The sequence below is a fragment of the Domibacillus indicus genome (assembly GCF_000970685.1).
GTDB lineage: Bacteria > Bacillota > Bacilli > Bacillales > Domibacillaceae > Domibacillus > Domibacillus indicus.
Genome location: NZ_LAJB01000003.1, coordinates 346030 through 403700, shown reverse-complemented (window position 1 = coordinate 403700; position 57671 = coordinate 346030). Strand labels below are relative to the sequence as shown.

At 44.7% G+C, this 57671-nt stretch carries 46 protein-coding genes and 2 riboswitches (2 of these 48 only partly in view); of the genes, 27 read left to right on the top strand and 19 right to left on the bottom strand.

Annotated elements, in window-relative coordinates; all coding sequences use genetic code 11:
* Both VP98_RS06305 and VP98_RS18515 read left to right on the top strand, forming a co-directional pair.
* Nucleotides 1–1109, top strand: partial view of a glycosyltransferase gene (locus tag VP98_RS06305; protein ID WP_046174487.1) — the 3' portion only. It extends 136 nt beyond the left edge of the window; the window shows 1109 of its 1245 coding nt (coding positions 137–1245); its start codon lies off the left edge, out of view; its stop codon occupies nucleotides 1107–1109.
* A gap of 93 nt (nucleotides 1110–1202) precedes the next feature.
* Nucleotides 1203–1290: riboswitch (cyclic di-GMP riboswitch) on the top strand.
* A gap of 21 nt (nucleotides 1291–1311) precedes the next feature.
* Complete coding sequence (locus VP98_RS18515; protein WP_082087859.1) at nucleotides 1312–1449, top strand: anti-repressor SinI family protein; 138 nt, start codon at nucleotides 1312–1314, stop codon at nucleotides 1447–1449.
* Between the two features lie 91 nt (nucleotides 1450–1540).
* Here VP98_RS18515 and VP98_RS06300 read toward each other — a convergent pair whose 3' ends face one another.
* Together VP98_RS06300 and VP98_RS06295 are read right to left on the bottom strand one after the other, a co-directional pair.
* Nucleotides 1541–1867 (bottom strand): helix-turn-helix domain-containing protein, encoded by a 327-nt coding sequence (locus VP98_RS06300; RefSeq protein ID WP_046174486.1) that lies wholly within the window; start codon nucleotides 1865–1867, stop codon nucleotides 1541–1543.
* 198 nt (nucleotides 1868–2065) lie between these two features.
* Nucleotides 2066–2692, bottom strand: a complete 627-nt coding sequence (locus VP98_RS06295) for a DUF975 family protein (protein WP_046174485.1) — start codon at nucleotides 2690–2692, stop codon at nucleotides 2066–2068.
* A gap of 128 nt (nucleotides 2693–2820) precedes the next feature.
* Here VP98_RS06295 and VP98_RS06290 point away from each other — a divergent pair, with 128 nt between their 5' ends.
* On the top strand, nucleotides 2821–4131 hold the full coding sequence (locus VP98_RS06290; RefSeq protein ID WP_231584130.1) for a M48 family metallopeptidase: 1311 nt from the start codon (nucleotides 2821–2823) through the stop codon (nucleotides 4129–4131).
* Nucleotides 4112–4558 (top strand): YaiI/YqxD family protein, encoded by a 447-nt coding sequence (locus VP98_RS06285; RefSeq protein WP_046174484.1) that lies wholly within the window; start codon nucleotides 4112–4114, stop codon nucleotides 4556–4558. Before VP98_RS06290 ends, VP98_RS06285 begins: the two co-directional genes overlap by 20 nt.
* Nucleotides 4559–4594: 36 nt before the next feature.
* Here the strand turns inward: VP98_RS06285 and VP98_RS06280 are convergent, their stop codons facing one another.
* From VP98_RS06280 to VP98_RS06265, 4 genes are all read right to left on the bottom strand, one after another.
* The gene (locus VP98_RS06280) at nucleotides 4595–4924 is read right to left on the bottom strand and encodes a helix-turn-helix domain-containing protein (RefSeq protein ID WP_046174483.1); all 330 of its coding nucleotides are present in this window, start codon (nucleotides 4922–4924) and stop codon (nucleotides 4595–4597) included.
* Nucleotides 4925–5052: 128 nt separating this feature from the next.
* The gene (gene tatC / locus VP98_RS06275) at nucleotides 5053–5757 is read right to left on the bottom strand and encodes a twin-arginine translocase subunit TatC (protein ID WP_046174681.1); all 705 of its coding nucleotides are present in this window, start codon (nucleotides 5755–5757) and stop codon (nucleotides 5053–5055) included.
* Between the two features lie 79 nt (nucleotides 5758–5836).
* A complete protein-coding gene (gene tatA, locus VP98_RS06270; protein ID WP_046174482.1) occupies nucleotides 5837–6034 on the bottom strand; it encodes a twin-arginine translocase TatA/TatE family subunit in 198 nt (65 codons plus the stop codon).
* Nucleotides 6035–6046: 12 nt separating this feature from the next.
* Complete coding sequence (locus tag VP98_RS06265) at nucleotides 6047–7690, bottom strand: PhoX family protein (RefSeq protein WP_046174481.1); 1644 nt, start codon at nucleotides 7688–7690, stop codon at nucleotides 6047–6049.
* A gap of 177 nt (nucleotides 7691–7867) precedes the next feature.
* On the opposite strand from VP98_RS06265, the gene VP98_RS19070 reads away from it, so the two are divergent.
* The 7 genes from VP98_RS19070 to VP98_RS06230 all read left to right on the top strand — a co-directional run bounded on the left by VP98_RS19070 (nucleotide 7868) and on the right by VP98_RS06230 (nucleotide 14966).
* On the top strand, nucleotides 7868–8044 hold the full coding sequence (locus tag VP98_RS19070) for a hypothetical protein (protein ID WP_197076560.1): 177 nt from the start codon (nucleotides 7868–7870) through the stop codon (nucleotides 8042–8044).
* Complete coding sequence (locus VP98_RS06260; RefSeq protein WP_046174480.1) at nucleotides 8001–8861, top strand: prohibitin family protein; 861 nt, start codon at nucleotides 8001–8003, stop codon at nucleotides 8859–8861. The genes VP98_RS19070 and VP98_RS06260 overlap by 44 nt, the downstream gene beginning before the upstream one ends.
* Nucleotides 8862–8985: 124 nt before the next feature.
* Nucleotides 8986–10428: an LPXTG cell wall anchor domain-containing protein gene (locus tag VP98_RS06255; protein ID WP_046174479.1), complete on the top strand. Its 1443-nt coding sequence runs from the start codon at nucleotides 8986–8988 to the stop codon at nucleotides 10426–10428.
* On the top strand, nucleotides 10425–11066 hold the full coding sequence (locus VP98_RS06250) for a class A sortase (RefSeq protein WP_046174478.1): 642 nt from the start codon (nucleotides 10425–10427) through the stop codon (nucleotides 11064–11066). The genes VP98_RS06255 and VP98_RS06250 overlap by 4 nt, the downstream gene beginning before the upstream one ends.
* A 652-nt stretch (nucleotides 11067–11718) precedes the next feature.
* A complete protein-coding gene (locus tag VP98_RS06240) occupies nucleotides 11719–12108 on the top strand; it encodes a GntR family transcriptional regulator (protein WP_046174476.1) in 390 nt (129 codons plus the stop codon).
* Nucleotides 12101–13000, top strand: coding sequence for an ABC transporter ATP-binding protein (locus VP98_RS06235; protein WP_046174475.1), 900 nt, complete (start codon nucleotides 12101–12103; stop codon nucleotides 12998–13000). Before VP98_RS06240 ends, VP98_RS06235 begins: the two co-directional genes overlap by 8 nt.
* Nucleotides 12975–14966, top strand: a complete 1992-nt coding sequence (locus VP98_RS06230; RefSeq protein WP_046174474.1) for an ABC transporter permease — start codon at nucleotides 12975–12977, stop codon at nucleotides 14964–14966. Before VP98_RS06235 ends, VP98_RS06230 begins: the two co-directional genes overlap by 26 nt.
* Nucleotides 14967–15003: 37 nt before the next feature.
* Here VP98_RS06230 and VP98_RS06225 read toward each other — a convergent pair whose 3' ends face one another.
* Nucleotides 15004–15726, bottom strand: coding sequence for a hypothetical protein (locus VP98_RS06225; RefSeq protein WP_046174473.1), 723 nt, complete (start codon nucleotides 15724–15726; stop codon nucleotides 15004–15006).
* Between the two features lie 191 nt (nucleotides 15727–15917).
* Between VP98_RS06225 and VP98_RS06220 the strand changes: the two genes are divergently transcribed.
* The 5 genes from VP98_RS06220 (at nucleotide 15918) to VP98_RS06200 (ending at nucleotide 24883) form a co-directional block, all read left to right on the top strand.
* The gene (locus VP98_RS06220; RefSeq protein WP_156151326.1) at nucleotides 15918–18053 is read left to right on the top strand and encodes a 5'-nucleotidase C-terminal domain-containing protein; all 2136 of its coding nucleotides are present in this window, start codon (nucleotides 15918–15920) and stop codon (nucleotides 18051–18053) included.
* Nucleotides 18054–18216: 163 nt separating this feature from the next.
* A complete protein-coding gene (locus VP98_RS06215; protein WP_046174471.1) occupies nucleotides 18217–19584 on the top strand; it encodes an aspartate kinase in 1368 nt (455 codons plus the stop codon).
* A 535-nt stretch (nucleotides 19585–20119) separates the two neighbouring features.
* A riboswitch (cobalamin riboswitch) is annotated at nucleotides 20120–20292 on the top strand.
* Nucleotides 20293–20433: 141 nt separating this feature from the next.
* Entirely contained in the window at nucleotides 20434–22659 is a 2226-nt protein-coding gene (locus tag VP98_RS06210) for a ribonucleoside-diphosphate reductase subunit alpha (protein ID WP_046174470.1), read from the top strand.
* 11 nt (nucleotides 22660–22670) lie between these two features.
* Nucleotides 22671–23711, top strand: coding sequence for a ribonucleotide-diphosphate reductase subunit beta (locus VP98_RS06205; protein ID WP_046174469.1), 1041 nt, complete (start codon nucleotides 22671–22673; stop codon nucleotides 23709–23711).
* Nucleotides 23712–24016: 305 nt separating this feature from the next.
* The gene (locus tag VP98_RS06200) at nucleotides 24017–24883 is read left to right on the top strand and encodes a CvfB family protein (protein WP_046174680.1); all 867 of its coding nucleotides are present in this window, start codon (nucleotides 24017–24019) and stop codon (nucleotides 24881–24883) included.
* Between the two features lie 170 nt (nucleotides 24884–25053).
* On the opposite strand, the gene uraA is transcribed toward VP98_RS06200, so the two are convergent.
* From uraA to VP98_RS06185, 3 genes are all read right to left on the bottom strand, one after another.
* Nucleotides 25054–26316 (bottom strand): uracil permease, encoded by a 1263-nt coding sequence (gene uraA, locus VP98_RS06195; protein WP_046174468.1) that lies wholly within the window; start codon nucleotides 26314–26316, stop codon nucleotides 25054–25056.
* Between the two features lie 106 nt (nucleotides 26317–26422).
* On the bottom strand, nucleotides 26423–27745 hold the full coding sequence (locus tag VP98_RS06190; RefSeq protein ID WP_052712153.1) for a trypsin-like peptidase domain-containing protein: 1323 nt from the start codon (nucleotides 27743–27745) through the stop codon (nucleotides 26423–26425).
* A 130-nt stretch (nucleotides 27746–27875) separates the two neighbouring features.
* Nucleotides 27876–29276 (bottom strand): alanine/glycine:cation symporter family protein, encoded by a 1401-nt coding sequence (locus VP98_RS06185; protein ID WP_046174467.1) that lies wholly within the window; start codon nucleotides 29274–29276, stop codon nucleotides 27876–27878.
* A 402-nt stretch (nucleotides 29277–29678) separates the two neighbouring features.
* Here VP98_RS06185 and serC point away from each other — a divergent pair, with 402 nt between their 5' ends.
* The 3 genes from serC to VP98_RS06170 all read left to right on the top strand — a co-directional run bounded on the left by serC (nucleotide 29679) and on the right by VP98_RS06170 (nucleotide 35498).
* Nucleotides 29679–30773, top strand: coding sequence for a 3-phosphoserine/phosphohydroxythreonine transaminase (gene serC, locus VP98_RS18795; protein WP_046174466.1), 1095 nt, complete (start codon nucleotides 29679–29681; stop codon nucleotides 30771–30773).
* Nucleotides 30774–30797: 24 nt separating this feature from the next.
* Nucleotides 30798–31958 (top strand): phosphoglycerate dehydrogenase, encoded by a 1161-nt coding sequence (locus VP98_RS18790; protein WP_046174678.1) that lies wholly within the window; start codon nucleotides 30798–30800, stop codon nucleotides 31956–31958.
* Between the two features lie 141 nt (nucleotides 31959–32099).
* Complete coding sequence (locus tag VP98_RS06170; protein ID WP_046174465.1) at nucleotides 32100–35498, top strand: S8 family serine peptidase; 3399 nt, start codon at nucleotides 32100–32102, stop codon at nucleotides 35496–35498.
* Between the two features lie 36 nt (nucleotides 35499–35534).
* Here VP98_RS06170 and VP98_RS18245 read toward each other — a convergent pair whose 3' ends face one another.
* The 3 genes from VP98_RS18245 to VP98_RS06155 all read right to left on the bottom strand — a co-directional run bounded on the left by VP98_RS18245 (nucleotide 35535) and on the right by VP98_RS06155 (nucleotide 39276).
* Nucleotides 35535–37214, bottom strand: coding sequence for a M14 family metallopeptidase (locus VP98_RS18245; protein WP_052712151.1), 1680 nt, complete (start codon nucleotides 37212–37214; stop codon nucleotides 35535–35537).
* 106 nt (nucleotides 37215–37320) lie between these two features.
* The gene (locus VP98_RS06160; protein WP_046174464.1) at nucleotides 37321–38595 is read right to left on the bottom strand and encodes an efflux RND transporter periplasmic adaptor subunit; all 1275 of its coding nucleotides are present in this window, start codon (nucleotides 38593–38595) and stop codon (nucleotides 37321–37323) included.
* 18 nt (nucleotides 38596–38613) lie between these two features.
* Entirely contained in the window at nucleotides 38614–39276 is a 663-nt protein-coding gene (locus VP98_RS06155) for a hypothetical protein (protein WP_046174463.1), read from the bottom strand.
* Nucleotides 39277–39502: 226 nt separating this feature from the next.
* On the opposite strand from VP98_RS06155, the gene VP98_RS06150 reads away from it, so the two are divergent.
* The 3 genes from VP98_RS06150 (at nucleotide 39503) to VP98_RS06140 (ending at nucleotide 42016) form a co-directional block, all read left to right on the top strand.
* Entirely contained in the window at nucleotides 39503–40054 is a 552-nt protein-coding gene (locus tag VP98_RS06150) for a 3D domain-containing protein (RefSeq protein WP_046174462.1), read from the top strand.
* A 356-nt stretch (nucleotides 40055–40410) separates the two neighbouring features.
* Nucleotides 40411–41175, top strand: a complete 765-nt coding sequence (locus VP98_RS06145; RefSeq protein ID WP_046174461.1) for a LysM peptidoglycan-binding and 3D domain-containing protein — start codon at nucleotides 40411–40413, stop codon at nucleotides 41173–41175.
* 202 nt (nucleotides 41176–41377) lie between these two features.
* Nucleotides 41378–42016, top strand: a complete 639-nt coding sequence (locus tag VP98_RS06140; RefSeq protein WP_046174460.1) for a serine/threonine protein kinase — start codon at nucleotides 41378–41380, stop codon at nucleotides 42014–42016.
* Between the two features lie 23 nt (nucleotides 42017–42039).
* Here the strand turns inward: VP98_RS06140 and VP98_RS06135 are convergent, their stop codons facing one another.
* Together VP98_RS06135 and VP98_RS06130 are read right to left on the bottom strand one after the other, a co-directional pair.
* Nucleotides 42040–43164: a M20 peptidase aminoacylase family protein gene (locus tag VP98_RS06135; RefSeq protein ID WP_046174459.1), complete on the bottom strand. Its 1125-nt coding sequence runs from the start codon at nucleotides 43162–43164 to the stop codon at nucleotides 42040–42042.
* A gap of 78 nt (nucleotides 43165–43242) precedes the next feature.
* Entirely contained in the window at nucleotides 43243–44385 is a 1143-nt protein-coding gene (locus tag VP98_RS06130; protein ID WP_046174458.1) for an MFS transporter, read from the bottom strand.
* Nucleotides 44386–44614: 229 nt separating this feature from the next.
* On the opposite strand from VP98_RS06130, the gene VP98_RS06125 reads away from it, so the two are divergent.
* The 3 genes from VP98_RS06125 to VP98_RS06115 all read left to right on the top strand — a co-directional run bounded on the left by VP98_RS06125 (nucleotide 44615) and on the right by VP98_RS06115 (nucleotide 49071).
* Complete coding sequence (locus VP98_RS06125) at nucleotides 44615–45037, top strand: hypothetical protein (RefSeq protein WP_046174457.1); 423 nt, start codon at nucleotides 44615–44617, stop codon at nucleotides 45035–45037.
* Nucleotides 45038–45490: 453 nt separating this feature from the next.
* Complete coding sequence (locus tag VP98_RS06120) at nucleotides 45491–47488, top strand: penicillin-binding transpeptidase domain-containing protein (protein WP_046174456.1); 1998 nt, start codon at nucleotides 45491–45493, stop codon at nucleotides 47486–47488.
* A 143-nt stretch (nucleotides 47489–47631) separates the two neighbouring features.
* Nucleotides 47632–49071, top strand: coding sequence for a peptidoglycan endopeptidase (locus VP98_RS06115; RefSeq protein ID WP_046174455.1), 1440 nt, complete (start codon nucleotides 47632–47634; stop codon nucleotides 49069–49071).
* 769 nt (nucleotides 49072–49840) lie between these two features.
* Here VP98_RS06115 and VP98_RS06105 read toward each other — a convergent pair.
* Together VP98_RS06105 and secA2 are read right to left on the bottom strand one after the other, a co-directional pair.
* Entirely contained in the window at nucleotides 49841–50740 is a 900-nt protein-coding gene (locus VP98_RS06105) for an accessory Sec system S-layer assembly protein (RefSeq protein WP_046174453.1), read from the bottom strand.
* Between the two features lie 3 nt (nucleotides 50741–50743).
* On the bottom strand, nucleotides 50744–53095 hold the full coding sequence (gene secA2, locus VP98_RS06100) for an accessory Sec system translocase SecA2 (RefSeq protein ID WP_046174452.1): 2352 nt from the start codon (nucleotides 53093–53095) through the stop codon (nucleotides 50744–50746).
* Nucleotides 53096–53347: 252 nt separating this feature from the next.
* Between secA2 and VP98_RS06095 the strand changes: the two genes are divergently transcribed.
* Nucleotides 53348–54415, top strand: a complete 1068-nt coding sequence (locus tag VP98_RS06095) for a glycosyltransferase family 4 protein (RefSeq protein WP_046174451.1) — start codon at nucleotides 53348–53350, stop codon at nucleotides 54413–54415.
* Nucleotides 54416–54463: 48 nt separating this feature from the next.
* Here VP98_RS06095 and VP98_RS06090 read toward each other — a convergent pair whose 3' ends face one another.
* Together VP98_RS06090 and VP98_RS06085 are read right to left on the bottom strand one after the other, a co-directional pair.
* Complete coding sequence (locus VP98_RS06090; protein WP_046174450.1) at nucleotides 54464–55594, bottom strand: LCP family protein; 1131 nt, start codon at nucleotides 55592–55594, stop codon at nucleotides 54464–54466.
* 82 nt (nucleotides 55595–55676) lie between these two features.
* Nucleotides 55677–56315: a YigZ family protein gene (locus tag VP98_RS06085; RefSeq protein ID WP_046174449.1), complete on the bottom strand. Its 639-nt coding sequence runs from the start codon at nucleotides 56313–56315 to the stop codon at nucleotides 55677–55679.
* 320 nt (nucleotides 56316–56635) lie between these two features.
* On the opposite strand from VP98_RS06085, the gene VP98_RS06080 reads away from it, so the two are divergent.
* A protein-coding gene (locus tag VP98_RS06080) for a sensor histidine kinase (RefSeq protein WP_046174448.1) crosses the window boundary here: on the top strand, nucleotides 56636–57671 show its 5' portion. The gene runs 131 nt beyond the window's last position; 1036 of the gene's 1167 nt are visible here — the first part of the coding sequence; the start codon lies at nucleotides 56636–56638; its stop codon lies off the right edge, out of view.

Below are 57671 nucleotides of genomic sequence, written 5' to 3'. Positions count from 1 at the left end.
ATGATTCGATTTGCCTTGTAGAGGGAGAAGAGCTTATCCACTGCGGAGCGGAATGTATTTATACGGAAAAAACAGGCTCTCTTTATTTTGCTATGTTGAAAGCCTACTTATTTAAGCGTTATCCACTAAATGCAGCACAGCATTCGTTTCCGGAAATCCGGAGAATAATTAAGCATATCAGGCAGGAAGTCTGCTTTGACATTATTCATATTCAATCCAATATGGTACATAACTTCCCTGATATAGACAGCTGGATAGAGCCTGTTGTTGTCGATTACGTCGATCCGATTCGCTTCAGCCAGGAAAGGCGTTACAGGTGGACAAGCCAGTTAATTGAAAAAGCCGCCAGACGAGGCGAACTGGGACGAGTTCGAAAATATGAATCTTTTTTAAAAAAACGCGGATTGAATCATATTATTTCACCCGGGGCGGATCAACGCCAGGTGGCACCAGTCACCATTGAAAAGCTCGACATTGTGCCAAATTATATAGAAGAATCGCTTTTTGCAGCTGATCTCCGTATTCCGAAGGAAAGAGCTATTATTTTTTCAGGACCGATCAATGAACCGGAATACGCGGACGCAGCCATCCGCCTTGTAAAAGATATTTATCCAGGGTTAAAAAGATCTTTTCCAGAGCTCAAATGCTGGATCGTGGGGACTAATCCTTCTCCTGATATACAAAAACTTCTTACAGAAGAGGGAGTATCTTTAATAGAAGAAAAAGAACGTATACGCACATCTGTAAGCAAGGCCGCGGCTTATGTTTGTCCGCTTCGATTCGGCTGCGGACAAAAGCACTTTCTATTGGAAGCGGCTGCTATGGGCTGCCCGATTATCCTGAGCCATACCGCAAACGAAGGCATTGAGTTTATAAGCGGAAAAGAAGCAATGCTTGCTGAGACGAATGAACAGTTTATTGTTAAAACAAAAACCATTCTTTCAAACCAGGTAATCCGATTGGTAACAGCCAGGCAGGCTCAACTATTTACTTACACTTTCTTCTCTGAAAAGCCGGTAATGAATCAGCTGGTGAACGTATATGCGAAAGTGATAAAGCAGGCAGAAGGTGATAATGGCAGAGAAGAGCAGGCACAGAAACAGGGATAAATTCAATATATAAAATGAGGCAAATAGATGAACATAAAATATTTTAAAAAGTCTGACAACACGCTGTGATGTTTCTATATGAATAAAAAACAAATGTGACAAGGGAAAACTTACTGAAAAGTAAGGGCGCAAAGTTACAGATCCTAAAGTGAACGTATGCTTGGATGGCTGTGCTGCCGAAAGCGGGAGGAGAAGCCGTAAGATGGATAGGCTTGAAATTCATACCGTTGAGGAAGAATGGGTCAGTTTACTGTCTGAAGCGAAGCAATTGGGCTTGTCAGTCCAGGACATAAGAGAGTTTTTAAAAACAGCACATCAAGAGGAGCATAGAAAAGATTGACGTTTCTCATCATTTATATACGTATAAACTGAAAGCAGCTGATCCGCCAGAGACCGGCTGCTTTTCGTTATGAAAGGAAAGCGTAACGGGCTCAATGGGCTTTCTGCCACTTTTGAAATTCCAGAAATTCCTTAAACTGCTCTTTGCTTGTTCCGGATTCCATTGCTTCTCTGGCAAGCATCATCCATTCCTCGTCTAACCCTGATCCGGTTTCACGGGCAGATTCATCCAAAAGCTGATTTAAATTAATGTCAAGTACCCGCGATACTTTTGTTAAAAACTGAACAGAAGGATTTAATTGAATGTTGCGTTCGACCGAAGAAATATACGACTTGGCTGTCTCAGACCGGGCAGCCAGTTCAGTCAGTGTCATCCCTTTTTCAAGACGAAACGATCGGATTCTCTCGCCAATGGACATTGCTATCTCCTGCCTTTTTATTTGTTTTATTCCAGACATGTTTTTTAGAAAGCATTATAAAAATGAATCGATCTCTCCAAAAAATTCTACCATATGTTTGAATAAATTGTCGAATTTATCTTTCTATTCAGACATATATTACAAGGGATTTTTTACTTTCTGCTTATCGCTAAAAAACGGCTCAGTTATCTGAGCCGTTTAAAATGCGTTGTTTTCTTCATACTCTGCCCGAATCGTATTGTAGAAATGGGCATATGTCACGCTCATGTAAGGAGCGATCCAAAGAAAGCCGATGAAAAGGGTGACAATTCCGAGCAGAATCCATCCGATAAAGGAAAGGCCGAGCACAAATGCTTCTCCTTTGTGGCCTTTCATCATTCTCCGTGATTTTGTAATAGCCTGCAGCGGGGAAAGCCCGGGTTCATCACGTAAAATGTAATACGTCATCATGTAAGAAAAAGATTTAACAATGCCAGGAACAAAAAGCAGCAGGAACCAGAAAAATAAAAACAGGCCTTGAAGCAGTGATACGAGAATGCTTTTGCCAAACATGGTTTTATATGGCTCAATCAATTGGGCAAACCCGATCTTTTGGCCGCGTGATAAATCCACCCATGCCCAAACTAAGCCGATTGTCATTGGAATAAACAAAATCGAAAAAGCGAGTACTGCGATATCTTTCCAGGAAAAGTCGTATTCGTCTGGATTAATAATAACCTCGGGAGCGCCAGCGAGAAGCATAGAGACAATGAAAAGACCTACAGCGATCGGCCAGTTTCCTTTGAGCGAAGCGCGTGCTTTTGCCCGTAATTTACTGTAATACATATGCATTCCACCTTTCTTTTCTTATATACGTATGTTTTTCTTAAAAGTTCCCTTTTTTATATTGACCCCTGTAAAATTTTGTCGTATCTTGAAAAGAATGAATACGAGTATAAAAAGGAGAATATTAGGTGGAAAATCGTAATTTAGTAGATCCGAAAGAAACCATTTATTTTATTATGTGCTGCTTTATCAGCATTAGTTTGTACATTGCCTTATTTTTTTCTATTATCGTTCTTCCTATCATTTTAGGTATGTTTCTATTGTCTTTATTTTTTCATGCTATCATGATTGGTTCCATTCGCGGCAATGGCGTTAAATTAAATGAGCAGCAGTTTCCAGATGTGTATGAGCGGATTCAGGAATTGTCAATGGAAATGCGGCTGAAAAAAGTTCCGGATGTATTCATTGTACAGTCGGAAGGAGCGTTAAATGCCTTTGCGACCCGTTTTTTTGGCCGGGATATGGTTGTTCTTTACTCGGAGGTATTTGAGCTGGCGCGCCAGCAGGGAGAAAAGGAGCTGGAATTTATCATCGCCCATGAACTGGCGCATATAAAGCGCCGCCACTTATGGAAAAGCTGGCTGACTTTGCCGGCATCGTGGGTTCCTTTTTTAAGTGAGGCTTATTCCCGGGCGGCTGAATATACGTGTGACCGCCATGCGGCACACTTTATAAACGATGGCCAGGCAGCGAAACATGCATTAACAATGTTAGGTGTAGGCAAATTATTATACCAGGAAGTAAATGAAGAAGCGTATCTCCGCCAAATTCAACAAGAATCGAATCTGTTTGTCTGGCTTGCCGAGAAATGGTCGACGCATCCGGTACTGCCGAAGCGGGTTCAGCATATTAACCAGTTTATGCGGCTGCCAGAAGCAACGTATTATCATTCACCGAAAGGGAAAATAATCGCGGGCGTTGGAGCGGTTGTACTGGCCGGCAGCCTGGTAACAGCTGGCGGAGCATATGCATTTTCAAAAATAAGCGACTCCAGCTTGTTTTCCGACTTGATGGAAGATGAGTTTATGACAGAGGACATAATGGGAGAGGAAACGGATGCTATGCTGGCCGCCGCTTCAGGCGACACTGCTTCGTTAAAAGAGATGATTGAAGAAGGGGAAGACCTGGATGCCCTTAACAGTAACGGTGAAACAGCTCTGCACTATGCAGTCGAAAACGGGCAGGCGGAATCAGCGGCCCTGCTTTTAGAGGCAGGGGCAAATCCAAATATAGAAGACGAAAATGCGTACACACCGCTTTGGCTTGCATATGACTATGGGGATGAAGAGATCGCCCGGCTGTTGATGTATTATGGAGCGGATCCGGATCAAGAAGACGCATATGGGGATACTGTAAGAGAAACAGCGGAACAAGACGGAGACAGCCTGTTTTTATCTATTTTTAATGGGGAGACGTTAGATGACGGCCTTGTTAATTGATGCAGATGGCTGCCCGGTTGTAGATCTGGCATGCCGTGCAGCCAAAAGCCATGGGCTGCCTGTTGTCTTGATTTGCGACACGGCTCACGAAATAAACCGGCCTGATGCAGAAACCATTATTGTGTCAAAAGGAGCCGATGCGGTTGATTTTGTGCTCGTTAACCGGGTGCAAAAAGGTGATATTGTCATAACCCAGGATTATGGGCTGGCTGCTATGGTGCTGGCCCGCGGAGCTTATGCGATTGATCAAAACGGGCGTGAATACACGAATGATAATATTGACCAGCTTCTATTAAGCCGGCATACGGCAAAGAAAATCAGGAAGGCTGGCGGACGGCTGAAGGGTCCTGCTAAACGGCAGGAAAAGGATAATGAATCTTTCATTCTTCAATTAAACAGCCTGCTCGGCCGGGCAATGAAAAAATAAAAAAAGCAGCGGCTGTATAAACCGCTGCTTTTTTATTTATTCTCCTGATTGTTTCTTCCATTTTTGAAACTCTAAAAATTCCCGGAATTGCTCTTTACTGATACCCGATTCCATTGCTTCTTTTGCTAAAGTAACCCATTCATCATCGACCATTTCGGGTGATTTCTGTGGTTCAGCAATGAGTGACTCAACAGACACATTCAGCACCGAGGCAATTTTTGTCAAAAATTGAATAGAGGGATTCATCTGTAAGTCCCGTTCTACAGATGAAAGATACGACTTTGCCACCGACGCCCGCGACGCCAGTTCGGTCAAAGACAGCTTTTGCTCGACACGCAATTTCCGAATACGTTCTCCAATCGACATCCAATCACCCTTATCGTGTTTTCCTGTTATAAATATTATCAAAGAATGAACTTGAATTATACAGATGAACAAAAAAAAGGATTGAATTTTAAAAAATAGTAAGCAAAAAGAAGGCCGCGCCGGTGAAGTTAATTCGCGGCAGCGGCCAGTTTCCGTTTATAAACCATTTTTGATAGAGAAACACTTACTTCATATAATAAAATTAGCGGGACAATTACAAGAACGTCTGATAGAAAGTCAGGCGGAGTAATTAAAATGGAAATAACAATCAGCGCGAAGTAAGCAAACTTCCGCATTTTTTGCAGGTTGTAAGGATTTAAAATACCGAGACTTGTTAAGAACATCATAATGACCGGCATTTCAAATAGAACACCGAACGGAAGCGTCATATGAAGCAGAAATTTAAAGTATTTTTCTGTTGTGAAAAAGGTGGCGAACATATCACCGGAAAGTGACATTAAAAACGACAGTACGATTGGAAATAAAACAAAGTAACCAAATGACAGGCCCCCTAAAAACAAAAAAAACAGAGCAGGAATATAGGTGACTGTAATTTTTCGTTCCGTGGGGGATAAAGCAGGCCGCACAAACAGCCAGGTCTGGTGGGCGGCAACTGGAATGGTTGCGGCGCCAGCCACAACAACGGCGATCAGGACATACACCATGATAATATCGCTCGGCCCAAGCAGTGCGAGCTTAAAAGGCAGATCTTTTACAAGGTAATGATAAATATCCTGTACAAATGTAAACGACACAATAAAAAAAACAAGAAAAGCTGCAACAGTAATAATAAGCCTTCTGCGCATTTCTTCAAGGTGCTCAAGTGCTTTCATATTATTTTGCTTTTCCACAAGCCCGCCTCCTAAAAAAGCCGTTCCCCTTGCATAAAGGGGAACAGCCGAAATAGTCATTTTACACAAGTGTTTTTTCTTTTTTCTTTGCCGGCTTTTCTTCTTCCTCATCTGATACAAGCTCACGTGTAGATTTTTTGAATTCTTTTAAAGTTGAACCAAAGGCCCGGCCAATTTCTGGCAGCTTGGACGGACCGAAAATGATTAGCGCGATCACCAGAATTAAAATTAATCCCGGTACGCCGATATTTTGCAGCATAACGTTTCCTCCTTAATATTTAAAGCCAGTGATGGCAACGACAGATGGACGCGGCTGATTGTCACCTTTGCGGTGAGGCCACATGCTTGTTGGTTTTTTCGGATCCTCTGTTTCTTCACCCGGGTGCTGAACAGCAAGGAAAAGAGTTGTTTCATCGTCTGTAAAGCAAGGGCCTGTCAGCTCTGCTTCAATTGGCGCTGAAGCGAATTGGTACGCTTCACCCATCGCATCGCCGCTTGTCGGGATAACAAACACGCCATTGTTTTGGAAGGTTTCATAAATTCCTTTTCCGACCGAGCTTGATGAAATGTCAGTAACGGTCCAGAGGTTGCCATCGCTGTCAAACGTTAAGTTATCCGGTGCGCTGAAGCCACTTTGGCGTCCGCCGCAGGCAAAGATTTCAAAATCGAATGTCAATGATCCAAGGTCGTCATTTGCTTCAAGGAAGCGGGTGATATGGCCGTGCATATTGCCGTGTTTCGAATTGTTTGTGTGAGCGATAAAAACGGATTTGTCAAACGGGCTGATTTCGACATCTTCCGGGCGGTCTGTTGGTGTAGCGCCCAGTAGAACGGCTGCATCGTGCGCATTAACGAGTACATCTGCCTGAGTTTGGAATTTAGCCAAAAGCTCAGCATTGCCCTTTGCAGCGGCACGAACTGCGTCAAGAGTCAATGCGACCCATGTACCTTTGGCCATGTTTGCCGCATACAATGTGCCTTCTTCAAGCAAATCGGAGTTGGCCTGCTTGCGCGATTTCACATATTTATTTTTGCTGATGAACTTATATACACATGCATCCTGCTTGTCATCACCCATGTAAACAGCAAGACGGCCGTCATTTGTTAAGCCCATCGCTGAATTTTCATGGTGAAAGCGGCCAAGCGCTGTATGTTTACGCGGAGCAAAGTTTGGATCAAACGGATCTACTTCAACAATCCAGCCGTAATGTGTTTCATTTAATGAAGCGGCTTCGGATGTTGATTCATAATTTTCTTCTGCTGATAATACTGTATTCCAAAGCGTTTTTCCGCCGGAGCAGTTGGCGAATGTCCCCTGAACAATATCAACGCTTCCAACCGCTTTTGAGCCGCGGGCCGGACCTGTTAAGCGGAATGGGGTTAAACCGGTAATACGGCGTGCATACTTTGAAGATGTATCCATTTTCCAAACGCCGTTTTCGTCCTGGTGAATTTCGATGATCGAACCGCCCTGGTTATAAAGAAGCTTTTGAATTTGCGAAGCTGTATACTTGCCGTTTACAGGTGCACCTGTCACCCATAGGTCGCTTGTGTACTCATGGTTAACCCAGAGCAGGCCCCGCTGGCTGGATCCGTTGATAGGAAAAAACATGGTAAAATCATTATTATAGCCGAATGTATCGCCGGCTTTGTTAATAACATCGCCGTATGCAGCAACTACATCATATTTGTAGCCTCGCGGCAGAACGAGTTCGTCTTTTCCAGATGGCTGAATCGGTTTGAAATTTAAACCGGAAACCTTTTTCTTAATGCCGAACAAATGAGAAGCGGCCTTTGTTCCTTCAGCTTGAGTTTTAGGGGCAAATGCACCTAAACCTGCTGACGCGACTGTTAATGCTGTAACACCTGTTCCAACATACGTTAAAAATTTTCTTCTGTTTAAATCCTGAGACATGCCTGGATCCCACCTTTATATATTTTTATTAAACTCCCATTTGTTATGGTAGAAAAAGATTGTAAAGAAAAATCGGTTCAATTGTGTGAATTTTGTTAAAAAGTATTAAGTTTATAAAAACATTTGAAACTTTCTTTACAATTATTTCGTAGAACTAAGTAAAGAGGTGAGCGACTAATGAAAGTATTTATTGGCTCTGTTATTGTACTGATTTTAATTGGCGCAGGAATATGGCTGATGCTGTCACCGTCTTTTAAGAAAGTGGGAGAAGCGGCCAGCAGGGTAAAAGAAAATTTTAAGGAGGATGAGAATGGAAAAGGTAACACCGGTAAAGAAAAACAAAGGCATGAATAAAAAGGTCGTAGGCGGTTCGCTTGTTGCAGTTGCACTTATTTTAGGATTGGCTCTTTTATCAATGTTTATTGAGAAAATTCCGAACGGCTATGTAGGAGTTGTGTACAGCCCAAACGGAGGCGTGCAGGATGAAACACTCGGGCAGGGCTGGCATCTGGTCGGCTTATTTGACAAGGTGACAGTGTATCCAATCCGGATGCAGACCGTAAATTATAAAGACATCCAGGTCGCTACTTCCGACGGAAAAAGTGTCACGGTCGATTTTGCTTATAACTACAGCATCCAGCCTGATAAAGTGGTAGATGTATTTAACCAATTTGGCCCAATCGAAGTAGAGCAAATTGAAGAATCGTACTTGCGCACGCGCCTGTGGGATGCGGGGCGGAAAGGGATCGCCAAGTATTCAGTAATTGATACGTACGGAGAGAAATCTTCAGAAGCGGCCGTGGATGTACAGAATCTTTTTGCGGAGGACATTCAAGATCTTGGATTTGTTGTGGATAATATGACGCTCGGTGTTCCAAAGCCGGATGAATCGACTCAGGCGGCTATCGATAAGCGAGTGGAAGCAGCGCAGGAGCTTGAACGAAAGCAAATTGAGCTGAAGATCGCCGAAGCAGAAGCAGAAAAAAAGAAAATCGAAGCGCAGGGGATCGCAGATTATAACGAGATTATCAAGCAGTCTATTTCACCAGAAGTTATCCAAAATAAATGGATTGAAAAATGGGATGGTGTAATGCCGAAAGCCACCGGCTCTGAACAGCTGATTTCCATTCCGATCGATGAAACAGCGCCTGCAGAATCAAAGCAGCAGTAAAAAGGGACCTCACCGATAAACGGCGAGGTCTTTTTTTTTGGAAAATCAGCGTGGTTTTTAATTCAATTCATGGTAAAATTATCTAAGGAATGAAAATAAAAACAAGAGCAGGGGAGAGAGATATATGAAAAATTGGTTGCTGACGCTGCTGATGCTGTTTGCAATGGCAGGTATGCTGCAGCCTGTCCAGGCAGCAGAAACAGCATTTTACACAAAATCTGCTATTGTCCATGCGGATGGTTCCACTGCATCTGCCTATGCGGTGAATGAGCCTGTAACCATTCAAATCAACTGGAAGTATAACGGGCAGGAACCTGCTGTTTATAAAGTGCCTGATCCTTTTAAAATCAGCAAAGACGGCGAACAGCCTTTAAAAACAGCTGAAGGTGAAACGATTGGGACCCTGAATTTAAACGCAGCCCAAAACACAGCCACAGCTGTCTTGAACGAGTCCACGGCCGCCGGTGCAGCGGGTACTGCGGTGATTCCGGCTTCACTGGATAAAGCTAAATTAGCAAAAACAGGAGCACAAAGCGTTCAATTTTCAACTGGTGAAACAATTTCGTTTACCGTAACAGAAGCGTCAGCGGGTGCCATTAAATTGATCGCCATTGACTCGGACTCCAAGGCAAAGCTGTCCGGCTCCACTTTTACGGTAGAAAACGATTCTGGAAAAATCGTGGCTTCACTGACAACAAACAGTGCCGGAGAAGCTTCTGTTCCAAATCTTGAATTTGGATCTTACACAGTAACGCAAACGGCGGCGCCAGCAGACTATGCAGTGCCGGCCGATCCATGGAAAGTGGAGTTAAACACCGTGCTTGTAACGAAGGAAGTTTTGCATGAAAAAGCAATAGGCTTAACAGGTGCTTTGAATATTACAGCTGTTGAAAAAAATACAACAACGCCTATTGAGGAAGCCGTGTTTGAATTAAAAACAGAAAACGGCCTTTTTTCAAAAAAAGTAGTGACGGACGAAAAGGGAAAAGCGTCTTTAACGGGTCTTGCCTACGGGAAATATACATTAACCCAGAAAGAGACAGATAAAGATTACGTACTGCCGGCAGAGTCATGGACTATCACTATTGACAGCCAGACGCCGGTTGAACAAAAAATTGAAAATGCTCTTGTGAACGGCTATGGGACACTGAATATTACCCTGGTGGACTCTTCTTCAAGCGCGGCACTGAAGGGAGCAGAGTATTCCCTTTACAATGAAGAGAAAAATCTGGTTTCTAAAATGGTAACTGACGACAAAGGGGAAGCTTCTTTTGCGAATTTAAAGGCAGGCAGCTATACCCTTGAAGAAACAAAGGCTCCGGACGGCTATACACGCTCAACGGAGAAACCGGCTGTCACCATTAAAAGCGGTGAAACAGTTGAGTTGAATTTGAAAAATACAAAAGCAGCCGCCGCAGCGGCAAGTTCTACAACGAAAACGACCACAACAAAAGCGGCCGGGACGCTTCCGCAAACGGGTGACGAATCCGGCATGATGTACGTATTCGGAGGCGTATTATTTGCAGTGGGGGCGCTGTTGCTGATGAGAAAAGGAAAACATGCGTGAAAGCAAGACAGGTTATTGGCGTTCTTTTTATTCTCGCAGCCATTGTACTGATTGGAGCGCCCTTTTTAAAGTATGAATTGCTTGAAGCGAGTTCGGAAAAGGTAACGGCTAAAACGCTGACACCGGAAAAAATTCAGCAGAACAATGAACAGCCGGCTGAATTTGATATGGAGGCCATCGAACCGCCTTCTGTGATAGACAGCGTTATTCAAGAAACAAAAGCAGATCCGGCGGTTATCGTCGGACAGATTGAAATTCCATCGGTAGAGCTAAGCCTGCCGATTTTAAAAGGCACCACCAATGAAAACTTGATGGCCGGTGCGGCTACAATGCGGGAAAACCAGTGGATGGGTATTGGCAACTATCCGCTCGCCGGCCATCATATGAAGCGGGATGACCTTTTATTCAGCCCTGTTTTAAAAGTGAAAAAGGGCGACTTAATTTACGTAACGGATTTAACGTATGAATATACGTATGAAGCAGTGAAAACAGAAGTGGTTCATGAAAGCCGGACCGATATAATAGAAAATACGATTGATCCGATTATTACCCTAGTTACCTGTTATGGTTCGGAAGACAGGGAAAAGCGTTTTATTGTAACAGGTGAGCTGAAAGAAACGAATGAATATGAAAAATAAAGTGCGCTCTTAAGGGCACTAGAGGCTGGCGGCTTTGTCGCCAGTCTTTTTTATGTGTGTTCTTCTACCACCAAGCGGCTTATGGAAAGATGCTATGGAGTTGATTTGGGCATATTTGCTCCTTAAAAGATAAAAAAAGTTCCTATTCACTCCTTGCTTATTGATTTTCAAAGCTGCCTGGTGAAAGGCTGGATGAATGCTCCTGCACTGTCTCAAGGTGTGCGGAGTCAAGCCAGCTTCACTTAAAAGAATGTCCGTCTAGAAATCTCCTGAAATGATCATTTATATAGGCGGAAAGTGATGCTGTACACTTTTTTAAAAAAGCCCAAAAGAACAGCGTCATTCATAGCCGCTTCTTTTGAAAAGGAGCGGGCGGAAGGGCTGGCGGCGAAGACTCCCGCAGGACGAGCAGACGGGCTGGTTCAGCGTTCGCCCCGGCCGTTAGCGAAGCCGCCAGCCCGAAGCCCACTATGCTGCCTCTGAAAGAAATTGTTAGGTGCTTGGAAATGGAGCCTTTCTCCGCATTGATTTTGAACGCAGTTCTTAATGCCTGCCTATTGGAAATTTTTAAAATAAATATTGCATATTTCCAAAACATCTGTATTATTTATATTAATACAGTTAATACGGTTTGATAAAAAGGAGGACGGCGATGTTCACCATTGATACGAGAAGCCGCACACCAATCTATGAACAATTAATGGAGAAACTGAAGGAATTGATAATCCGTGAAGTAATGAAGGAGGATGAGCAATTGCCCTCAGTCCGGGTGCTGGCACAGCAATTAACGATTAATCCAAACACCATTCAAAAAGCCTACAGAGAATTGGAGCACCAGGGCTATATTTACTCAATCCCGGGAAAGGGAAGCTTCGTATCACCGGTAAAAAACGAGATCAATAAGGAGCGGATGGAGATGTTGCGGAAGGAACTTGAGCGGATCGTCGGCGAAATTTTATACCTGGGCGTGCCGAAAGATGAAGTGATTAAGCTCATTGAAACAATGGAAGAGCCGGAAAGGAGAGAAGACAAGAATGATTAAGGCAGATCAGGTCTCGAAGCGGTTTGGCCGTTTTGAAGCAGTAAAAAGCGTACAGGTTCATGTGAAAAAAGGATCTATTTACGGGCTGCTTGGCTCAAACGGTGCCGGAAAAACAACATTGCTTAAAATACTGTCAGGGATTATCGAGGCAGATCACGGGAAGCCGACAATTGAGGGAGAGCAGATTTTTGAACGGCCGGATATCAAAAAGCGCATCTTATTTATTCCAGATCAGCCTTATTTTTTTCACCAAACGTCTTTGCTGCAGATGGCTTCTTTCTATAAGGCTGTATATGAGCGCTGGAATGAAGAGCGGTTCCGCCAGCTTTATGAACATTTTGCTCTGGATCCAAAAGCAAAGCTGTCCCGGATGTCCAAAGGGATGCAGCGCCAGGCCGCCTTTATTTTAACGCTGTCGGCAATGCCGGACGCGCTTATTCTGGACGAGCCCTTTGATGGACTGGACCCGGTTATGCGCCAGCAGGTAAAAAATCTGCTTATTCAGGATGTAAGCAGCCGGAAAATGACAGTGCTTGTTTCTTCGCATAACCTGCGGGAAATGGAGGATTTCTGTGACGCGGTCGGTGTTATGCATAAAGGAAGCCTGCTATACGAGAAAGATTTGGAAGAGTTAAAAACAGATGTAAGCAAGCTCCAGGTTGCATTTAAAAAAATGCCGAATGAATCGTTTTTAAAAGGAATGAATGTCATGCACTATGAAAAGCGAGGCCGCGTGCTGACTTGTATTGTCCGCGGCAATGAAGGGGATATTGACCGTCATGTGCGTTCCTATGAACCGGCGATTTATGATGTGCTGCCGCTTACGCTTGAAGAAATTTTCACGTACGAAATGGGGAGTGTCGGCTATGAAATCCGGAATCTTATCGTTTAATAAAGGCTTATTTTTAAAGCACATAAAGTCTTTAATGTGGGTAAGTATCTTTTTTCTTCTCTCACAAATTGTTTTACTGCCGCTTGGCATTCTTGTTTCCCTGCGTGATGAATGGAGAGTAGAAACACTTCTGTACGAAAAGCCTGATAACATGCTTATGGCGGTTTCTTATTCAATGCAGTATGTAACCTATATGGTTTTTCCCGTGCTTGCCGGGATTATTTTAACCAGTTATATGACGAAGAAGGGCTCGTCTGACTTCGTACACAGCCTGCCTTTCAAGCGCAGTACACTGTTAACCCATGTGTATGCGGCTGGCGGTGTTTCGCTTTTACTGCCTATTCTTTTGAATACGGTCCTGGTTTTTCTCATGCGTCCGTTTGTTCATCCGATTACGTATTCGGCTGGTGATATTGCTGAGTGGGCAGGCGTCTCAATGTTTGTGGTGCTGTTTATGTTTGTTGTGACCGTGCTGATTGGATTATTCGTTGGGCCGGCCATTTTACAGGGGGTAATGGCTTATGGGATTTTAGTTCTGCCAGCAGCTTTAATCATTACCACGTTAATGAACGCCCGTTATTTTATTAAAGGGCTGGCTGCACAGGCTTATACTTCAAAAATTGCCGAAGAGGGTATTTTCCTGGTCCGGGCTGCGAGCTATGAAAACAGGCCTTTTACTGGAACAGAATGGGTTGTTTATTTCGTTATTCTTCTGCTTGCGATGGCTGCTTCTTACTATATGTATCAAAAAAGGCCTGCTGAAGCAGTTGATGAAACGATTGTGTTTCCGATTTTCCGCTGGATCTTTATCCTGGTTTTAACCTTTGCGGCGATGATGATTGGCGGCCTTTACTTTGGCGAGCTGCTTGGCGGCACAGTCAGCTGGGTAATTGCGGGCTGCATCATTGGAGCGCTTGCCGGATACACTATCCTGCAAATGATTGTGCAAAAGTCGCTGCGTCTTGTATGGCCGTGGAAGGGATTTGTTTTTTACGCTGTTTTGATTGCGGTTCTGCTTATCCCCGGGGCGATTTTTGCCAGATCGTATGAACAGGCGCTGCCGGAAGCCAGCGATATTGAAAAAGTGTACATTGGCGACAGTCAAATCCCATTTGAAAATCAATTTTATATGGAAGAGCAAAAAGGCTTTCTGCAGCCGGATGCCGGCTTTATGACAGGAGCGGATTCCATTGAGCAGGTACGCAGCCTGCACAGCGAGCTGATAGAAATGGAAAATGGCATCCGGTCCATGGAGAATTATGCTGTAACCATTACCTACAAAATGAAAGATGGCAGCCTGGTGCGCCGTCAATATATGGCTGATCCGCAATTGCTTGCCGATGCGGCAGAGGAAATCCGGTCAAATCCCGAATTTATTAAGGCATCCAATGCGCTGTTTGCGTTAAAGGATCCTGATACGATCGAGTACCTTGCCGTTTATAATGGGGCAAATGGGATACAGATGGCGAATGTAGCAGACCAACAGTCGCTGGCAGCCATCAGAAAAGCGCTGGAACAGGATGCAATGTCTTCAAAAGCAGCAATGTTTGCGCCGGGTACCAATTCAGATGCCGGCTCTGTTGAGTTTTATATCGGAAAAGATATGACACAGGTTAATATCTACCAGCAGGTTAGTTTGGGAGATGAGCAGACGATCAAAGCGATTCGGTCATCTGTGCCGGACGGTCAGCTGTTTGCTTCGGCCGAGCTGGTTTCTGAGGCGTATATTGTGGAAGCAGAAAACAAAGGAGATTTGCAGGCATTAAATGAATTTATCTGGAGTGAAGAGGAAACGCCGGACTTAAAGGATATGCCGCTCAGCTACCGTGAAGTAACAGACAAGGCGGAAATTAAGAAGCTGTTAAATCCAGCGGGACTTACTGAAAACAGCAGCCGGCTGCTCGTTTTAAAATGGGAAGAAAATGCCGGATATTCAAACATTACTATTTCCGGCTTGAAAGAATAAAAACAAGCAGTGCCTTGCAGGGCACTGCTTTTTGCTGTCAGCGAACGAGGGACTGCCAGGACGCGGCATGATGAACGGCGATTTGGCATTCACACTCTGTGGCAATTTTGTTTACTTCCCGATTAAAGTAAGCCGGGCTTTTTCCATAAAAAGAAATTCCTGCTGCTTCGGCTTCTTTAATGGTTTCAACCGCGATGATTACTTCTTTGCCAGCATCCCGGCCCAGCGCCAATTCCTTCCGGGCCGCTTCGATAATGCGCTCGGCACTGTCGCGATAAGCCATCACGACTGTATAATCGGCACGGTCAACAACAAATTCCGCCAGTGTTCCGCCGGCTGAAGCAGGAATTTCATCATACCAGAAGGGAATATCCACACCAAGCAGCCAGCCGCTTTCCGCTGCTTGCTTTATCACCTGTTCATACCGGTGAACTGCCCGGGCCTGATCGGTTTCCCACTCGTCGGATAAATACGGCTCAATATCCAGGTGAATGCCATCCCAGTCAAAAGAGCGGATTTGCTCCAAAAAAGCTGCCAGGTCTTCTTGAGTATAAGCAGGTGCTCCGTCCAAAGCATGAACTCTTATATGCTGTTTGTGCAGCTTGTTAATAAAAGAATGATAGACTTGCCCGGGAATGGACGGGTCAAACTGGATATAAACATCTTTAACCTGTTGTTTTTGAAAAAATAAAAGTATTTTATCGGTATTTTGTACAGAGGATAGATCCCATACCCATGTCGCTTTTTCCGGTTCCGCCAATTTGCATCCTCCTAATAAAAAGGAAATGAGAAAAAGAACAAATGCTTTTTTAAGCAATGTAACAAAACCTTTCCTTTAATATGAATTTGTTGTATGAATTTTTTTAATATTTTGTAATATCGTTGTTATTTTGTTTAAAATCCATTAAACTATCGAATAAATATCTATAGCTATCCAGGGAGGAATTTATTTTGAAATCCTATTATAAGTTTACCACAGCCTTCACAGCTGCTGCATTGGCGGTTTCGGCAGGAAGTGTTTCGGCTGCTTCGCCTTTTAAGGATGTGCCGAAAGGATATGAAGAAGCAGTTCAGTTTCTTGCAGATAACGGCATAGCAAAAGGAATAAGCAGCCAGGCGTTTGGTACGCACTCTTCAATTAAGCGGGTTGATGCAGCTGTTCAGCTTGCCCGGGCTTTAGGATTTAGTGAAAAAGATACATATGAAGAAGCTGGATTTACCGATGTGCCTGCAAGAGGGGAATGGGCGGTCAATGCACTGGCCGAAGCCGGAATTGCCTCTGGAAAGTCTTCTGAAACATTTGGCTCGAACGATCCGATTACCCGGGTGGAGGCAGCGAAGTGGCTTGCTTTAGGATATGAATTAGCCATTGATGCTTCCGTTTCCAAAACAAAATTTGGGGATGTAAATAAAAACTGGGCTCCTTATGTAGATGCGCTGCAAAAATCAGGCATCGCTTCGGGCAAAAGTGCTGTAAAATTTGGCGCGACAGACCAGTTATCCCGCGGTGAATGGGCGTTGTTTTTACACAGGGGAGCTCAGCAGCTGCCCGACGGATTTGAGTTATCTGTTATTCATACAAATGACACGCATGCCCACATTGATAATGCAGCCCGCAAAGCAACTGTTATCGAGGCTCTTCGTGAAGAACGCCCTTCTTCCTTGCTTTTGGATGCCGGCGATGTGTTTTCCGGAACTCTTTACTTTAATGAATTTAAAGGACAGGCAGACCTTGAATTTATGAATTTGCTTGGCTATGATGCGATGACATTCGGCAATCACGAATTCGACCTTGGCACAGAGCCGCTGGCGGCATTTATTAAAAATGCCAAATTCCCATTTGTATCGGCAAATGTAAATGCGGGCGCGGATGCTAATCTTTCTTCGTTAATGAATGAAACGGTAACGGATAAGCCGATGAACGGTGAAGTGTACAACGGCATTATTAAAGAAGTGGATGGTGAGAAAGTCGGTATTTTCGGCTTAACCACAGCAGAAACAAAATCCATTTCGTCTCCTGGAGATGATGTGGTTTTTGAGGACTATATCAAAGAAGCGGAAAAAGCAGTGGCGTCTTTTGAAGCGGAGGGCATAAATAAAATTGTGGCGCTGACTCACATCGGCTTCCAGGATGGCGGCGGTGATAATGATGTGACGCTGGCAAAAGAAGTGGAAGGCATTGATATCATTATAGGCGGCCATTCCCATGACAAGCTGGATGAGCCGTATATTGATGAAACAGGCGATGAGCCAACCATTATTGCGCAGGCAAATGAGTATAACAAATTTGTCGGCACGCTTGATGTTGTTTTTGATGAAGATGGTGTGGCGACGGAGTATGCGGGTGAACTGATTGAAGTAGATGCGCAAAATGACGATGACACCTATGTTTTTGAAGAAAATGCAGAGGTGAAAAAGATTTTAGCGGAAAAATATACACCGGCTGTTGATGAAATGAAAGCCACGGTTGTTGGGTCTGCTTCTGCGGCGCTTGATGGTGAACGGGCAAACGTCCGTACAAAAGAAACCAATCTTGGCAACTTAATTACAGACGCTATGCTTGCCAAAGCGAAAACAATTGATGCTGCCACTGTCATTGCCCTGCAAAACGGCGGCGGTATTCGTGCTTCTATTGATGCGGGCGATATTACAATGGAAGAAGTCCTGACTGTTATGCCGTTCGGCAACGCACTTGCGATTATGGAGTTAACCGGTGCAGAAATTAAATCGGCGCTTGAGCACAGTGTCAGCCTTGCCCCGGATCAAAATGGCGCCTTTTTGCAGGCGGCCGGCTTAAAATTCACTTATGACTCCTCGAAGGATGCAGGATCGCGTGTGACAGCCATCCAAGTCAATGAAAACGGAAGCTACAAACCGATTGAAGAAGCAAAAACATACAAGGTTGCGACCAACACATTCACTGCAAAAGGCGGCGACGGCTACACAATGTTTAAAACAGCGTATGATGAGGAGCGTGTGAGCGAGCCAGGCTACGTTGACTGGGAAACATTCACAGAGTATTTAAAAGCAAATCCAAATGTGAATGCAGCAGCAGAAGGCCGGATTACGGATACAGCAGCACAATAATATTTCTAAAAACCGTTCAGGCAATGGAGAATGCCTGAACGGCTTTTTCTTTTTATAATGAAATTCTGATAATTTCTTCTTTTTTGCCAGAAACGGTGGTATAATTTTTTGGATAAAGCGCATTTTCATCTAGGAATGCAGATCAGCAAGGAGTGGCAGAGAAATGATCGTATGTAAATTTGGCGGCACATCCGTTGCCAGCGCCGAACAAATTAAAAAAGTAGCATCTATCGTAAAAGAGGATCCAAAGCGGAAAGCGGTTGTTGTTTCCGCACCCGGTAAACGCTTTGGCGACGATATAAAAGTAACAGACTTGTTAATTGCGCTTGCTCATGCATCCCTTCAGGATCAAAATGCGGAAGCGGAATTACAAGCAGTCGTCGATCGTTATGCGGATATTGCAAAGGGCCTTGGCCTTGATAATACGATCGTAAAGGTGATTGAACAGGATTTGCGCGGACGCCTGCAGGAAAACCGCGACAATCCGCCATTGTTTATGGACCAGCTGAAAGCGAGCGGGGAAGACAACAACGCGAAATTAATCGCCGCTTATTTCACAAGCATCGGGCTGGAAGCAGAATATGTGAATCCGAAAGAAGCAGGCTTAATTGTCAGTGATGAGCCAGGACGTGCCCGCGCTCTTCCGGAAGCATATGAAAATCTGGCAAAGCTTCGTGATAATGGAAAAATCGTTGTATTCCCGGGCTTTTTCGGCTACACAGAAAAAGGCGTTATGATGACGTTTGCCCGCGGCGGTTCAGACATTACGGGTTCTATCCTGGCTGCTGCTTTAAAAGCAGAGCTATATGAAAATTTTACAGATGTTGACTCGGTATTTGCCGCAAATCCGAATGTGGTGGACAACCCTGCTGAAATTAAGCGGATGACGTATCGGGAAATGCGCGAATTGTCATATGCAGGCTTTTCCGTTTTCCACGATGAAGCCTTAATGCCCGCATTCCAGCATTCTGTTCCAGTTTGCATTAAAAATACAAACAATCCGTCTGCGCCGGGCACAATGATTGTCGCAGAACGCGAATACTCAAAAAGCCCGGTAATCGGCATTGCGGCAGATTCAGGCTTTTCAACGCTGTATGTCAGCAAATATTTGATGAACCGCGAACTCGGTTTTGGCCGCCGTCTCCTGCAGATTTTAGAAGAAGAAGAAGTGTCCTACGAACATACACCGTCTGGCATTGACGATTTATCCGTCATTGTCCGAAGCCACCAGCTTACACCTGAAAAAGAAGAGCGTATTTTAGCCCGCTTCCGTGATGAGCTTCAGGTCGATAAAGCGAACGTAGAGCACGGCTTTGCGATGGTGGTGCTTGTTGGGGAAGGTATGCATAACACACTTGGTCTTTCTGCGCGGGCAACTGCCGCAATTTCCCGTGTAGGAGCAAACATTGAAATGATTAACCAGGGCTCATCAGAAGTCAGCCTTGTATTTGGCATTAAAGCAGAAGATACGGACAATGTTCTGCGCGAGCTTTATAAAGAATTTTTCAGCAAGAGCGCCGTTCTTCAATAATAAATAAAACAGCCGCAGCACTTGTTGCTGCGGCTGTTCCATTCTATCAAGCAGATGGGACAATTTTGTAAATTAAAAGACCCTCCGTTATGACGAGGGCCTTTTCGTCATCTTATTGTAGTTTGTCGAGAATGCTTTTGCCAGACATACGCGTTCTATGAGAATCGCTGTATGATTTACGCAGGTTATGTGTCCCTATGCGTTTTTGGATTTTCGGGTAAACGATTGGAGCAATAATGGCACCGTACTTGATTAACTTTTTCAAATTCATGTTGGTCATCTCCGTTCTAAATTCTTCGTAGTAGATTTTATACCCGTGATCAAAAAAATCAAACATTACATTTAGTATACCACAATGCGATAAAAAATTTCTAACGATAAAAGGTTTTCCGGTTTATTTATGATAAAATAACAAAGTTCGAAACGTGCTTTATAATAGGAATGGACATTCGTAAAGAAAATGAGAGGCATCTTTTTGGCTGTACAAAAAATGCACAATATGTTACCATTCGGAAGTATCCAAAACACAATATCTAGTATGCGATGAAAAGAAGGTACCAGTAATGGTATAAAAGGGAATCCGGTTAAATCCCGGAGCTGTCCCCGCAACTGTAAGTGCAGACGAATGCCCCGGGCCACTGTGAAAACGGGAAGGCGGCAGGAGGATGACGCACGAGCCAGGAGACCTGCCTGCTTTTCTGTAAGCGACACTTTCTTCGGGGGTTGAGAGGTGGAAGCGGCGAATTCTGCCAGTTTCCTCATTTTACTCATTCAGAGCGATGACTCAGCCGAAGAGGCTTGAAGCATCGCTCTTTTTATTGTGTTTACATCAAAAGGAGGAAATGCTTTATGACAATCAGCCTGATTTCAAACATTGATGAATTAGTACATAACATAACAAATGAATTTGGTGAAGAAAAACTCGGGCCGCTTTTGCGTGTAAGCGAGCGCTGGACGGCAAAGCGCCCGGATGCGGATCTGGATGCCTGGTCAAAAGCAATGACGCTTGAAGCGCTTAGTTTTATGGATGAAGAAGAACCTTATTGGACATTTGTGGCGGCGCGAATTTACCTGCAGCAAATATACCGGGCGATCGCAGGAAAACGCGGATTGACGCCGGAGCATGTTTATGGCGATTTTGCCTCCCACATTTACCGTGAAACAGAAAAAGGTCTTTATGATAAGCGGCTGATTGATGCATATACAAAACAAGAGCTTGAAGAAATCGGGAGGCTGATCGAGCCGGCACGTGATCAGCTTTTTACATACATTGGACTGAAAATGTTAATAGACCGCTATGTTGTCCGGGATTTTGATAAAACGCCGGTGGAGCTTCCGCAGGAGCGCTGGCTCACGATTGCAATGACGCTGATGCAAAATGAAAAAGAAAACCGCCTGGCGAAAATTGCCGAATCATACTGGGCAATGAGCAATTTATACATGACGGTTGCGACGCCGACTCTGTCAAATGCCGGCAAACCATACGGACAGCTGTCGAGCTGCTTTATCGACACGGTTGATGACAGCCTTCAGGGCATTTACGACAGCAATACCGATATTGCGACATTGTCGAAATACGGCGGTGGTATCGGCGTATACATGGGCAAAGTGCGCAGCCGCGGCTCTTCCATTCGCGGGTTTAAAGGGGCATCAAGCGGTGTTCTGCCATGGATCAAGCAGCTGAACAACACGGCAGTAAGTGTTGACCAGCTTGGCCAGCGCCAGGGCGCAGTAGCGGTTTACCTGGATGTATGGCATAAAGACGTATTTGCTTTCCTTGACTTGAAATTAAACAACGGGGATGAGCGCCTCCGTGCACATGATATTTTCACAGGTGTATGTCTTCCAGATTTGTTTATGGAAAAAGTAGACGCACGCGAAGAGTGGCACCTGTTTGATCCGCATGAAGTGCGCACAGTGATGGGCTTCTCGCTTGAAGATTATTATGATGAAGCACGCGGCAAAGGCTCATTCCGTGAAAAATATGAACAGTGTGTGCAAAACGAGCAGCTTTCCCGCGAAACAGTGCAGGCAATCGACATTATGAAGCGCATTATGCGCTCGCAGCTTGAAACCGGCGTTCCGTTTATGTTCTACCGCGATGAAGTGAACCGCCGCAATCCGAACAAGCATGAAGGCATTATTTACTCAAGCAATCTCTGCACGGAGATCGCCCAGAATACGAGCGCGACAGAATTTGAGTCTATTTCGCTTGAGGATGATATGGTGGTAACCCGCAAAAAGCCGGGCGATTTTGTAGTATGCAATCTGTCATCTATTAATCTCGGTAAGGCAGTGCCGGCGGATGTATTGGACCGCTTGATTCGCGTCCAGGTGCGCATGCTTGATAATGTTATTGATTTAAACATGATTCCTGTACCGCAGGCAGAGCGGACAAACAGCCGGTACCGCGGCATTGGCCTGGGCACCTTTGGCTGGCACCACCTGCTGGCGCTGAAAAACATCCGCTGGGAAGCGGACGAAGCCGTTCAATATGCGGATGAGCTCTATGAAACCATCGCCCGCTTAACGATCCAGGCATCTATGGAGCTGGCAAAAGAAAAAGGGGCATACCCGTTATTTGAAGGCTCAGAATGGCAGACAGGTGCTTATTTTGAAGCGCGCGGCTATGAAGGGGACGAGTGGGAGTCCCTGCGCAAAGAGGTGCGTGAAAACGGTATGCGGAACGGCTACTTAATGGCAGTTGCTCCAAACTCGTCTACTTCCATTATCGCTGGAAGCACGGCAAGTATTGATCCGATTTTCCAAAAGAGCTACTCGGAGGAAAAGAAAGATTACAAAATTCCGGTGACCGTGCCGGATTTAAATGCAGAAACAACCTGGTACTACAAATCTGCTTACTTTATCGACCAGCACTGGACACTGCGCCAGAATGCGGCGCGCCAGCGTCATATCGACCAGGGTGTTTCATTGAATTTGTACGTGCAAAACACGATCAAAGCAAAAGAACTGCTTGATCTGCATCTGGCCGCCTGGGATCAAGGACTGAAAACAACCTATTATGTCCGTTCAACATCAGTAGAATTGCTGGAATGTGAATCTTGTTCAAGCTAAGGAGGAACACCATGACACTTATTGAAAAACGAAAACTAATGGATAAAGAAGCACCAAACCGTTCGACAGCCATTGTAAATGGCCGTTCATCCAACGTGTTAAACTGGGATGACGTGAAATTTGACTGGGCGTATCCAAAGTACAAGCGGATGCTGGGGAATTTCTGGACACCATTTGAAATTAATATGAGCAATGACGTAAAACAGTTCCCGAATTTAGATGACAGCGAGCGGGAAGCATTTTTGAAAATTATTGGCCTGCTTGCACTTTTAGACAGTGTTCAAACAGATTATGCGGGCAAAGTAGCTGACTATTTAACGGACTCCAGCCTGCAGGCGCTGATGATTATTCTCGCCCAGCAGGAAGTAATTCACAATCACTCTTATTCGTATGTGCTCTCAAGCCTCGTTCAAAAGTCAAAGCAGGACGAAGTATTTGATTACTGGCGCAGTGAGCCGGTGCTTGAAAAGCGCAATGACTTTATTATCAAAGGCTACCAGTCATTTGCGGAAAGCCCGACCGTAGAAAATATGCTGGAGTCGATTGTGTACGATGTTATTTTGGAAGGCTTGTTTTTCTACTCGGGCTTTGCCTTCTTTTATCACCTGGCGCGCCACCAGAAAATGGTCGCCTCAAGCACGATGATTAACTATATTAATCGAGATGAACAGCTTCATGTAGATTTGTTCGTGAAAATTTATCAGGAGCTTTTAAATGAATATCCAGAGCTAAACACACCGGATCGCGCCGAAAAAGTACAGGCGATTTTCAAGGAGGCAGCGGAACTTGAAGTGGAGTGGGCCCGTGAAGTAATCGGAGATAAAATTGACGGACTGGATGTCGAGGATGTAGAAGCGTATATTTATTTCTATGCCAACGTACGCTGCCAGCAGCTTGGCTATGATAGACCGTACCCGGATTACCGGAAAAATCCGCTGAAATGGATCAAAGCATATGAAGATGTAGACCTTGGAAAAACGGATTTCTTTGAGCAGCGGTCACGCCAGTATGTAAAAATCAATGTGCAGGATAACGGATTTGATGAACTTTAAAATGAAATAAAAAACGGAAAATGCCGGAGCTTTTTGCTCCGGCGTTTTTGTTATCGTGGGCGGTATACTTTGGCCGCTTTTCGATTATTCATGTATTTTTTAACAATTGGATAAACGATAGGTCCGTACTTCATAGCCATTTTAATTAAATTTTTCATGCCACCAGATGAACGCGCCATATTTTTTCTCACCTTTCCATTGATGTGATTGCTATAAGTGTACCCGGCATTTGGATTGTTAAACATAAGAGCGGGAAAGCTGATATAATGAGAAGCAATGAGAATTTTGGAAAGGACGTGCGTATATTGGCTTTACAGGCTGGAACGATTGTAACATTACGCGTGAAAAACAGACAGGAGTACGGCTGGTTTCTTGAGAACGAAGAGGAAGAGGCTGTCTTGCTTCATAATAGTGAAATAAGGGATGGTTTTGAGCCGAATGAGCCGGTTGAAGTGTTTTTATACCAGGATCACTCCGGGCGGCTGGCGGCAACAATGGACCGCCCATTGATTACGCTTGGAGAATACGGATGGGTGGAAGTGGTCGGAGAAGAAATCAAGCACGGTGTGTTTGTAAATATCGGCATTTCCAAAGACGCACTTGTGTCAGAAGACGATCTTCCTTATAAATTTGAAGTTCGCCCGATTGAAGGAGACAAACTGTATTGTACATTGAAGCTTGATAAAAATGGCCGTTTGTTTGCGAAGCCGGCAACCGAAGAAAAGATCTGGGATATCGCCAGGCGGGCAAATAAAACAGATTTAAATAAAGAATTTACGGGAACCGTCTACCGGACAGGCAAAGCCGGTACCTGGATCGTAACGGATAATTTATACCGGGCTTTTCTGCATCCGAGCGAACGGGAGGATGAGCCGCGTGTCGGACAATCAGTGTCAGGCCGGATTATTGCCGTTCATGACGATGGTTCTGTCAACGTATCGCTGTTAGGGCGCCGGGTTGAACGCCAGGCAGACGATGCGGAACATATTTACGACTATTTAATGGGACGGGGAGGCAAGATGCCTTACTGGGATAAGAGCCTTCCAGAAGAGATCGAGAAACGCTTCGGTATCAGCAAAGGCGCGTTTAAGCGGGCTCTTGGCAAGCTTATGAAAGAAGGGCGGGCGTACCAGGAAGACGGCTGGACATATGCCGGCAAAAAACCGGAATAATCTTTTTAAAGAAAAGGTTATGGCGCGATTTGAAGTGATTTTGGCGCGATTTTTTGAAGAACTGGCGCAATAAAACAGGGAAATGGCGCGATTTAATAGAAATCGCGCCATTTCTGTCTAGAAACACGCCGTTTTTCAAGAAAAACGCGCCGTAGTTTCTGCTAATTCCGTTAATCGTTGTCATTCGTTAAGTTCAGCTTGGTAATAAGCGCAAAGAATAAGCTTAGCAAAATCGCCACTACTGTTGCGAGCGCCATTCCTTTCAGCTGCAGGTACCCCCATGTGAAAGTAGCACCAGAGAGCCCGATCACAAGCACAATAGTCGTTAAAATCATATTGGTCGTTTTAGAGTAATCCACTTTTGATTCAACAAGCATACGCAGGCCGCTTGCTGCGATAATTCCGAAAAGCAGCAGGGAAATTCCGCCCATAACCGGTGTTGGAATGGTTGAAATCAAAGCAGATAATTTTCCGAAAAACGATAATATGATCGCCATAACGGCTGCCCCGCCAATTACCCAGACAGAATATACTTTTGACAGTGCCAGTACACCTATGTTTTCGCCGTAGGTTGTATTAGGTGTGGAGCCGACAAAACCAGAGATCACCGTGGAAATGCCGTTTCCGAACAAGGAAACACCGAGACCGGGCTTTTTCATTAAATCGCGTTTGACAATATTCTGTGTAACAACAAGGTGGCCGATATGCTCGGCAACGACAACAAGAGCGGCCGGCGCGATAATCGCAATACTCGTCCAGTCGAACTCTGGTGCATAAAATTGCGGAAGAGCAAACATTTTTGCTTCCCGAACTGGAGTAAAGTCTACCATGCCAAACATCGCTGCAATAATGTAACCGGCAATAATCCCGATTAAAATCGGAATGATTTTCAGGAAGCCGCGGAACATTACATTACCAACAATCGTAATCCCAAGGGTCAGCATTGCGACAATAATCGTATTTCGATCCGGCGACCAGTTTTCTGAGCCGTCCGAGATAATACCTGCCATTTGCGCCGCAGTCGGCACAAGCTCGAGTCCAATAACGGCTACGATGGCGCCCATGGCCGCCGGAGGAAAGACAACGTCAATCCAGCCAGTGCCGGCAACTTTAATAATGCCCGAAATAAGAATAAAGATAAGGCCGACGATGATAAAGCCGCCCAGTGCCTGGTTATAGCTTCCTTCGGCAAGAACTAAAAAGACCGGGGACAAAAAAGCGAAGCTGGAGCCGAGATAAGCCGGGATCTGTCCTTTACAAAGAAAAATGTACAAAAGCGTGCCAATGCCGTTCATTAATAAAATGGTGGCAGGGTTAACGCCGAATAAAACAGGGACTAAAACTGTAGAGCCGAACATAGCAAATAAATGCTGGAGACTAAGCGGGATCAATGCCGGAATCGGCGGCCGCTCGTCAACTTGATAGGTACGCAAACTATACTCCTCCTAAATGACACACAAATTGTAGTTATTATACTTTAAAAATGACCATTTGACTACATGAAAAAAACAGAACCCCCAAAAAGGCTCTGTTTAAAAGTTACTGCATCATTAAAAGTTCTTCAAGGTCCAATTCATCGATAACCCCATCCTGGTTGATATCTTCGGTTACGTCAAGTACGTCGATGACGCCATCGCCATTCTGGTCTTCAAGTACAGGAAGCAGCTCTTCCTCCGCTGCTGGTTCTTCTGCAGCCGGTTCTTCTATAACCGGTTCTTCCTCAGCGGCAGGCTCTTCTTCGGCAGGTATTTCTTCGATGGGTTCTTCCTCTGGTTCTAAATAAGGAATTTCTTCTTCAGGAACCTGTTCCATGTAATCTTCAACAATAACGTCCTCTTCGGCTTTTTCTTCCACAGGTGCTTCCTCATACCACCAGTCTTCGGGAATATCATAGTAACCATATGTCTCATCGTCACTATATTCACCGCCGTCAAAATAGGCATCATTGTTCCAGTACTCCTGAAAAAACAGCAGGCCGTCTTCCGTGTAAAAAAGATTAGTAACTTCATCTTCTGAAAGAGGAGCAGCACTCCAATCATTCAGCATATCCGCTACATCTTTATAGGGAATGCTAAAGCCGATCGATTCTTCTTCCATTGACTTGGCCGAATTAATCGCAATAACACGACCTGTGCGCTTCGATACAAGCGGGCCGCCGCTGCTTCCGGGTGCAATAGCCGCCGATGTTTGATAGATATTGTCATAGGAATGAGGATCAATAATAAAGCTGCGGTCTACACCGGTAATGTAGCCGAATGTAGCCGTGTTTTCAAGTGAAAGTGGACTGCCAAGGGCGATGACTTCATCTCCAACCTGCGCTTTTTCATCCATCTCCATGTTTAGCGGTGTCCGGCCGGCCAGGCCCGGCACCCGAACAAGGGCGACATCTGTTTCGTTGGAATACCCGACGACAGTTCCTTCATGCTCGGTGCCGTCAATGTCTTTTACAATAACGTACACGGTCCCTTCCACCACATGTGCATTGGTTGCCACATCGCCCTGGTCATTAATTAAAAAGCCGGATCCCTGTCCATAATCGGTGAAGACGGTAAACACATTTTGCTGGGTCGCTGCAATAAGGTCAGTCAGCGATTTTTGTTCCTCTGCCGCTATTTCCTTTGGCGGGGCTACCGTCTCGCGGACAACAGCCTGTGCTTCCTGCTGTACAGGCTGAACGGCTTTTTGAGGCTCTTCTTTATTGCTTAATAAATAATAAATAAGGCCGCCGAACCCAAGCGCTATGACGATACATAAGAAACCAAGAAATTTAATAATAGGAAAGGATTGATTGCGCTTTCTCCCGCAGCCCGGGCAAAAGCGGGCGCGGCTTCCTACTTCCGTGCCGCATTTTGAACAAAACATTGAGGCACCTCCAATCGTTCTACATATTTTTCATTATATACCAATTCATATATGCAAAATAGAGCCTTGAAGGAGAAATCATTTTAGAAATCAAAAAAGCTGCCTCTTTCATTAAGAGGCAGCCGGCTTATCAGCTTACTTTTTTTCTTTCTTTTTTAAACTGGCCCTGGAAAAAGTCATCTGTTTCATTTTTAATCACCTTATACAGCAAAACTAAGCCGATTAAGTTTGGAATCATCATAAGCGCATTGGCCATATCCGCAAATGCCCAGACGGTCGTTAAACTTGCGACAGCACCGATTCCTGCTGCTGCAATATATACGGCGCGGTATACACCGATAAACCGGACGCCCGCTAAATACTCAAAGCATTTTTCCCCGTATACGTACCAGCCGACAATCGTTGAAAAACCGAAGAAGATCACCGACAGTGTAACGATCCATTCGCCGACAGTGCCAAGCACCGAGCCGAATGCGGCGGTTGTCAGGGCTCCTCCTTCAAGAGCAGCGTTATGCGGCACACCGGACAGGGAACCGCCCGTTGGGTCCCAAAAGCCAGTCATAAGCAGGGTGAGCCCCGTCATGGTGCATACGATGATCGTAACGATAAATGTCCCGGTCATCGCTACAAGAGCCTGTTTTACCGGGTGATCCGCCCGTGCGTTGCCGGCGATAAGAGCCGCTGTTCCAAGCCCTGCTTCATTTGAAAAAATGCCGCGGGATATACCGTTGCGAATCGCTTCAGAGACAACGATGCCCATAAAACCTCCTGAAGCGGCAACCGGATGGAAGGCATAATGGAAAATAAGCTGGAACGAAGGAATAATTTGATCATAATTCATGGCGATAATGATTAAAGAGCCGCCAATATACAAAAACGCCATAATCGGAACGAAAAAGCCGGCTACTGTACTAATGCGCTGGAGCCCGCCCAAAATAATAAGAGCTGTTAAAATAACGAGAATCAAGCCGGTTATCCAGCCGTCAATACCAAGGAAATTATCCATTACATCTGCAATTGTATTGGACTGAACACTGTTGCCGATGCCAAGCGCAGCAAAGGCTCCAAACAGGGCAAAAGCGACCGCGAGCCATTTAAACTTGCGGCCAAGTCCCAATTCTATATAGTACATGGGACCGCCGGAATACTCGCCATTTTTATTTTTGACGCGGTATTTCATTGCAAGAAGAGCTTCAGCGTACTTGGTCGCCATGCCGAGCAGTCCGACAACCCACATCCAGAAAATCGCCCCGGGTCCGCCGATCGTAACGGCCGTTGCCACCCCGGCAATATTGCCGTTGCCGATTGTTGCCGCAAGGGCGGTCATTAATGCTTTAAAGTTGCTGACGTCACCTTCCGCTTTTGAATCTTCCGCTGATTCTTTCGTAAAAGCCAGCTTAAATGCATATAAAAGCCGGTGAAACTGCAATCCGCGCAAAAGGATTGTCAGAAATAATCCCGTTCCAACCAGTAAAACTAAACTGGGGGTTCCCCAGAGAACTCCATTAATTTTTTGTAGAATATCCAGCATAAAGCTTGTACCTCCCTGAATCGATGATGTTTTGTCGTTATGTCCAGCTGATGTTTCTATCGTTTTTGTTAAAATACAAAAAAGAAGGCAGGGGTTTTTGGTGAAATGCACAATGTAGTATACCAACAGAAGAAAGGGCTGTCATAGAATTGACTAAAGTTCTACTATTTGAAAAATTTCTTCTTCTTTATAAAAACGAATGAATAAAAGAAAATTTAACAAAATGTTCGTAAATATAAGGAGCTCTTTTCGCGGGTGTTGTAAGCGTTAACAATAATGAATTCTATCGAAAAGCTAATAGAGGCACCCTTGATTAGTAGGGCGTGTTATTTTATAATTCGGGTATTGATAAAGCACAAATTTTCAGATTATCGAAAATAACACGAATGAAGGAGTAAGATGATGACACGAGTGTATAATTTCTCAGCAGGCCCTTCAATGCTGCCTCTAGAGGTGCTTGAAAAAGCACAGGCCGAACTTACAAACTACGCAGGTTCCGGCATGTCGGTGATGGAGCTGAGCCATCGTTCGAAATGGTTTACAGAAATCATCGAAACAGCGGAAGCCGTTTTGCGCAAGCTAATGAACATTCCGGACAACTATAAAGTGTTATTCATTCAGGGAGGCGCTTCCCAGCAGTTTGCAATGGTGCCGATGAACTTGTTTGCCGGCAGCAAAAAAGCAGATTTCGTTAATACAGGCTCCTGGTCAAAAAAAGCGATCAAAGAAGCAAAAAAATATGGGGAAGTACGTGTTATTGCGTCTTCTGAAGATAAGAACTTCAGTTACATACCGGCTGTGACCGCGGACATGATCGACCCGGAAGCGGATTTTGTTCATATTACAACGAACAATACGATTGAAGGAACCGTTTTTAATTCGATTCCGGACACAGGAAACGTACCGCTTGTAGCGGATATGTCGTCGAATATTTTGTCAGAAGAAATCGATGTTAGTAAATTCGGCATTATTTATGCCGGGGCGCAAAAAAACATCGGGCCGGCCGGATTAACGCTTGTCATTATTCGTGAAGACTTAATCGGGAAAGCAGATGCGTCAGTACCGACTATGCTGGATTATAAAACACATGCAGACAGCGGTTCGCTTTATAATACCCCGCCAACGTTCGGAATTTACATGGCAAAGCTTGTTTTCGAATGGCTGGAACAGCTTGGCGGCCTCAAAGCAATGGAAAGCATAAACCGTGAAAAAGCAGCCATTTTGTACAACTACCTTGATCAGTCTTCTATGTTCAGTTCACCGATCGAAAAAGCGGACCGTTCGTTAATGAACATTCCATTTGTTTCTCCAAGCGAAGAGCTGGACGCTTTATTTGTGAAAGAAGCGAAAGAAAAAGGGCTGGAAACATTAAAAGGACACCGTTCGGTTGGCGGAATGCGTGCAAGTATTTATAACGCGATGCCGGTTGAAGGCGTAAAAGCACTTGTTGCTTTTATGGAAAAATTCGAACAGACTCACTCAGTGGAAGGGAAGTAACGAAACGTGTATACAATCAAATCAATGAATAATATTGCCGAAGTCGGCTTGAATGTATTTAACAACGCAGAAAATTTTCAAGTTAATGATGATACAAATGCGCCTGATGGAATTATTTTGCGAAGCGCAAATCTGCACGATGCGGAATTTAACCAGAATGTAAAAGCAATCGCACGGGCAGGCGCAGGGGTCAATAACATTCCTGTTCAGGCGTGCACAGAGCGCGGAATTGTTGTTTTCAACACACCGGGTGCAAATGCTAACGCAGTAAAAGAACTGATTTTAACAACAATCATGGCGGTTTCCCGCAATTTGTTCGACGGTGTCAGCTGGACAAAAGAATTACAGGGACAGGGCGATGCGATTCCGAAGCTTGTCGAAGCAGGCAAAAAGCAATTTGTCGGCCGTGAAGTAAAAGGAAAAACGCTCGGCGTTATCGGCCTCGGCCATATTGGAGCGCTGGTAGCGAACAATGCGCTCGACCTTGATATGGATGTTATCGGCTTTGACCCGTTTATTTCTGTCGATACGGCTTGGAATTTGTCACGCAACGTACAGCGGGCTTTGACAATTGAGCAATTATTTGCAGCGAGCGACTATATTACAGTACATGTTCCCTTAACAGACAACACACGCGGCATGTTTAACAAAGAAGCATTCTCTGTAATGAAAAATGGAGCGGTTATCCTGAATTTCTCACGCGGCGAGCTTGTAAACGAGGAAGATATGCGTGCGGCGCTTGAGAGCGGCAAGGTCGGCAAATATGTAACAGATTTCCCGAATGAAAATGTTATCGGCATGAAAAATGTGATTCCGATTCCGCATTTAGGGGCATCCACTACAGAATCAGAAGAAAACTGTGCGATTATGGCGGCACGCCAAATGAAAGATTACCTGGAAACAGGCAATATTAAAAACTCTGTAAACTTCGGGAATGCAGAACTTCCATTTACCGGGAAGCGCCGGGTTACGGTAGCCCACAAAAATGTGCCAAACATGGTTGGCCAGATTACAGGAGCCCTGTCTGAATATGATTTAAATATTGCAGACATGGTAAATCGCAGCAAAGGCGACTATGCTTATACGCTCATTGATATTGACAACCAGGTAAATGGTGAAGTGATTCCTGGTTTAACTGAAAAACTATCTACTATCTCCGGCGTGATTTTGGCCCGTATTATCTAAACAAAAAGCGGTTTTAAGCGTATTGCTTAAAACCGCTTTTTTATTTGTAAATAAATTTTTCCCTTACTTGAAAATTTTTGAAACCATTTTTCTTTTTTTCATGTATGATTAAGAGAAGTAAATGTGAATGGGGGATTTTGTTTGAAGAAGTGGAAGCAAATCATGGCCGCAGCTGCCAGTGTCTCGCTTATCGTCCCGGGTGCGGCATTCGCTGAAGTGCCGTTATCGGATAAAGAAGCGCAGTATAAAACAGCCCAGGTCGATAAGCAGGTAACGGATTCACAAACACTTGTGATTAAATACTCCGGGGCACTGCCGGAAAGTGTACATAAAAAAGCAGGTGTATCGGTTATAAAGCGTCTCCCCGGCTTAAAATATGATGTTGTGCAGGTACCTAAATCCAAGAAGCTGAGCGAGGTCATCAGCGTTTACAAAACACGCTCAGAAGTAAGGGCGATTACACCGAGCATTCAATACAAAGCCGCAGCTGGAACGCCTGATCCGAAAGCGTCCAGGATGAATCATTTGGCAATGCTGAATATGGGAAAAGCTCTCTCATATGCCGGGAAAAACAATGTAACAATTGCTGTTGTTGATTCCGGTGTGGACTATAAGCATCCGGATTTAAAGGCGAATTTGCTGAAGCCGTATAATGTCGTAAATCCAGCACGGAATCCCGTTCGTCATATGCATGGGACGCACGTGGCGGGCATTATTTCATCCTTAAAAGATAACGGCCTTGGCGGCTACGGTATTTTTCCGAACGCGAAGATTCTGCCGGTTGATGTGTTTAACGGCTCTGAAACCGCTAATGACTTTGCGATTGCAGAAGGCATTACGTACTCAGTCGATCAAGGGGCAGATGTTATTAATTTAAGTCTTGAGAGTGCCCTGCCATCCGCTGTTATCGAAGAAGCCGTTCAATACGCTATTGATTCCGGCGCAGTGGTAGTGGCTGCGGCAGGAAATGGAGCAACAGACCAGTATGCATACCCGGCTGCTTATCCGGGCGTCATTAGCGTAGGAAACATAAATGGTTCAAAAACCTTATCAGACAGCTCCAATTATGGCGCCTCGGTTGACGTAGTGGCGCCGGGTGAAGACATTTACAGCACTTACTATGACGCAGAGTCCGGCTCAAAATTTGAACGGCTTACCGGTACATCAATGGCGTCACCGATGGTAGCAGCTGCAGCTGGTTTGCTCAAATCCAAGTATCCGGACTTAACCGCGTTTGAGATCGAATACATTTTAGAGCAGACGGCAACGGATCTTGGCGAAAAAGGATACGACTTAACCTATGGAAACGGCTTAATTAACCCGTTAAATGCGCTCAAATTTGATATCAAAAAGCTGCCGAAACGCCCTCAGGTTTCCGGCGAAGAAATTTTAAAAACAGCAAAAGAAATTAAAGAAGGCAGTCAGTCATTTAAAGGAGCATTTAAATCCCCGGGAACGATGCACTGGTTTAAAGCAAATGTAACAGAAGGGCAGCATGTGCAGACCGTTCTTGATGGAAGTAAAGGATATGACTACGCCCTGGAATTATATTTTATTCCGGAAGGCGGAGATCCGCAGTACATTCGTGATGTAGACCGGACCCTGGTAAACGGCCAGGAAGGGTATCTGTATACAGCCAGTGAAGCGGGGACACTCGTTATCGGGGTAAAAGATGCGAACGGCAACTACAATGCAGCCGGAAAATCCGCTTTCACGCTGCAGGCGGAAAAGCTGGCGCCGATTACACCGGATCAAGCTTCGCCTGAACAGCCGGTCGCGATCACGTCACTTCCATACACGAAAAATGACTTTACATTATACAGCGGAGAACCAGAAATGCCGGATTCGGATTATTTCACTCTATCGGTAGATGAAGAAAAACTGCTGTCTCTATCTGTTTCAGCCCTGCCCGGTGTTGATTCTGCCATTAATGTGTATATGAAAGAGGGCGAGGAAGAGTATTCAATTGTGAACGGAAATAACTACCCTGTAAACGAAGGCGAAACCGTCTCGTTCCAGGCAGTGCCGGGAGCGGAATACAAAGTCGAAGTAACGAACGGGGCATTTAACGAAGATATTTTCTTTGGCTCTATTACGGACCTTCTTTCGCTTGATGCTTCCATGCTTGATTTGCTGTCGGCAGGTGAATCGGCAGCACCGTATACCTTTAAAGTAGAAGAACGGACGATCCCGGTGGATGAAGATGGGCTGCCGGAAGAAGCAACGCTTGAAGACAGCCTGGCAGATGGAGAGATTACACCGGACGAGTATGGTGAAATGAAAGAAGAAGAACTGATTGATGGCGAAGAAGAACCAGCCGAAAGCGGCTATATCCTTGAAAAAGCCGTTCCTTATACAGTTGGCAGCAGCAAACAGGGGTATTTCCAGTTTGTCTTTGATGAAGATTATTACCGCTTCGTACCGAACTCTGATGGCATTTATTCATTTGAAGTCAAACAAGCGGGAGCCCAGCCTCCATCTATGACAATAATGGAAACCGACCCGGAAACGGGAGAACTGATTCCTGTTACCGGCAACGGGGGAGAAATGGATTTAATCTCGGCGCTGCTTGGCGGCCTAAGCGAATCAGGAAAAGTAAACGTGGCTTTAAAGAAAGGAAAGTCTTATATTCTGCAGGTATTGAACAACGCTGAAAACATTTCAGCAGATCCATACACGATTCAGTCGAAACGGATCGCAAACCTGCCGGCAGAAAAAGATTCAGACGCCAATTTACCGGAAAATGGCTTAAATGTAACAGCCGGCAAGGCGGTGCAAAACTACTTTATTCAGTCTGGAGATATGGATTATTACTATTTTATGAACGGCAGCAGCCCGCGCATCTATACGCTGGATATAGCCGGAAGTCCCCTTACTGCCTCGCAGAAAGCGGGTATTCCACTTGAGCTTCGCCCGGGGCATATCTTTTCTGGCGGTATCGCAGAGGATACAAATGGGGATAAAATATTAGATGAGGAAGAAATGAAGCGCATCATGCCGTTTGGTCCAGATTTCCTTTCTCTACTGTCTCTTGCCATTGAGCCTGATGTTCATACCTCTTTTGCGGCAAAAGAAGGAACCGGCTATTTCATTCAAGTGGCACCATTTTTACAAACAGGCCCGAATTTGCAGCCATATGAATTCAAAATAGGCGCTACCTATAACCAGACGAAGGATGGAGACGGGAAAGTCACCAATCATGTGCCGGCCAAGCCGCTTGCCCTTAAAACAACAGGCGGAAAATATGGTGCGAGAGGCTACTTTAATACGGGGCTTTCATTCGGTGATACCGATCATTTTGCGCTTAATCTGAAAAAAGAAAGCAGCGTATCCATTTCACTTTCTGCTGGAAAAGGCCTTGACGGCGTAATAGAAATTTATAACGCAAAAGGGACGCTTGTTTCTTCGTTTGATCACTATGGCAAAAATGATGAAGAGCTTGCAAATCTGAAACTGGCAAAAGGAACATATTATATTGAAGTAAGTGAAGCGAATGGAACAGCTTCAACCGTTCCATATGAATTGATTGTGAAAAAGTAAACCAAAAGGGGCTGCCTTAAGAGGCAGCCCCTTTTTTTATTTAATGGTTTCATTTGCAAGCATTAAGCCGATGGTATTGTTTTGTTTCCATATACTTGAGAAGTACACGAGCGGGACTGGACGGTTGCCGACATATGGAGATACTTCAATCGTAAATCCAGGCTTCTGCTCGTTTTGGACAAACCAGTCATTAAATCCGCCGCCGCTCGGGTTTGAACGCGGAGCGACCAGGCTGTAGCCTGTTTTGGCGCTTACTTTTTTGGCTAACGCATAATCACGTGTTTTACGCGCACCGGACTGATGAAAATGCCAAAAAATAATTTGTCCTGAGCTATGATAGGAAGCGCTCGTTTTAAAGGAATGCTTTAACGTGAAATCGTACATTGCTTTGGCCTCGGGCTCACTCAGCGGTTTCGGACCTTTGTAATTTTGGGAAGAAGGCTTCCCAGGATTGCAGCAGATCGTAGACCAGGTCGCCGGATACTGGCGGTTTAAATCAACGCCGCGTACGTTTGCTTTCCAGGCGGAAAAATTCGCGCTGCCGCCGTTTATTTTTAAAGCAGCCGCTTTATTTTTTGCGCTGTTCGCTCCAAGCTGAACAAGAGAAACACCATCAGGATTCACCATCGGGACAAAATAAAGCGATGTTTTCTTTAAAATAGACTGAACATTGTATCCGTTCATTCTGCCATTGGTTTTATAAAGACTCGCATATTGATCGGCCATTTCCATTACTACATTCGTAGTAATATGCTCGCGGGCATGGTGGGAGGCATTGATCAATACTTCTTCTTTGCCGGTGCCAAGCTTCAGGGCATACAAATCGCGGCCATCCACGGATTTTCCGATGGTTTCAAGCGAAGCGATATCAGGATGCCACTGCACAATTTCTTTTAAATCTTTAATCATCTGGCTGTAGGTAATGGTTTTATAAGGGTCCACGTAGTTGCCTGTATATAAGGCAGTGTCGGCTTTACGGACATAAGCGCTTCTGCCGCCGATACTGACGATATAATAATCACCATATGCGGCGCGTGTGTCCAGCATAACACCCGGAAGCATACGGGCCATGACAGAAAGCTGCCCATTTTTCGAATAAAGAAGCTCGGCTGTTTTTTTTATCATTACTTTATTCCGGTACGCTTTTCCTGTTTGAACACCGCCCGAAAGAGCGGCGGAAGGCAAATAGGAAACTTCAGACTCTTTTACATAAGCGGTGCCATTGCCCAAAATAAAAGAAACATAGCCATTTTCCGAGCTTTTTTTCTTCCATATTTCTCCTGAAAGCAAGCGGCCTGCTTTCACCATCTGCCCATCTTTCTGTTCAAATAACTCGGCATCTGAAAGAAGCTGAAAATAAGCTCCGGTGCTGGCTTCAGAAAGAGTTGCAGCCGGTACAGAAGCGGACACAGATTTTTCGTTAGAAGCAGAAGGTTCCGAGGCAGGTGGTGCAAGATAGGCGGTATTGATAAATCCGATCTGGCCGTTCCATTCGACTGTTGCTTCTTCGCCTGAACGGCTGATTAAAAGGACATTCGTTCCGGCTGAAATCGAAACTCCCTGCCGGTTCTCGCTGTCTGATGGCGAAGTAAAGAAAACCGTGTCGACTGTTGTTTCCATATACACAGAAGCAGCTTCCTCCGCCTCGGAGACAAACGGGGGGAACAAGCAGAAGAGGAGCAGGGCAGTAAATAGAATTAAAGAATAATTTTTCATTTTTTCCTCCAAATAGACTCTTTTGTTACTATTTTACCAGAATAAAAGAATATAAAGGAAGAAAACATAAAAAAACTGCCTCTTATTAAAAGAGGCAGCAGGATGCTTACGATAAAAAGCCCATAAGCGTATATTTCATTTTTTCAGTGCGGGACAGCTCGTTCCACGGTTTCTTTTTCACATGGTCGGCATCAATCGGTGTAATGAAAGGGCCGTGCTTCATAACCAGCTCATGCGGGTCAATGACAATCACTTCTCCGGCTTCTACACCGCTTGTAACTTGATAGATGCCATCAACGTGAAGGTCGGTTTCAATTTGCCGGCGCTCTAAAAGTCCCTGCGTGTTTAAAACGACAGCATACGCTTTTTTATTTTTCTTTACAATAGCGGTATTTGGAATCGTTACGGCACCGCTTGCTTCAGCTGTCACAATTTTTACGTTCGCTTTCAACCCTGGATACAGCTCACTTGTTTCACCATCTGTCAGCTGGGCCGAGTAAGGATACAGGCTTTTTCTTTTTACTGACGGCTCCTCTTCAGGGTATGAGCTGACCAGGTCCAGGGAGCCGCCGAACTGTCCGAGCGTTGTATCAACTGCCACTTCAATTCTTTGTCCTGTTTCTGCTTTGGCAACCTGCTTTTCATCCAAAACACCCTGCACAGCAGGAACCGATGAATTAATAATTAACAATGGATTATTAAGGCTTGTATCAACTTCTTTTACATAGCCCTCACTTGTACTTTTCACGATAAGGCTGCTTTTCTTCGCTTCCTGGGCGGCGATCAGTGTATCGTACTTTTTCACTTCTTCCTGAAGCTTTTGTTTTTCGGTTTCCTGCTGCAGGATATCTTTTTCAATCGTTGTACTTGCATCACCATTTTGAATGATCGTAACGCTCGTGTCTCTGTCACTATCGCTGTCAGTATCATAAGAAGAAGGGATATCCGTAGCAGAATTATCGCTTTCCTCGCTCTCAGCTTGTGATAAAAGAATACGCATTTGGCTCAGCTGGTTATCAATTAAGGAAATTTGCTGCTGCGTTTGCTCTTTTTCTGCTGTTAAGCGGGCAATTTCGTCATCAATTCCGTCAGACGAGTATTCAAATAAGTCGGTACCCGGTCCAATCGCATCGCCTTCTTTAACAAAAACCTGCTTGAGCGAGCCTTTGCTTTCATCAAAATAAATCGGATATTCATCGGAAGGGACGATTACACCTTCAGCGGAGAAAGATTGTACCACGTCACCTGTTTCGGAACGATCCCAGTCTGTCAGCCATTCTGATCGTGCTGCTTTGCTGTCTTCTTTAAAAATCAAATATAAATTCCCGGCTATAACGGCGGCACTTGCCACGAGCCAGACCTGTTTTTTTATTTTTTTCACTGTGTCCACCTCTCTTCGTTAAAACAAGTTTTCGACATGAATCGATGTAAACAATGTTGCTAGAATCCAGAATGCAAGACCGATCAAAAATACCATGAAGAAAACGAAAAGAGGTTTTCTTGCTTGCGATGCACGTAAAAAACGATATTGAATAACAAGAATCCAGATTTGAAAAATAGAAATAAAGCTGAAAAAACGAATGGCAATTACGTTGTCTGTTGCATACTGGGCCAGAACACCCAATGAAAAAGGCGAGGAATCACGTGGAATAGAAAAAAACACATTCCATATGATCAGCAGCGCGAATTCAACCAAATAAATTAAAAATACCATGCACTGCAGGGCGATTAATTTTTTAAACTCTAATTCTAGAAATGTCCAGAATAGAAGAGCCGGGATAAAAATAAAGAAAAAAGGAAGCAGCAGCCCTGCAAGCCCCGAACCCGCTGTAAATAGAAGTTTCAGCCATTCATATGTATATATATCGGATTTGGCCATGTAAGTGGAAATGGTTTCACTTTGTATGCCCAAGGCGCCGGCAAGCAAGGACAAAAGGAAACTAATGAAAACCAGTAATGAAAATTTTGTCCATAAACCGCGAATTTTTTCGGCCTGTGATAGCTGTGCGAGTTCATGAGTAGTACGAAACAGCCCTTTGAAAAGCTGAAGCCGATAAATCATTGCAAAATCTCCCATCAAGTAGAATATAAATAGATCAATTTTCATTATATACAACTATTGTTAGATCGACCAATAATAATTCATATTATTGGTCTATTTTTAAATTGTCAGAATTATTAAAAATCAGAAATGTTAATGTAATATAACGAACATCGTAGTGTAATAGTCTTGAAACAGAACCGTGTTACAATCAATCTCGTGTTACAAAACTAGGAGGTAATGATACGTGAAAAAAATGGCCATGTCTTTTCTTGCTGCAATGATGATTTTTTCAGCTTCTGCGGCACAAGCAGCAGCCGCTACTTACACGGTTCAAAAAGGTGATACGCTTTACGGTATTTCAAAACGCTACAGTACAACGGTAGATCAATTGAAGAAGTGGAACAGCCTTTCCTCTAACACTATTAAAATTGGACAAAAGCTTTCTATCGGCAGCACGGCAGCCGCAACTTCTGCTCCGGCGCCACAATCAAGCACAAAAAGCGTTCAAAAAGAACTTACAGTTAAATCAACTGCGTATACTGCATATTGCAGCGGATGCTCCGGCATTACTGCAACAGGCATTAACTTAAAGAAAAACCCAAATGCAAAAGTCATTGCCGTGGATCCTAAAGTGATTCCGCTTGGCACAAAAGTATATGTTGAAGGCTACGGTGAGGCGGTTGCCGGTGATACTGGCGGCGCTATTAAAGGAAATAAAATCGATGTGCATATGTCTACGTCACAAAAAGCAAGAAACTGGGGCGTGCGCACAGTAAAAGTTCAAATTTTAAAATAAATTGTCAAGGGAGCTGGCGCAGGCCGGCTCCCCTTTTTTGTATGTAATTGGTTTATATGTGACGGAATTATTACGAATTCGAGGTAAACGCTTTTATGTAATAAGAACGTCATATTTGAACATAAAAGCGTAACTTTCTTTTAAAAACATTACACTCTTTGGCGTGCTACAATGAATCTCGTTAGGTCGTTGAAGAAAAACGGCCATCCGGGGAAAGGCGTCCTCAATCAAGCGCTTATCGCGCTTTTATATAAATTAGTTGTTGTCCCTACAGTCACGGAAAGCAAAGTGTAAAAAATTCTTGCGTACGCATGCCACGTCATGCCGGCAGGAACAATCCAGGAGGTTTTTCTATTATGAAAAAGCAAATCATGGCACTAGCAGCAACAACAGTAATCAGCGGCGGCGTATTCGGTACTGCTGCATCAGCTAGCTCATATACAGTACAATCAGGCGACACATTATGGAGCATCTCTCAAAAAACGGGTACAACAGTTGACCAATTAAAAGCAGCAAACGGACTATCTTCAAACATGATTTATGCCGGCGAAACAATTCAAACATCTGGTTCAGGCGGCACAGCACAGGCAGCATCAAGCGGCAATGGTACATACACAGTTAAAGCCGGTGATACGCTTTTCAAAATTGCAACAGCACACGGCATCTCCGTTGAATCATTAAAGTCAATTAACGGCCTGTCATCAAATCTAATTTATCCAGGCGAGCAATTGTCAACCAACGGATCAGCTGCACCGGTACAAGCAGCATCAGCACCAGCACAGCACACAACACAAGCAGCTGCCCAGCCTGTACAGGAGTCAGCACCGCAGGGTAAAACAATTACAGTGACTGCAACTGCATACACAGCAGAATGTGCCGGCTGCTCAGGGATCACAGCGACAGGTATTGACCTTCGCAGCCAGCCAAACAAAAAAGTCATCGCGGTTGATCCTAATGTTATCCCGCTAGGCACACGTGTATATGTTGAAGGCTACGGTGAAGCAATTGCCGGCGATACAGGCGGCGCGATTAAAGGCAATAAAATTGATCTTCATGTACCAAACAATGACGCTGCATACAGCTGGGGCGTACGTACAGTTAACGTAACGATCCTTAACTAATCAGCTAATAAAAAAACCGGCCGGTTTTATCCGAGCCGGTTTTTTATATTTCACTTTTTGGGACAGGGCTTCAATTTTTTTAAGGAGGCAGAGGCATTGATTGAAAAAAAGGCGGTAAGATCGGGAAGACTAGATAAACAAATGAATCGTTTTTGGTCTCCCGGGCGTATATAATAGAAGAAAGCAGAAAAGAGGAATGAGCATGAAGCGGTATAAGCATCTCGCAGAAAGTGTTCGATTCAAGCGGCAGGGAGGACACTGGCGGCCACTCGCCGATAATGAAAAGCTGGTATTTGCCGGAGAGGGAAGAAGTGCAGCTGTATTCCGCATTGAAGGAACGGAGAAGGCGCTTAAAGTGTTTTATCCCGATAAGGTTCATATCGCAAAAGAAGAAGCTGATATTTACCGTCTTCTTTCGGGAATCTCTCACTTTCCGGCTCTGCATGAGTCAGGAGGCACGTATATTGTTATTGACTGGGTAGAAGGAAAAACCTTTTTTCAATGTCTCGAGGAAGGAATTGATATTTCTGCCCGGCATATTCAGGAAGCTGACTACGCTCTTTCAGCCGCCAGGAAACGAGGACTCAATCCTTCTGATGTTCATTTGCGAAACATCATGATTACAGAGGCAGGAAGCGTTATGATTATCGATGTTGCCCGTTTTCGCCAGACAAAGGACTGCATGAATTGGGAAGATATTAAAGCGGCGTATTCGACGTATTACACAAAGCCTTTCTTTCCAAAAAGATGGCCAAAATATCTTTTGAATATGATCGGTATTTTATACAAAAAACGGTTATTGCCGGTTCACCGGCCGGATCACGCGAAAAACCCGCAGTAGACTCATGTCACTGCGGATTTTCTTTATCCGTCTTTTAAGGCATGCTTTACACTGGCAGCCAATGTTTCAGCGCCAATTTTAATAATTCGCCTGTCAAACGTCATATAGGGGTGGTGCAGTCCGGGAGTAAGGCCCGAGCCAAGCCCCATCATGCATGCTTTGATGTGCGGGCGTTTAATGGTATAAAAATGAAAGTCATCGCTGCCGGATGTGATAAGCGGTTCAGCCAGCGCTTCTTTGCCGCATACCTCAATAATCCCTTTGCGTAAAAAGGCTTCTGCATCTTCAGATACTTCCGCAGCGGGAGTGAAATCCATCCACTCGTAATCAATTTTCACTTCATACAGCAGGCTGATCTGTTCAATCTTATGCTCTACGGCTTTTTGAAGCTCCAGCAGCACTTTGTTGCGCTGGGCCCGGACATCAAGCCCGAATTTTCCAGAGCCGGGAATAATGTTTAAGCTCTGGCCGCCTGCTTCAATCCGTGTCATTTTCGCTGAATACGGTTCAAAAGGCGAAAAGTTAATCGTATTTAACTGCCGGCTTAAAGAAGACATTACTTCAATCGCATTGACTCCCTGATGAGGCCGTGCTCCATGCGCATCGTCACCGATCACTTTTCCGTTTAAAAAAGCAACAGCGCCGTGGTGAACGGATGAGGTGATTTGTCCAAAAGGAACTTCTTCAATGGGGCGAAGATGAATACCGAATAAATAATCGACATCATCGACCACGCCCTTGCTGACCATTTTCAAGGCTCCGGTGCCTGTCTCTTCCGCCGGCTGAAAGATAAACCGGACTGTTCCATCTCCGTCCGCTATTTCATCCTTTAGCGTTAAAATTGCCCCGATGACAATCGACATATGTGCATCATGCCCGCATGAGTGGTTGGCGCGAAATTCTCCATCCACCTGCTGCCACAGAGCATCAATATCAGCACGTACCGCCACTACCGGCGACCCGCTGCCGATTTCTGCAATAAGGCCGGTACAGTCATCAAATGTATAAGAGCGGATTCCTTCTTTATTCAGCAGCTCCGATATATAGGCGGTCGTTTTTGTTTCTTTCCAGCTGATTTCTGGATGTGCATGCAAATGTTCGAAAATCTCAAGAAGTCTATTTTCAAATGTCAGGTCTGTTTGAGCCATCGCAAGCCCTCCTCCAGTCATTCTTTCTATTAGTATAAGCGAAAACAATATATTTGGCTTAAAAAATACTGAAAATTCTTAGCTTTTTCCTTTTATGATTAATAAACTAATGAATACAGCCGGAAGAGCAAACACAGCCATACTTAAAAAAGCAAGGCGGGGTTCTATTTCATATAAATAGCCTGCCCCAAAAGTTAAAATTGCTGTACTTAATCCCATTCCAAGTGAAGAATATACACCCTGGGCAGCCGGGATTTCCGAAGAGTCAAATTCCTGATACAGCAGCCGGATGAACGCGTAATGGGCAAGCCCAAAAGTAAATGCATGAAATACCTGCACAAAAACATAAACGGCAACTGTCGGAAATAAAAACATGGCTGACCAGCGGAGCACAGCCGCACATGCCGCCCATGTAAACATGACGGGGACGGAAACATGGCGCAAAAACCGGTCCGCTACACTAAAGAAAATAATTTCTGCGGCAACTGCAATATTTAAGATAACACCTGTCCAGACACTGCTGACACCGAGATGCTGCAAATACAGAACGCCGTAATTATAGTAAGCAGCATGTGCTCCCTGAATCAAAATACAGATGATAAGTGCTGTTACAAACCGCCGCGAACGAAACAGCTGGCGAAGCGGAACACGCCGGAGATTTCCGCGTTCCCTGAGCACCGGAGGCATATAATAAAAAGCGGCTGCAGCCATAAACAGCAAGCTTCCAATGAGCATATATAAAATCGCTGCGTCAGTAAAAATAGCGGTTACGATACCGATAAGAAAAACGGCAGCCGTGTAGCCGATCGAGCCCCAGGATCGGCTTTTCCCGTAATGTATCTTCTCTGTTTTCATTAAAAGAGCGCCCATGCTGTCCGCCATAGGCATAATAACCGGATAAACCAGACTGAATGCCACCATAATGAGCAGAAGCGTTCCATAGCCGGAAGCTGGAATAAAGAAAAGAGAAAGAAGAGCCGCGGCAACTGTGAACCATTTTAAGAGTGTTCCAGCCGGGTATTTTGCGCTCACTGCCGGATAAAGAAAAAAGGTAGATGCAGCCCGGACAAGCAATCCGGCCGCAATGAGTGAAGAAGCTGTTTCAACGGGCAGATGTTTCTCGGAAACAAGCCAGGCATTCCAATATGGCATAAAAATGCCCCACGAAAAATAAAAAGCGAAAAACGTAATAGACAGCCAGAACTGTGAGGTGAAAATCATCTAATCTTCCTTTGTTTAGTAAGTATTTATCCATTATAACGAAAATCGAACCTTTTTGTTTAGAAAGCAGGGATTTCGAAAGACGGACATTAAAACAGGAGAAATAAAATTATTTTTTCTTAAAAATTGACAGTCATTCTTTTTATTTAGTATAAAAGTTTTGAAGGGTATTGGATAAAATTGTCGAAATAGGAAAAAAGAATGAAAAGAAGAGTAAAAGGAGAATTGGATGGAAAAACAAAAAGGGTCAATGGAGAGTTCTCTTATTTTTGTCAACGGAAGGCAAGAAGACTGCATGATTCGTTTTATGACGGTTTACCAGGATGGACTTGTTGTTGATGCCGAGTTTACAAGACGTGGAGGTCTCGAAAAAAAAGAATGGTGCCTTGGGTCAAAAGGTTCTGTGAAAATGGTTGTAGCTGAAAAAGGCTCCTGGCAGGAAATTATGATTAACTACAGTTTAGCGGAAGGCTACTTTCACTTAACAGCTGTCACTGCTCCCTCTTTATCCAGGTCAGTTGTGCTGTCAATCGCCAATCAATTTTTTATTCGCAAAGGAAAAACCACTCAATTTTTGGCGGTCCATTCTTTATTTAAGCATATGCAGCTTCAGTACGAGCGCTTTCTTCTCATCCGAATTCCCAAAATGTAAAAACAGCTTTGAAATGAGTTTTTCAGACTGGCGGCAAACGCTTGCTTTCGGCGTCACTTGCCGGCTGTGACTGCTCATGACCCACAAAAGGTCACTCGCTTCTCAGCCGGCGGTGTTCCTGGAAGAACAAACGTTTTCAATCAGCTCGCTTTCTAACTTTTTTTACACTCTCAGACTGGCGCAAAGCTGTCAGTCTTTTTTTATGCAGCGTTTTATTTCCAGAAGTGACAGGCGGCTTTTCAGAAACTTTTTTCTTTAAAGAACCGGCTTTACCAATGACGATAGTTAGATGGCCCAGACAGCTTTTTTGGAAATTCGCTGTTTACATGCGCAGGCAACCGCCTGGCATGTAATTATTCCGTTATTTTAAAACTTGTGTAAAGAAGAAAAACGATCGTAAGGGAGCCCTTTCTTTTCTGTTATACTAGTATAAATATGGAAAGGAGTGCGAGTATGAAGCGGTTTGCATTTTTTTTAACGATTGGAACAGCGGCTGTTTTGCTCGGCGGCTGCGGCGGGCCCGATGCGCCGGAAGCGGAGCTGAAAGAATATATAACGGCATGGCAGGAAGGCGATTACAATGGCATGTACGCCCATTTTACTGACGAAACAAAGTCTGCCATGACAGAGAAGCAATTTGTAGAACAGTATAAAAAAATTATGACAGATATTGAAATGGATAAGCTGGAGGTGAAGCTTCCGTCCGAGGATGACAGTAAGGAAGACAATGAACAGACAGTGCGCCTCCCATTTAGCGTAAATATGGAAACTGTCGCCGGACCGGTTTCCTTTGAAAAAGAAGCCGTTATGAAGCTGGAAGAAACAGAAGATGGGAAAGAGTGGCTTATTGACTGGGATCCTGCTTATTTACTGCCTCATTATGCGGAAGGAGATAAAGTCCGTATTCAGGCTCTTGAAGCGGAACGGGGGCGTATTTTTGACCGGAATGGCAGCTCGCTTGCTGTAAATGGCACAGCTGTTGAAATCGGCGTAAATGCCGGCGCGGTCGACGAAACAGGAAAAACGGCTCTTGCAGCCGTGCTCGGGATAGAAAAAACATTTATTGACGAGCAGTTGAGCCAGAGCTGGGTTCAGGATGGATATTTTGTGCCTCTTAAAACGGCAGCTTCGTCGGATGAGGCACTTATTCAAAAAGCAACAGCCATTAAAGGCGTGACAACCTCTTCAAAACCAGTCCGTGTTTATCCATACGGAGCCGCCGCAGCCCATTTAACCGGCTATACAGGTGAAATCAATGCAGAGGAATTAAAAGAAAACAAAGGGTATGAGCAGGGAGACCAGATTGGCAAAAGAGGGCTTGAGCAGTTATTTGAAAAGCAGTTAAAGGAAACAGATGGAGTACAGATTTTTATCGAAAAAGAGAAAGAAGAACCAGTAGTGATCGCCAAAAAGGAACCGAAAAATGGCCAGGATGTGAGCGTCACCGTTGATGCCGAAATGCAAAAAACGTTGTTTGAACAATATAAAGGAAGCGCCGGAACGGCTTCAGCAGTAGATCCTAAAACGGGTGATGTGCTGGCACTTGTTTCATCGCCATCCTTTGACCCAAATCAATTTGCGCTTGGCATTTCGGGAGAAAAATATGCAGCATTTGAGAAGGATCCAAAGCAGCCGCTGTTAAACCGGTTTGCGGCTTCTTATTCACCAGGCTCCACGATCAAGCCGATTACAGCATCTGTTGCCATGAAAGCGGGCAAATTGAACCCTTCAGAAGGCAAAACCATTACCGGGCTTCAATGGCAAAAAGACGCTTCATGGGGCAACTACCGGGTAACACGCGTAAGCGAGTCTTCAGCACCTGTTACTCTGGAGTCGGCGATTGTGGCTTCTGATAACATTTATTTCGCCATGGCGGCCCTCGATACCGGTGCAGAACAAATGAAATCCGGCCTTCAGTCATTTGGCTTCGGAGAGGACAACCCGTTTATCTACCCGCTTCGTGATTCGCAAATATCAAACAGCGGAGATTTTGATTCTGATATTTTACTTGCTGATACCGGATACGGACAGGGAGAGGTCCTAACAACGATGACCCATTTAGCCAACGTATACGGAGCATTTTTAAATAACGGCAATATTATGAAGCCGCTGCTGCTTCTTGAAGATGAATCTTCTGTCTGGAAAAAAGAAATGGTCACAGCCGAACAGGCTGCTCTTATTAAAAACGGTTTGCGCGGCGTTGTAGAGAGAGGAACCGCCCGTGCAGCAAACATAGATGGACTTGCCATTTCCGGAAAAACAGGGACAGCGGAAATAAAAGCTGAACAGGGCACCACAGGAAAAGAAAATGGTTTATTTGTTTCGTATGATGCCAATAACCCGTCATTTGTTCTGGCATTCCTTGTTGAAGATGCTGCCGGGGCAGGAGGCAGCAAGCTGGCTGTTCAAAAGGCAGGAGCCTTTTATCAAAAATGGAAGGTTTTCAATTAAAGGTAAATATAGGTTATTTGTTAGGTGTAAATAACTAAAGTGGATGAATTTACAGGAAATCTATGAAAAAACAGAGAATATAGGACGATAGAATGAGAGAATATAAGAATAAAAAGGTAAACGGAGAGTGGAGGAGCGGTTGAATGAATAAAACGGTTATTTCTTTAGCGGCGGCGGCTGTTATCTCAACAGGCGCTGCTGCGGCTGCGGAAGCTTCAGAGCTGTATACAGTAAAACAGGGAGACACGCTATTCAGCATCGCCAATCAATATAAATTGTCGGTTGTTCAGCTGAAAGAGCTGAATAATCTAGAATCCGATGCACTGTCAATTAATGACCGGCTTATCGTTCCTGAAAACAACAGTACCCCTGCCGCTAAAGCAGAGCAGACAGGCGAAGAAAGCACAGCAGCCGTGACAACGGCAGCAGCGTCTTCCTACACAGTGAAAAGCGGCGATTCGCTCGGAGCGATCGCCTCCCGCTACAAAACAAGTGTAGCAGCGCTGAAACAGCTGAATGGCTTAAATTCGGATGTGATTTATGTCGGGCAGAAGCTGAAGGTAAGCGGCAGCGCGCCAGCAGCCAGCAAGCCTTCTTCGACAGGCACGACGACGAAGACGACTTCAACAAGCACGTACACGGTGAAAAGCGGGGACTCGCTCGGAGCGATCGCCTCCCGCTATAAAACAAGTGTAGCGGCGCTGAAACAGCTGAACGGCTTGAATTCGGATGTAATCTATGTCGGACAGAAGCTGAAGGTGAGCGGCAGCGCGCCAGCAGCCAGCAAGCCTTCTTCGACAGGCACGACAACGAAGACGACTTCTACGAGCACGTATACAGTCAAAAGCGGGGATTCGCTCGGAGCGATTGCCTCCCGCTACAAAACAAGTGTCTCAGCATTAAAGCAGCTGAACGGCTTGAATTCGGACGTGATCTATGTCGGCCAGAAACTTAAAGTAAGCGGCAGTGCGGCGAATTCCACTCCGTCGGCTCCGGCCGTCAATCCAGCGACTTCTACGTCCGGTACATACGTAGTGAAAAGCGGGGATTCGTTAAGCTTGATTGCTTCCAGGCACGGTATGACCGTTGCTGCATTAAAACAAATGAACAGTTTAAAATCAGATGTTATTTTCGTAGGGCAGAAATTGAAGGTATCAGGCGGCTCCAGCACCGGGAAAACACCTGTTAAAGTGAGCAATCCCTCTTCTACCGGCGGGTACAGCACAACAAAATTAATTAGTGCAGCCAAATCCGTAATGGGAACTCCGTATGTCTGGGGCGGCGCCTCTACATCGGGTTTTGATTGCAGCGGCTTCATTTACTATGCATATAAGCAGGCAGGCAAAAGTATTACCCGGACGAACACAGAGGGCTATTACAACCGTTCATATGAAGTGTCCAGCCCGGTGGTGGGAGATCTCGTTTTTTTCAGCAACACGTACAAAAAAGGAATTTCCCATATGGGCATTTACCTTGGCGGCGGCCAATTTATTCACGCCAGCTCTTCTGCAGGCATTACGATATCAAGTTTGGATAACTCTTATTTTAAGTCAAAGTTTACAAGCTTTAAGCGTTTTTATTAACACATCCGCAGCTTTATTTATTGGTAAATAATTCACTGCGTTCCAGCAAGAAGAGATAGTAGATATGTTTGTCAAAATAACAGTTGTAAGCAGGGAAAAATATGATAAAATGAACATATAGTTTCCGTTTTGTATGTAAAATACTCGTTTTGCTAGAACGTGGTTGGTAAAAAGCTGTGAGCACCTGCCTTATACGGCAGGTGTTTTTTCTTGTTCTTAAACCAAAACTCCCTGATGGATGACTATCAGGGAGTCTCATGCTGTTTAAAAAATGGATTGTCAATCGAAATAATGCAATAAAAGTACAGCCATTCTCTGAACAATAGAAGTGGAATAAGCTTTTCTTTCGCTGTTTCCGATCACACATTTCTTTTAAAAGCAGCGTAATGGGCTGGCGGCTGCGCTTTCCGGCAGGGCGAACGCTGAAAATAGCCACCGCTTCGCGCTGCCTGTTTCAGCCCGTCCGCTCGTCCTGCGGGAGTCTTCGCCGCCAGCCCTCCGCCCGTTCTGTTTCAAAGAAAAAACAGCTATATATGAATAATAAGGCTCTCTTTCTTTTAACAGAAGAAAAACCATTTCTTGCCAGGGTCAAGCGCAGTTCTTTTGCCCTTTTTTTAAAAGGATTTATACTGTCGCTTGTTTCACTTCATAGATAACTGCTTTATACATTTTTGGTATGGAGTTCTTCAAAAACGAATGAAACGGCTCCTGGCAAATTTGTCTTTCAACATTGTAAAACTCCTTGATGGATGCCCATCAAGGAGTTTTTTTATTTTGCCACCCGGACGCTCCATTTAGAGAAGTCGGGGTTTTCTTTTTGAATAAGCGATGCCGGAAATACAAATGTCCAGGGCTTCGTTGTGTTGGCTTTTACTTCGAAATTGCCAACGTTGAATTGTCCCTGTGCCACAAGCTCGCCTGCTGCATCGAAAAGCTGCAATGGCAATTTTTCAATGTTAACATTACGGTCATATCCATTGCGGATCAGCAGCGAAATCGTTAAATTTCCATCCTCAAGCGTTGTCGCGCTTAATCCGGTAAAGTTCAGCTCGTTTTTAGCCGGATCACCGAGATTTTCAACAATTTTTTTCAAATTTTCTTTTTGTTGTTCCGGAAGTGCCTTTTCCCACTTCTCATCAAGCTCCAGCTTATGTTTGCGGGAGGTTAAATCAAAGGCAATAGACCAGTTTTCCTTGCCGAGTTCAACTTGATTATTCAGTGATTCGGAAGGGAAGAGGAAGGTCCACGGGCGGCTTGAGTCAGGCGGCAGCGAACCAAGCTCCTTCAGCTGAAAGGTATCGCGGGCCTTTAATTCTTTTTTCTCGTTTACCAGTAAAAGAGGAACCTCTCCAAGCGAAATATCCCGTTCAACCGTATTGCGGACGAAAGCGGAAACCGCAATGCCATTCGGCTGTTCGTTCCATTCGATGCCCGACAAAGAAAGCTGATTCCGCTTTAACGGCGGCAGTTCATTGCTTAAAAAGCGCAGCACGTACATTTGCTCCTGGGAAACGGTCTGCGAGGGATGAAGGGATAGGGCTGTTGTTACTTCTTCCTGGCCCGCTTCTCTTTCTTCACCTGTTACTTCACCGGCGGAGACAGCTGTTTCAAGCCCATCATTTTTTAACGTATCATCGTTTTTGCTTTTCCGTTTAAAGAAAGAAAACATAAATTAATTCTCCTTTTTCGTTAGTTCTGTCATTAAAGCGGCCGTTTTGGCAGAAATAGAGCGAATCAAGTCACGGTAAGAGGCTTGAAACAGCTGCAGGCCCTCGCGTGCATATATGCGCATTGGATCTTCCTGCTGATAATGGCGCAGGCCAATGCCTTCCTTTAAGCGGGCCATTTGTTCAAGGTGAATCGTCCAGGTACGGTCAATGTCACCGAGCATGACCCTTTTCACCAGGTCGTTCCAATCAGCTTCGTAATGCTCGTCTATCCATGATAAGTAAGGAGCAATTACCTCTTCAGTTGAGGAAATGATTTCTTTTAAATTTGACGGCTCTGCAGGCAGGGGAACTTCCCGGCCGCCGAAAATTTCCTGTAAGTGCCCCGCTAATAAGTCAACCTTCCATGAATCGGGCGGCAGGTCTTCTGAGCAGTAATAATCAATTTCTTCACGGGCAGAACGTTTAATAATGTCAATTAACCGGTCCTTTTGTGAATCATCATCAATAATCGCATTGCGCAGGCTGAAAATAACGCCCCTCTGCTCATTGATAACGTCATCAAGCTTTAAATTATATTCACGCATGGCGTAATTAGCGCCTTCTACAATGCGCTGAACCCGGTCAACAAACTCATGTATTTTTTTATTGGTGACAAGCCCGTCCCCATTTGTCTGCAGCTTTTTCTCAAGCTTGGCCAGGTCATCTTTCGCAAAGCGGCGGAACATTGTGTCTTCCAGTGAGATAAGGAATTCGCTTGCGCCCGGATCACCCTGGCGTCCCGCCCGTCCCTTTAACTGGTTGTCGATCCGGCGGCTTTCATGGCGCTCGGTGCCGAGAACGTAAAGACCTCCGAGTTCGGGCACACCCTCGCCGAGCAAAATATCTGTGCCGCGCCCGGCCATGTTGGTTGCAATGGTAATATGGCCGCGCTGGCCGGCACGGGAAATGAGCTCTACTTCCTGTTCAACACTTTTTGCATTTAGAATCTCAAAAGACAAGCCGGCTTTTTGGAAGTAGTCGGCGATTTTTTCAGACTGTAAAATAGAGGTTGTCCCTACTAAAACAGGCTGCCCGGCTGCATGGCGGCGGGCAGTTTCCGCTGTCACCGCTTGATACTTTTCTTCAGTAGTGCGGTAAATGCGGTCGGGCATGTCCACCCGCTGCACCGGCCGGTTTGTTGGTACAGGAATAACGTGCATATTGTATACATCAAGCAGTTCTTTTTCTTCTGTTTTCGCTGTACCGGTCATGCCGGATAAGAATGGATACATCCGGAAATAGTTTTGAATCGTGATGGATGCCTGTGTTTTATTTTCGTCCGTTACTTCCAGGCCTTCTTTTGCTTCAATGGCCTGGTGCAGCCCGTCGGAAAGCGTCCGGCCTTCCATTGTCCGTCCGGTAAACATATCGACAAGCAGAATCGCTCCGTCTTTCACAATATAATCTACATCCCGCTCAAACATAACATGGGCCCGGACTGCCTGAATCATATAATGATACAGTGTCTGGTGCTCAAGTTCATATAAATTGTCAATGCCAAACGCTTTTTCTACCTTCTCAATGCCGCCCTCCGTCAAACTGACGGCCTTCGTTTCATCGTCCAGATGATAATCTTCATCACGGACAAAGCGTTTGGCCACGCGTGCTCCAATATAATGAAGGTCAGCAGCCGGCGGCATCTTGCCGGCAATAATAAGAGGTGTTTTTGCTTCATCTATTAACACGCTGTCCACTTCATCAATTATAGCAAAATGGTAGGGGCGCTGGACACGCTGGGAAGGGTGCCAGACCATATTATCACGCAAGTAGTCGAAGCCGAATTCGGTTCCGACTCCATATGTAATATCTGCCTTGTAGGCTTCTTGTTTTTCTTTAGCATCCATTAAAGGAAGGTTTAATCCGACAGTCAGTCCGAGAAATTCATGAAGAGGACCGATCGTGTCACGGTCGCGCTTTGCTAAATATTCATTAACCGTAATAACATGCACGCCTTTTCCTTCAAGTGCACGCAAATAGCTTGGCAGGGAAGCAACGAGTGTTTTGCCTTCACCGGTCGCCATTTCTGCAATGTTCGCATCGGATAAAATAAGGCCTCCGATAAGCTGGACATCATAATGGCGCATGCCAAGAACGCGTTTTGCTGCTTCACGCACTACAGCAAACGCATCAATTTTTATATCATCAATAGAAGCTCCGCCGGCAAGCTGTTCTTTAAATTGGGCTGTTTTAGCCCGCAGCTGCTCATCCGTTAAAGCCTCCATTGCTGCTTCTTGTTCATTAATCGAGGCAGCTAGCTGCCGATATTCTTTTAACTGCCGGTCAGCAGCATCTTTTTTGCGAAACAATGAGACCATTTTTTTCACTCCTCAGAATACGTTCCAGGGACCCGCTTTTATACGGTTCACAAGGGCTTGATGACTGGATGCGGTGCATGCAGCTGCCCATCCTTATCTTAACAGAATACGGCATGAAAGAAAATATCGCGTCTTTTTCACGTTTATGGTGGATATAATAATGGTTTGGGATTATAATGTTGAAGTTGAGGAAAAATAAAATAATAACGTTTATATATAAACTATGCTTGTGGCCGACAGAGGGAGGATCTTATGATTGTTGCCTTTATTATCTGTGTACTGGCTTCTTTAGCCATTACACCGCTTGTGAAAAAATTTGCCATTGCGATTGGAGCCGTCGATAAACCAAACTACCGGAAAGTGCATCAGCGGATCATGCCGCGCATGGGGGGGCTGGCGATTTTTATCAGCTTCCTGATCGGTATGCTTGTCTTGCGTCCGGCTGCTCCGTATGATTTGCCGTTAATGAACCCTGCCATTATTATTGGAAGCTTTATCATTATTTTAACGGGAGTCTTCGATGACCGGTTTGAACTTTCAGCCAGGGTCAAGCTGGCCGGACAAATTGCGGCAGCGCTTGTAGTGGTTGTGTACGGTGATGTCCGCCTGGAGTTTTTTAACCTGCCGTTTGGCGGAACCATTGAATTTAACAGCTTTTTCAGCATTCCGCTGACCATTATCTGGATTGTCGCGATTACAAATGCGATTAATTTGATTGACGGGCTGGACGGGCTGGCTGCTGGTGTATCTACCATTGCATTACTGACAATCAGCTTTATGGCCTTTTTAAAAGGCGATGTGTATGTTATGAGTGTGGCGCTTATTGTGGCGGCCAGCACAATCGGGTTTTTAAAACACAATTTTCATCCCGCCAAAATTTTCATGGGGGATACGGGAGCGCTGTTTCTCGGCTATATTATTTCAGTCGTTTCATTGCTCGGTTTTAAAAACGTTACGGTTGTTTCCTTAATTATCCCAATTATTATACTCGGAGTGCCGATTTCTGATACGATTTTTGCAATTATCCGCCGGAAGCTGAACAATCAGCCGATTTCTGCGCCGGATAAGTCCCATCTGCATCATTGCCTGCTTAGGACAGGCTACACACATAAACAAACCGTTTTAATCATTTATATGATTGCTATGCTGTTTGGGCTTGCTGCTATTATTTTCTCAATGGCAACCCTCTGGGGAGCGATCATCATGATGGCGGTCATTACTGTGGCAATTGAGCTGTTCGTTGAAAGTATTGGCCTGATCAGCAACGATTACAAACCGCTGCTTAATTTTGTCAGAAGCGGTACAAAAAAAAATCTATAGCAAAAACAAAAACGCCGCTTCCGTTAGTTTATAACGGAGCGGCGTTTTTTATTCCTCATCTGTACTGTATGATTCTTCATCGCTGCTGAATGATTCGTCTTCTGTATAGCTTTCTTCATATCCTGACTCGTCATCTTCTGTACTGTTTTCTTCGTACTCTGAATCAGTGTCCTCTTCATCCGTGTCTGATGAAGCCTCAATGCCGAGGTGGCGCTGTAATTTGCCTTTGACTGCTTCAAGCTCTATTTCATCAAGACGGTAAACGTAAGCACCGGAATCCAGGAAATCATCGGACCCAGCCAGTGTCATTGTATCAAAGTTAAGAACATCGTCATTTTTTCCGTATTCAATAAAAGATTTCATTTCACTAAAGGTCATATCGGTCCGCATATTTGAACCAACGGCCTCAAGCATTTCGTCATATTTGGTGAGAGAGTTAAGCGACAATGCTTTTTTGGCGATCGCCTGAAGCACTTCCTGCTGGCGTTTGCCGCGTTCAATGTCACTGTCATACTTGCGTGTGCGGGCAAGTGCCAATGCTTCCTGGCCATCGAGCGTCTGCATACCCGGCTCCAGGTGGACAGCATTGTGTTTATCATCCGAATTTTTTTCGGTAATTTCAAACGGAACGTCAAATTTGATTCCGTCCAATGCATCCACAACATCGACAAAAGCATAAAAATTCATGCGTACATAATAATCAACCGGGACATCAAGCAATTCTTCAACCGCCTCAATGGTTGCGGTTGGACCGCCGACCGCATGCGCGTGGTTGATTTTATTGTTGTGGCCTTCTGCTGGAATATACGCGTAAGAATCACGCGGAATACTGACCATTTTAATCGTTTTGTCTTCAATATTTAATGTAGCCAGAACGAGTGCGTCTGTCCGGGTATTATCACCGTAGTCCCGGTTAACATTGTCATCAATACCCATAAATAAAATGGACACATTGTCTTCTAGAGGATGAACTTCTGCATCGCGCAGGTCTGATTTTTCACGCCCGTCATTCATATAAGACTCAGACAAAACGGTTTCCGCTTTTTTATGCAAGAAAGCACCGTAACCCATCCCTGTAAAAAGAACAAGCAGCAGGGGAAGAAAGAGAGCGAAAAATACAACCCGGCGCTTTTGTGTTTTTTTACGGCGCCGACCCACGCGTTGATTGGGTGAACTCATATATTTATCTCCTTTAAACGTAATATTCAATTTTGAGCCATTTACTATTTTACTATGAAAAGATCAATTCGTTCAATTTTTTTTAAAATTCGACGTTTTTTTCCATATATAAAATGCTTCCTTCAGAAAATGCAGCCTGCCCGTTTGTTAATTCAGTCATCCAGCTGCAAAAAGAAGGGACTGTGTTTTCTTCTACAAAAACATCTATATCTACATGTTCTCCATAATGAATTTCCTTAATCTCATAAATCGAATCGCGCAGCTCATTTTCAATTTTGCCGAGCCATGTATAGTCAACCGAAGCAGTGACAACCTTCATCAGCCGCCGTTCCACAATCCCTGCCGCATTTAGCCCCTCTGATGCTGCTTTTCCATAAGCGCGGATTAACCCGCCTGCTCCAAGCTTAATGCCGCCGAAGTAGCGCGTCACCACAATAGCGGTATCCTTCAGCCCGCGTTTTTTGATCACTTCTAAAATGGGCACTCCGGCTGTTCCTGATGGCTCGCCGTCATCATTTGCTTTTTGAATATGGTCATGCTCGCCAATCATATAAGCTGAGCAATTATGCGTGGCATTCCAGTGCTGCTTTTTTATTTTTTCAATAAATGCCGTAGCTTCTTCGGCAGATTCAGCTCTTGTAACATGGGCGATAAAGCGCGATTTCTGAATAACAATTTCATGCTCGCCTGCTGATTTAACAGTTTTGTAGTGAGATAACAAAAAAATTCCTCCTCATCAGGTTTAAAAAGAAAAAATAAGGGTAATCGGTAGTGGTCATTATCGTAAAGGAAAAAAGTCTGAATGAAAAGAGGCATGCTTCGAAATACTTTTAAACGAATCGTAAATAAACTTTAATGTTTGTTTCTTAAACTAATGTTATAATAAAATGGACCTTTTCGTGTGAGGTTTTCACCGGGTCTTTTTTGATTGATTTAAACGAATTTATGTATTATTTCCACCATCGAAAGACACAGCCTTGTGAAATATGAGCTGAATCTTTCGTACAGGTCCAGGCAATTAAATTTGGAAGGAAACCGCTTATGTCGATACGAAATTCAGATACAAAGCTTCTTGATACGATTTTAGATAAAATGGTGGAAACCGTCGATCAAAGCAAGGACCAGATTTTTTCAATTGCAGAACAAAGCAGAGCAGACTATGAAACGCTCATGACAGAGCTCAACCTTATTAAAGGCCAGATTCATTCCGCCATCATCGAGCAGGAAGATCTGGAACGCAAAGTGAAGATGGCCCGCCAGCGTCTCTCAGAAGTAAGCCGTGACTTCTCGGTTTATCCGGAAGAAGTGGTGCGGCAGGCATATGAACAAGCACATGATTTACAAATGAAGCTGCTTGTTTTGCGTCAAAATGAAAAGCAATTAATAGAGCGCCGCAATGAGCTTGACCGCCGTCTGGCATCCGTACATACAACCATTGAGCGGGCAGAGCATCTTGTTTCACAAACGGCAGTCGTCTTAAATTATTTAACGCAGGATATGAAGCAGTTTGGCCGTGCTCTTGAAGATGCACAGCTGAAGCAGGCATTCGGCCTGCAGGTTATGGAAGCCCAGGAAGAAGAGCGAAAGCGCCTGTCGCGTGAAATTCATGATGGGCCGGCCCAAATGATGGCCAATGTTTTGATGCGGTCCGATTTAATTGAAAAATTATACCGGGAGCGGGGCGTGGAAGCAGCCTTTAAAGAAATCCGCGACCTGAAAAAAATGGTGCGCTCCGCTCTTTATGAAGTGCGAAGAATCATTTATGACCTGCGCCCTATGGCCCTTGATGATCTTGGGTTGATTCCAACCCTAAAAAAGTATTTGGCCACCGTAAGCGAGTACAACCGTGCTAAATCGGCTGTACCGGAAATAAAATTTGTGAATCTGGGCCTTGAGAAGCGGCTCCCATCTAATATGGAAGTAGCGCTGTTCCGTCTGATCCAGGAATCGGTCCAAAACGCATTAAAGCATTCCAATGCATCAGAGATTCAAGTAAAACTCGAAATAAAAAAAGAACAAGTACTGGCTGTTGTGAAAGATAACGGCGATGGATTTGATCCAAACGAGAAAAAAACAG

Bases quoted from the DNA above. Each gene is read 5' to 3' on its own strand.
- VP98_RS06235 (WP_046174475.1), top strand. From the start codon at position 12,101: ATGATTAAGGCAGATCAGGTCTCGAAGCGGTTTGGCCGTTTTGAAGCA.
- VP98_RS06145 (WP_046174461.1), top strand. From the start codon at position 40,411: ATGAAAAAGCAAATCATGGCACTAGCAGCAACAACAGTAATCAGCGGC.
- VP98_RS18790 (WP_046174678.1), top strand. From the start codon at position 30,798: ATGAATAATATTGCCGAAGTCGGCTTGAATGTATTTAACAACGCAGAA.
- VP98_RS06115 (WP_046174455.1), top strand. From the start codon at position 47,632: ATGAATAAAACGGTTATTTCTTTAGCGGCGGCGGCTGTTATCTCAACA.
- secA2 (WP_046174452.1), bottom strand. From the start codon at position 53,095: ATGGTCTCATTGTTTCGCAAAAAAGATGCTGCTGACCGGCAGTTAAAA.
- VP98_RS06255 (WP_046174479.1), top strand. From the start codon at position 8,986: ATGAAAAATTGGTTGCTGACGCTGCTGATGCTGTTTGCAATGGCAGGT.
- VP98_RS06280 (WP_046174483.1), bottom strand. From the start codon at position 4,924: ATGTCGATTGGAGAACGTATTCGGAAATTGCGTGTCGAGCAAAAGCTG.
- VP98_RS18245 (WP_052712151.1), bottom strand. From the start codon at position 37,214: ATGAAAAATTATTCTTTAATTCTATTTACTGCCCTGCTCCTCTTCTGC.
- VP98_RS06240 (WP_046174476.1), top strand. From the start codon at position 11,719: ATGTTCACCATTGATACGAGAAGCCGCACACCAATCTATGAACAATTA.
- VP98_RS06230 (WP_046174474.1), top strand. From the start codon at position 12,975: ATGAAATCCGGAATCTTATCGTTTAATAAAGGCTTATTTTTAAAGCAC.
- VP98_RS06205 (WP_046174469.1), top strand. From the start codon at position 22,671: ATGACACTTATTGAAAAACGAAAACTAATGGATAAAGAAGCACCAAAC.
- VP98_RS06105 (WP_046174453.1), bottom strand. From the start codon at position 50,740: ATGTTTTCTTTCTTTAAACGGAAAAGCAAAAACGATGATACGTTAAAA.
- VP98_RS06135 (WP_046174459.1), bottom strand. From the start codon at position 43,164: ATGGCTCAAACAGACCTGACATTTGAAAATAGACTTCTTGAGATTTTC.
- tatC (WP_046174681.1), bottom strand. From the start codon at position 5,757: ATGAAAGCACTTGAGCACCTTGAAGAAATGCGCAGAAGGCTTATTATT.
- VP98_RS06090 (WP_046174450.1), bottom strand. From the start codon at position 55,594: ATGAGTTCACCCAATCAACGCGTGGGTCGGCGCCGTAAAAAAACACAA.
- VP98_RS06285 (WP_046174484.1), top strand. From the start codon at position 4,112: ATGACGGCCTTGTTAATTGATGCAGATGGCTGCCCGGTTGTAGATCTG.
- VP98_RS06140 (WP_046174460.1), top strand. From the start codon at position 41,378: ATGAAGCGGTATAAGCATCTCGCAGAAAGTGTTCGATTCAAGCGGCAG.
- VP98_RS06185 (WP_046174467.1), bottom strand. From the start codon at position 29,276: ATGCTGGATATTCTACAAAAAATTAATGGAGTTCTCTGGGGAACCCCC.
- VP98_RS06095 (WP_046174451.1), top strand. From the start codon at position 53,348: ATGATTGTTGCCTTTATTATCTGTGTACTGGCTTCTTTAGCCATTACA.
- VP98_RS19070 (WP_197076560.1), top strand. From the start codon at position 7,868: ATGAAAGTATTTATTGGCTCTGTTATTGTACTGATTTTAATTGGCGCA.
- VP98_RS06210 (WP_046174470.1), top strand. From the start codon at position 20,434: ATGACAATCAGCCTGATTTCAAACATTGATGAATTAGTACATAACATA.
- serC (WP_046174466.1), top strand. From the start codon at position 29,679: ATGACACGAGTGTATAATTTCTCAGCAGGCCCTTCAATGCTGCCTCTA.
- VP98_RS06155 (WP_046174463.1), bottom strand. From the start codon at position 39,276: ATGATTTATCGGCTTCAGCTTTTCAAAGGGCTGTTTCGTACTACTCAT.
- VP98_RS06125 (WP_046174457.1), top strand. From the start codon at position 44,615: ATGGAAAAACAAAAAGGGTCAATGGAGAGTTCTCTTATTTTTGTCAAC.
- VP98_RS06130 (WP_046174458.1), bottom strand. From the start codon at position 44,385: ATGATTTTCACCTCACAGTTCTGGCTGTCTATTACGTTTTTCGCTTTT.
- VP98_RS06120 (WP_046174456.1), top strand. From the start codon at position 45,491: ATGAAGCGGTTTGCATTTTTTTTAACGATTGGAACAGCGGCTGTTTTG.
- VP98_RS06190 (WP_052712153.1), bottom strand. From the start codon at position 27,745: ATGTTTTGTTCAAAATGCGGCACGGAAGTAGGAAGCCGCGCCCGCTTT.
- VP98_RS06260 (WP_046174480.1), top strand. From the start codon at position 8,001: ATGGAAAAGGTAACACCGGTAAAGAAAAACAAAGGCATGAATAAAAAG.
- tatA (WP_046174482.1), bottom strand. From the start codon at position 6,034: ATGCTGCAAAATATCGGCGTACCGGGATTAATTTTAATTCTGGTGATC.
- VP98_RS06215 (WP_046174471.1), top strand. From the start codon at position 18,217: ATGATCGTATGTAAATTTGGCGGCACATCCGTTGCCAGCGCCGAACAA.
- VP98_RS06295 (WP_046174485.1), bottom strand. From the start codon at position 2,692: ATGTATTACAGTAAATTACGGGCAAAAGCACGCGCTTCGCTCAAAGGA.
- VP98_RS06265 (WP_046174481.1), bottom strand. From the start codon at position 7,690: ATGTCTCAGGATTTAAACAGAAGAAAATTTTTAACGTATGTTGGAACA.
- VP98_RS18515 (WP_082087859.1), top strand. From the start codon at position 1,312: ATGGATAGGCTTGAAATTCATACCGTTGAGGAAGAATGGGTCAGTTTA.
- VP98_RS06300 (WP_046174486.1), bottom strand. From the start codon at position 1,867: ATGTCCATTGGCGAGAGAATCCGATCGTTTCGTCTTGAAAAAGGGATG.